At 62.1% G+C, this 57,671-nt stretch carries 50 protein-coding genes; 19 read left to right on the plus strand and 31 right to left on the minus strand.

Going from position 1 to position 57,671, the window contains the following annotated elements:
- Nucleotides 1–211 precede the first annotated feature (211 nt).
- From accC to aroQ, 4 genes are read right to left on the minus strand one after another with little or no spacing between them, the layout of a single operon-like run.
- Nucleotides 212–1,579 (minus strand): acetyl-CoA carboxylase biotin carboxylase subunit, encoded by a 1,368-nt coding sequence (gene accC, locus ABE493_RS10980; RefSeq protein ID WP_057627663.1) that lies wholly within the window; start codon nt 1,577–1,579, stop codon nt 212–214.
- Nucleotides 1,580–1,589: 10 nt separating this feature from the next.
- Nucleotides 1,590–2,063, minus strand: a complete 474-nt coding sequence (accB, locus tag ABE493_RS10985) for an acetyl-CoA carboxylase biotin carboxyl carrier protein (RefSeq protein ID WP_269792800.1) — start codon at nt 2,061–2,063, stop codon at nt 1,590–1,592.
- 55 nt (nt 2,064–2,118) lie between these two features.
- Nucleotides 2,119–2,547, minus strand: a complete 429-nt coding sequence (locus tag ABE493_RS10990; protein WP_430980762.1) for a lysozyme inhibitor LprI family protein — start codon at nt 2,545–2,547, stop codon at nt 2,119–2,121.
- Nucleotides 2,544–2,990 carry a type II 3-dehydroquinate dehydratase gene (gene aroQ, locus ABE493_RS10995; RefSeq protein WP_346498956.1) on the minus strand — a complete coding sequence of 149 codons (447 nt, stop codon included), beginning with the start codon at nt 2,988–2,990 and terminating at the stop codon, nt 2,544–2,546. The genes ABE493_RS10990 and aroQ overlap by 4 nt, the downstream gene beginning before the upstream one ends.
- A gap of 506 nt (nt 2,991–3,496) precedes the next feature.
- On the opposite strand from aroQ, the gene ABE493_RS11000 reads away from it, so the two are divergent.
- The 4 genes from ABE493_RS11000 (at nt 3,497) to ABE493_RS11015 (ending at nt 6,522) form a co-directional block, all read left to right on the plus strand.
- The gene (locus ABE493_RS11000; RefSeq protein WP_346498957.1) at nt 3,497–4,126 is read left to right on the plus strand and encodes a TetR/AcrR family transcriptional regulator; all 630 of its coding nucleotides are present in this window, start codon (nt 3,497–3,499) and stop codon (nt 4,124–4,126) included.
- Nucleotides 4,127–4,136: 10 nt separating this feature from the next.
- Complete coding sequence (locus tag ABE493_RS11005; protein WP_346498958.1) at nt 4,137–4,814, plus strand: type 1 glutamine amidotransferase domain-containing protein; 678 nt, start codon at nt 4,137–4,139, stop codon at nt 4,812–4,814.
- A gap of 120 nt (nt 4,815–4,934) precedes the next feature.
- Nucleotides 4,935–5,345, plus strand: a complete 411-nt coding sequence (locus ABE493_RS11010) for an organic hydroperoxide resistance protein (protein ID WP_346498959.1) — start codon at nt 4,935–4,937, stop codon at nt 5,343–5,345.
- Between the two features lie 199 nt (nt 5,346–5,544).
- Nucleotides 5,545–6,522, plus strand: a complete 978-nt coding sequence (locus tag ABE493_RS11015) for a zinc-binding dehydrogenase (RefSeq protein WP_346498960.1) — start codon at nt 5,545–5,547, stop codon at nt 6,520–6,522.
- A 316-nt stretch (nt 6,523–6,838) separates the two neighbouring features.
- Here ABE493_RS11015 and ABE493_RS11020 read toward each other — a convergent pair whose 3' ends face one another.
- From ABE493_RS11020 to ABE493_RS11070, 12 genes are all read right to left on the minus strand, one after another.
- Nucleotides 6,839–7,684, minus strand: a complete 846-nt coding sequence (locus tag ABE493_RS11020; protein WP_346498961.1) for an STM4011 family radical SAM protein — start codon at nt 7,682–7,684, stop codon at nt 6,839–6,841.
- A gap of 7 nt (nt 7,685–7,691) precedes the next feature.
- On the minus strand, nt 7,692–9,053 hold the full coding sequence (locus ABE493_RS11025; RefSeq protein WP_346498962.1) for an STM4012 family radical SAM protein: 1,362 nt from the start codon (nt 9,051–9,053) through the stop codon (nt 7,692–7,694).
- Nucleotides 9,050–9,865, minus strand: a complete 816-nt coding sequence (locus tag ABE493_RS11030; protein WP_346498963.1) for an STM4013/SEN3800 family hydrolase — start codon at nt 9,863–9,865, stop codon at nt 9,050–9,052. Before ABE493_RS11030 ends, ABE493_RS11025 begins: the two co-directional genes overlap by 4 nt.
- Nucleotides 9,858–10,967, minus strand: a complete 1,110-nt coding sequence (locus ABE493_RS11035; RefSeq protein WP_346499009.1) for an STM4014 family protein — start codon at nt 10,965–10,967, stop codon at nt 9,858–9,860. Before ABE493_RS11035 ends, ABE493_RS11030 begins: the two co-directional genes overlap by 8 nt.
- 22 nt (nt 10,968–10,989) lie before the next feature.
- Complete coding sequence (locus ABE493_RS11040) at nt 10,990–11,901, minus strand: STM4015 family protein (protein WP_346498964.1); 912 nt, start codon at nt 11,899–11,901, stop codon at nt 10,990–10,992.
- 598 nt (nt 11,902–12,499) lie between these two features.
- Nucleotides 12,500–12,892, minus strand: a complete 393-nt coding sequence (locus tag ABE493_RS11045; protein ID WP_346498965.1) for a hypothetical protein — start codon at nt 12,890–12,892, stop codon at nt 12,500–12,502.
- Between the two features lie 248 nt (nt 12,893–13,140).
- The gene (locus tag ABE493_RS19445; RefSeq protein WP_430980763.1) at nt 13,141–13,410 is read right to left on the minus strand and encodes a PAAR domain-containing protein; all 270 of its coding nucleotides are present in this window, start codon (nt 13,408–13,410) and stop codon (nt 13,141–13,143) included.
- Nucleotides 13,407–15,092: a type VI lipase adapter Tla3 domain-containing protein gene (locus ABE493_RS11050; RefSeq protein ID WP_346498966.1), complete on the minus strand. Its 1,686-nt coding sequence runs from the start codon at nt 15,090–15,092 to the stop codon at nt 13,407–13,409. The genes ABE493_RS19445 and ABE493_RS11050 overlap by 4 nt, the downstream gene beginning before the upstream one ends.
- Before the next feature lie 6 nt (nt 15,093–15,098).
- On the minus strand, nt 15,099–17,105 hold the full coding sequence (locus ABE493_RS11055; RefSeq protein ID WP_346498967.1) for a T6SS effector phospholipase Tle3 domain-containing protein: 2,007 nt from the start codon (nt 17,103–17,105) through the stop codon (nt 15,099–15,101).
- A gap of 334 nt (nt 17,106–17,439) precedes the next feature.
- On the minus strand, nt 17,440–17,907 hold the full coding sequence (locus ABE493_RS11060) for a hypothetical protein (protein ID WP_346498968.1): 468 nt from the start codon (nt 17,905–17,907) through the stop codon (nt 17,440–17,442).
- Entirely contained in the window at nt 17,907–21,230 is a 3,324-nt protein-coding gene (locus ABE493_RS11065) for a type VI secretion system Vgr family protein (RefSeq protein WP_346498969.1), read from the minus strand. The genes ABE493_RS11060 and ABE493_RS11065 overlap by 1 nt, the downstream gene beginning before the upstream one ends.
- Before the next feature lie 288 nt (nt 21,231–21,518).
- A complete protein-coding gene (locus tag ABE493_RS11070) occupies nt 21,519–22,067 on the minus strand; it encodes a cysteine hydrolase family protein (RefSeq protein WP_346498970.1) in 549 nt (182 codons plus the stop codon).
- A 104-nt stretch (nt 22,068–22,171) separates the two neighbouring features.
- Between ABE493_RS11070 and ABE493_RS11075 the strand changes: the two genes are divergently transcribed.
- Entirely contained in the window at nt 22,172–23,146 is a 975-nt protein-coding gene (locus ABE493_RS11075; protein ID WP_346498971.1) for a GlxA family transcriptional regulator, read from the plus strand.
- Nucleotides 23,147–23,883: 737 nt separating this feature from the next.
- On the opposite strand, the gene ABE493_RS11080 is transcribed toward ABE493_RS11075, so the two are convergent.
- Together ABE493_RS11080 and ABE493_RS11085 are read right to left on the minus strand one after the other, a co-directional pair.
- On the minus strand, nt 23,884–24,633 hold the full coding sequence (locus ABE493_RS11080) for a hypothetical protein (RefSeq protein ID WP_346498972.1): 750 nt from the start codon (nt 24,631–24,633) through the stop codon (nt 23,884–23,886).
- A 403-nt stretch (nt 24,634–25,036) separates the two neighbouring features.
- Nucleotides 25,037–25,387, minus strand: coding sequence for a hypothetical protein (locus ABE493_RS11085; RefSeq protein ID WP_346498973.1), 351 nt, complete (start codon nt 25,385–25,387; stop codon nt 25,037–25,039).
- Between the two features lie 536 nt (nt 25,388–25,923).
- Here ABE493_RS11085 and ABE493_RS11090 point away from each other — a divergent pair.
- Entirely contained in the window at nt 25,924–27,132 is a 1,209-nt protein-coding gene (locus tag ABE493_RS11090; protein WP_346498974.1) for an RES family NAD+ phosphorylase, read from the plus strand.
- Between the two features lie 127 nt (nt 27,133–27,259).
- Here the strand turns inward: ABE493_RS11090 and ABE493_RS11095 are convergent, their stop codons facing one another.
- From ABE493_RS11095 to ABE493_RS11105, 3 genes are all read right to left on the minus strand, one after another.
- Nucleotides 27,260–27,643 carry a hypothetical protein gene (locus ABE493_RS11095; RefSeq protein WP_346498975.1) on the minus strand — a complete coding sequence of 128 codons (384 nt, stop codon included), beginning with the start codon at nt 27,641–27,643 and terminating at the stop codon, nt 27,260–27,262.
- Between the two features lie 1,264 nt (nt 27,644–28,907).
- The gene (locus tag ABE493_RS11100) at nt 28,908–29,726 is read right to left on the minus strand and encodes a CYTH domain-containing protein (RefSeq protein ID WP_346498976.1); all 819 of its coding nucleotides are present in this window, start codon (nt 29,724–29,726) and stop codon (nt 28,908–28,910) included.
- 375 nt (nt 29,727–30,101) lie between these two features.
- Complete coding sequence (locus ABE493_RS11105; protein ID WP_346498977.1) at nt 30,102–30,635, minus strand: DUF2834 domain-containing protein; 534 nt, start codon at nt 30,633–30,635, stop codon at nt 30,102–30,104.
- 57 nt (nt 30,636–30,692) lie between these two features.
- Between ABE493_RS11105 and ABE493_RS11110 the strand changes: the two genes are divergently transcribed.
- Nucleotides 30,693–32,060, plus strand: coding sequence for an alpha/beta hydrolase (locus ABE493_RS11110; RefSeq protein ID WP_346498978.1), 1,368 nt, complete (start codon nt 30,693–30,695; stop codon nt 32,058–32,060).
- Nucleotides 32,061–32,186: 126 nt separating this feature from the next.
- Here ABE493_RS11110 and ABE493_RS11115 read toward each other — a convergent pair whose 3' ends face one another.
- The 5 genes from ABE493_RS11115 to cyoA form a co-directional block, all read right to left on the minus strand.
- Nucleotides 32,187–32,861 carry an SCO family protein gene (locus tag ABE493_RS11115; protein WP_346498979.1) on the minus strand — a complete coding sequence of 225 codons (675 nt, stop codon included), beginning with the start codon at nt 32,859–32,861 and terminating at the stop codon, nt 32,187–32,189.
- 75 nt (nt 32,862–32,936) lie between these two features.
- Nucleotides 32,937–33,269 (minus strand): cytochrome o ubiquinol oxidase subunit IV, encoded by a 333-nt coding sequence (gene cyoD / locus ABE493_RS11120; RefSeq protein ID WP_057627619.1) that lies wholly within the window; start codon nt 33,267–33,269, stop codon nt 32,937–32,939.
- Nucleotides 33,270–33,271: 2 nt separating this feature from the next.
- A complete protein-coding gene (gene cyoC / locus ABE493_RS11125) occupies nt 33,272–33,901 on the minus strand; it encodes a cytochrome o ubiquinol oxidase subunit III (protein ID WP_346498980.1) in 630 nt (209 codons plus the stop codon).
- Nucleotides 33,898–35,880: a cytochrome o ubiquinol oxidase subunit I gene (cyoB, locus tag ABE493_RS11130; protein ID WP_346498981.1), complete on the minus strand. Its 1,983-nt coding sequence runs from the start codon at nt 35,878–35,880 to the stop codon at nt 33,898–33,900. The genes cyoC and cyoB overlap by 4 nt, the downstream gene beginning before the upstream one ends.
- A gap of 5 nt (nt 35,881–35,885) precedes the next feature.
- Entirely contained in the window at nt 35,886–36,785 is a 900-nt protein-coding gene (gene cyoA, locus ABE493_RS11135; RefSeq protein WP_346498982.1) for a ubiquinol oxidase subunit II, read from the minus strand.
- Between the two features lie 182 nt (nt 36,786–36,967).
- Here cyoA and ABE493_RS11140 point away from each other — a divergent pair, with 182 nt between their 5' ends.
- The 4 genes from ABE493_RS11140 (at nt 36,968) to ABE493_RS11155 (ending at nt 40,887) form a co-directional block, all read left to right on the plus strand.
- The gene (locus tag ABE493_RS11140; protein ID WP_346498983.1) at nt 36,968–38,380 is read left to right on the plus strand and encodes a PLP-dependent aminotransferase family protein; all 1,413 of its coding nucleotides are present in this window, start codon (nt 36,968–36,970) and stop codon (nt 38,378–38,380) included.
- Nucleotides 38,381–38,428: 48 nt separating this feature from the next.
- Nucleotides 38,429–38,713 (plus strand): hypothetical protein, encoded by a 285-nt coding sequence (locus ABE493_RS11145; RefSeq protein WP_346498984.1) that lies wholly within the window; start codon nt 38,429–38,431, stop codon nt 38,711–38,713.
- 68 nt (nt 38,714–38,781) lie between these two features.
- On the plus strand, nt 38,782–39,315 hold the full coding sequence (locus ABE493_RS11150) for a DUF6436 domain-containing protein (protein ID WP_346498985.1): 534 nt from the start codon (nt 38,782–38,784) through the stop codon (nt 39,313–39,315).
- Nucleotides 39,316–39,513: 198 nt separating this feature from the next.
- On the plus strand, nt 39,514–40,887 hold the full coding sequence (locus ABE493_RS11155) for a PLP-dependent aminotransferase family protein (RefSeq protein ID WP_430980764.1): 1,374 nt from the start codon (nt 39,514–39,516) through the stop codon (nt 40,885–40,887).
- 325 nt (nt 40,888–41,212) lie between these two features.
- On the opposite strand, the gene ABE493_RS11160 is transcribed toward ABE493_RS11155, so the two are convergent.
- From ABE493_RS11160 to ABE493_RS11170, 3 genes are read right to left on the minus strand one after another with little or no spacing between them, the layout of a single operon-like run.
- On the minus strand, nt 41,213–42,010 hold the full coding sequence (locus ABE493_RS11160) for an H-NS histone family protein (protein ID WP_346498986.1): 798 nt from the start codon (nt 42,008–42,010) through the stop codon (nt 41,213–41,215).
- A gap of 18 nt (nt 42,011–42,028) precedes the next feature.
- Nucleotides 42,029–42,769 (minus strand): GntR family transcriptional regulator, encoded by a 741-nt coding sequence (locus ABE493_RS11165; protein WP_346498987.1) that lies wholly within the window; start codon nt 42,767–42,769, stop codon nt 42,029–42,031.
- 16 nt (nt 42,770–42,785) lie between these two features.
- Nucleotides 42,786–44,030 (minus strand): acetyl-CoA hydrolase/transferase family protein, encoded by a 1,245-nt coding sequence (locus ABE493_RS11170; RefSeq protein ID WP_346498988.1) that lies wholly within the window; start codon nt 44,028–44,030, stop codon nt 42,786–42,788.
- A gap of 135 nt (nt 44,031–44,165) precedes the next feature.
- Between ABE493_RS11170 and ABE493_RS11175 the strand changes: the two genes are divergently transcribed.
- Genes ABE493_RS11175 through ABE493_RS11195 form a run of 5 tightly spaced genes read left to right on the plus strand, consistent with a single transcriptional unit; the run spans nt 44,166 to nt 50,958 of the window.
- Complete coding sequence (locus tag ABE493_RS11175; protein ID WP_346498989.1) at nt 44,166–45,524, plus strand: MmgE/PrpD family protein; 1,359 nt, start codon at nt 44,166–44,168, stop codon at nt 45,522–45,524.
- On the plus strand, nt 45,524–46,915 hold the full coding sequence (locus tag ABE493_RS11180) for an MmgE/PrpD family protein (protein WP_346498990.1): 1,392 nt from the start codon (nt 45,524–45,526) through the stop codon (nt 46,913–46,915). Before ABE493_RS11175 ends, ABE493_RS11180 begins: the two co-directional genes overlap by 1 nt.
- Nucleotides 46,912–48,309, plus strand: a complete 1,398-nt coding sequence (locus tag ABE493_RS11185) for a phenylacetate--CoA ligase family protein (protein WP_346498991.1) — start codon at nt 46,912–46,914, stop codon at nt 48,307–48,309. The genes ABE493_RS11180 and ABE493_RS11185 overlap by 4 nt, the downstream gene beginning before the upstream one ends.
- A gap of 10 nt (nt 48,310–48,319) precedes the next feature.
- Nucleotides 48,320–49,717: an amidase gene (locus ABE493_RS11190; RefSeq protein ID WP_346498992.1), complete on the plus strand. Its 1,398-nt coding sequence runs from the start codon at nt 48,320–48,322 to the stop codon at nt 49,715–49,717.
- The gene (locus ABE493_RS11195; protein ID WP_346498993.1) at nt 49,714–50,958 is read left to right on the plus strand and encodes a CaiB/BaiF CoA transferase family protein; all 1,245 of its coding nucleotides are present in this window, start codon (nt 49,714–49,716) and stop codon (nt 50,956–50,958) included. The genes ABE493_RS11190 and ABE493_RS11195 overlap by 4 nt, the downstream gene beginning before the upstream one ends.
- 343 nt (nt 50,959–51,301) lie before the next feature.
- Here ABE493_RS11195 and trmL read toward each other — a convergent pair whose 3' ends face one another.
- On the minus strand, nt 51,302–51,781 hold the full coding sequence (gene trmL, locus ABE493_RS11200) for a tRNA (uridine(34)/cytosine(34)/5-carboxymethylaminomethyluridine(34)-2'-O)-methyltransferase TrmL (protein WP_057627589.1): 480 nt from the start codon (nt 51,779–51,781) through the stop codon (nt 51,302–51,304).
- Nucleotides 51,782–51,818: 37 nt separating this feature from the next.
- The gene (locus tag ABE493_RS11205) at nt 51,819–52,223 is read right to left on the minus strand and encodes a hypothetical protein (protein ID WP_346498994.1); all 405 of its coding nucleotides are present in this window, start codon (nt 52,221–52,223) and stop codon (nt 51,819–51,821) included.
- Between the two features lie 352 nt (nt 52,224–52,575).
- Between ABE493_RS11205 and ABE493_RS11210 the strand changes: the two genes are divergently transcribed.
- The 3 genes from ABE493_RS11210 (at nt 52,576) to ABE493_RS11220 (ending at nt 57,489) form a co-directional block, all read left to right on the plus strand.
- Complete coding sequence (locus ABE493_RS11210) at nt 52,576–55,431, plus strand: M16 family metallopeptidase (RefSeq protein WP_346498995.1); 2,856 nt, start codon at nt 52,576–52,578, stop codon at nt 55,429–55,431.
- A 601-nt stretch (nt 55,432–56,032) separates the two neighbouring features.
- Complete coding sequence (locus ABE493_RS11215; RefSeq protein ID WP_346498996.1) at nt 56,033–56,350, plus strand: DUF4156 domain-containing protein; 318 nt, start codon at nt 56,033–56,035, stop codon at nt 56,348–56,350.
- 122 nt (nt 56,351–56,472) lie between these two features.
- The gene (locus ABE493_RS11220; RefSeq protein WP_346498997.1) at nt 56,473–57,489 is read left to right on the plus strand and encodes a 3-oxoacyl-ACP synthase III; all 1,017 of its coding nucleotides are present in this window, start codon (nt 56,473–56,475) and stop codon (nt 57,487–57,489) included.
- Nucleotides 57,490–57,671: the final 182 nt, after the last annotated feature.

Consider the following 57,671-nt stretch of genomic DNA (forward strand, 5'->3'; position numbering starts at 1 on the left):
GTCCCGGTTTGCCCCTCGCCCAAGCCGGGCTCGCCACTACATTTCTGCTCACTCCCTTTGGCGTAGCCAAGGGGAGGGTTGGGGAGGGGTAAAGCCTTTCGCTGGCTTTGCCGCTCTTGTTGGATCGCTTGGAAAGCTTCTGCCGAGCATGGCTCGGCACTACAGAGAGACAGAAAGCAGGTGCCGGGCATTGCCCGGCAACTGCCTTCAATCAGGTCAGCGCGATCGAGCGGGTCTTGCGCTCGGCCAGGCGCTTTTCCAGGTAGTGGATGTTCTGTCCACCGGCCTGGAAACCCTGGTCGCGCATGATGCGCTGCTGCAACGCGACGTTGGTCTTGATGCCGTCCACCACCATCTCGCTCAGCGCCACCCGCATGCGGGCAATGGCGGTTTCGCGGTCCGGGCCGTGCACGATCAGCTTGCCGATCATCGAGTCGTAGTTCGGCGGCACCTTGTAGCCGGCATAGATGTGCGTATCAACGCGCACACCCGGGCCACCCGGCGGATAGAAGCCGGTGATCAGGCCGGGGCTGGGAATGAAGGTTTCCGCGTCCTCGGCGTTGATGCGGCACTCGATGGCGTGGCCATGCAGCACCACGTCGCTCTGCTTGATGGTCAGCTTCTGGCCGGAGGCGATGCGCAGCTGTTCGGCGACCAGATCGATACCGGTCACCATCTCGGTTACCGGATGCTCCACCTGCACGCGGGTGTTCATTTCGATGAAGTAGAACTTGCCGTCTTCGAACAGGAACTCGAAGGTGCCGGCGCCGCGGTAACCGATGCGCACGCAGGCTTCCACGCAGACCTTGCCGATCTGCTCACGCAGTTCAGCGGTGATGCCCGGTGCCGGTGCTTCTTCCACCACCTTCTGGTGGCGGCGCTGCATCGAGCAGTCGCGTTCACCCAGGTGGATGGCATTGCCCTGGCCGTCGGCCAGCACCTGGATTTCCACGTGACGCGGATTTTCCAGGTACTTCTCCATGTAGACCTCACCATTGCCGAATGCCGCCTTGGCTTCGGATTTGGTGGTCTCGATGGAGGCCTTCAGCGCACCTTCGGCATGCACCACGCGCATGCCGCGGCCGCCGCCGCCGCCCGATGCCTTGATGATGACCGGGTAGCCGATCTCACGGGCAATCTTGGTGTTGGCGACGATGTCTTCGCCCAGCGGGCCGCCCGAACCGGGCACGCACGGCACGCCGGCGGCCTTCATCGCGCGGATGGCTTCCACCTTGTCACCCATCAGGCGGATGGTTTCCGCACGCGGGCCGATGAAGATGAAACCGGACTGCTCAACGCGCTCGGCGAAGTCGGCGTTCTCGGACAGGAAGCCGTAGCCCGGGTGGATGGCCTGGGCGTCGGTGACCTCGGCCGCAGCGATCAGCGCCGGGATGTTGAGGTAGCTTTCCGACGACGGCGCCGGGCCGATGCAGACCGACTCGTCTGCCATGGCCACGTGCTTGAGATTGCGGTCAACGGTGGAATGCACCGCAACCGTACGGATGCCCAGGGTGTGGCACGCGCGCAGGATGCGCAGCGCGATTTCACCCCGGTTGGCGATGACGACTTTATCCAGCATGGCCGGCGCCTCAGGCAATCACGAACAGCGGCTGGTCGAACTCAACCGGGCTGCCGTTCTCGCCGAGGATGGCCACCACGGTGCCGGATACTTCGGCCTCGATCGGGTTGAACATCTTCATCGCCTCGATGATGGCCAGGGTTTCACCAGCCTTGATGGTCTGGCCGACGGTCACGAAGGCCGGCTTGTCCGGCGAGGACGAGGAGTAGAAGGTGCCGACCATCGGCGCGCGCTGCACGTGGCCTTCCGGCAGGGCATTGCCCGGCTTGGCGGTGCCGCCGGTGGAGGCTTCGGTCGGGCCGCTCATCGGCATTGCCGGTGCGGCAGCAGCCGGCGCAGCGTAGACCGGTGCCGGCGCCGGGACATAGGTGCCTACCGGGTTGCGCGACAGGCGTACGGATTCTTCGCCTTCCTTGATCTCGATTTCGGCCAGGTTCGACTCTTCCAGCAGGTCGATGAGCTTCTTGATTTTGCGCAGATCCATGAGGGCCTCTTTGGGTTGCAGTAAGTCGGTAAGGAAAAGGCGCGGGGCGCCCGGGTCAAAGTTCGTAGAAATCGCGCAGCTGCCGCGTACGGTCCTGCGCGTGGGTGGTAAGACAGCGCATCTGCGCACCGTTGCGCGATGTGCCGTCGGCATTGAAGGCGTAGACCGCGTCGCAGTCCTTGTCGCGCAGCTGGATCCAGGCGCGTTGGGCGAGGATCAGCTGCTGTTCGGCCTCGGCGCAATGCGTGCAGCTGCCGTCGGCGGTCTGCTGCTGCAGCTGGCGGCGGGCCTGCTTGTAAGTGGTGTTCAAAACCGTATCGGCGTCAGTGGCACGATCAGACGCGCACAGGTCGCTTTCCATCGTGCTGGTCACATTCGCGCAGTCGATGCCTTCGGCGGCGCGATCCAGGTTCTGCGCATGCGCAGCGGCCAGCGGCAGACACACCACAGCCATTCCCGCCAGCAACCGCGGCAGCGCTTTCACGCGCTTACCCCAACGCGAGCCAGCGCCGCATCCATCGCATAGCGGTAGCTGTCGGCGCCAAAGCCGCAGATCACGCCGACGGCCTTGTCGCTCAGGTAGCTGTGCTGGCGGAACGGCTCACGCGCATGCGGGTTGGACAGGTGGATCTCGATGAACGGAATCGCCACCCCGGCCAGCGCATCGCGCAGGGCCACCGAGGTATGGGTGAAGGCGGCGGGGTTGATCAGGATGAAAGCGGTTCCATCGGCGCGCGCGGCCTGCACCCGGTCCACCAGCACGTGTTCGGCGTTGGACTGCAGGTGTTCGCTCTGGTGCCCCTGTGCCTGTGCCTGTGCAGCGAGCGCAGCGTCGATCTGGGCCAACGTGGTGTGGCCATAGACGTCGGGCTCGCGGGTGCCCAGCAGGTTGAGGTTGGGGCCGTGAAGGACCAGCAGTTTTGCCATGTGCCAAGGGTCGGCGGGGAAGGGCGGCAGTGTGAGGGAAGCTGGGAATACTGTCCAGTTCGACGAAATTAGCCGTGTTTTAATCGATTGTTTGAATTTTGGGGCTTTGCTGGGGCAGCTTGTAGGGCAGTGCCTTTGAGCTGCAGCGGATAACGGCAGGGGGCCCGCTGGGTACCCGGACCCCAAGCTGCGCATCTGCGTGATGCGCGGGACTTGCGAGAAAATGAGCGAAGTTGGGCTTTCCCCGAGACCCGCAACGACGAGAGCCCCTCTCCCGTTCACGGGAGAGGGGTTGGGGTGAGGGCAGAGCGAAGCAGTAATCGTTGATTTGCTGGCAACCATCCGCGCTTGGCTTAGAGCTATCAACTCAAAGCCCAAGCCCCCCTCATCCGCCCCTTTGGGGCACCTTCTCCCGTCAACGGGAGAAGGGACAGCTGGTGTCCACTCTTACTCCCGGTAATCACCCATTAATAGACGACCGGTCTATTTGGCGTAAGCTCCACCCCATGAACCTCTCCCCCAAAGCGCAGGCCACCCGCCAGCACATCCTGGACACCGGCTACCGGCTGGTCCTGCAGAAGGGCTTCGCCGCGCTCGGCCTGCAGGAAATCCTCAAGGCCTGCGCCGTCCCCAAGGGCTCCTTCTATCACTACTTCGCGTCCAAGGAAGTCTTCGGCTGCGAGCTGCTGCAACAGTACGTAGACGACTACGGGCGCAAGCTGGAGCAGCTGCTGGCCGAACCGGGCAACGGTCGGCAGCGGCTGATGCGTTACTGGAATGCCTGGGCGCAAGACCCGGCCGACCCGGCGCAGGGCTGGGCCGAGGAATGCCTGGTGGTGAAGCTGGCCGCCGAGGTGTCCGACCTTTCCGAAGACATGCGTCAGGTACTCGACCAAGGCGTACAGCGCCTGCTGCAACGCATTGCAGCCCTGGTCGAAGAAGGCCGCGCCGACGGCTCACTGCCCAAGGGCAAGCCCGCCTTGCAGGTCGCCCGCGTGCTGTACCAGATGTGGCTGGGCGCGGCGCTGCTGTCCAAGCTCAGCCAGGACCGGCTGCCACTGCAACAGGCCCACGAGGCCACCGAACACCTGCTGACCTGCGACAACGTCGTCGCCGCATCCTCCCCTACTTACTGAAGGCACTGCCATGAATGTTCTGTTCGTACTGACCTCGCACGACCAGCTAGGCGACACCGGCCACAAGACCGGCTTCTGGCTGGAGGAATTCGCCGCACCTTATTACGTGTTCAAGGACGCCGGCGCCAACATCGCCCTGGCGTCGCCGGCCGGCGGCCAACCGCCGCTGGACCCGCGCAGCGATGAGCCCGATGCACAGACCCCGGCCACCGACCGCTTCCGCAGCGACCGCGACGCTCAGCAGCAACTGGCCACCACGCTCCCGCTGAAACAGATCGACGCCAGCAAGTTCGACGCGGTGTTCTACCCCGGCGGCCATGGCCCGCTCTGGGATCTTGCCCGCGATGCCGACTCCATCGCTCTGATCGAAACCTTCGACCGCGCCAACAAGCCGCTGGGCCTGGTCTGCCACGCGCCCGGTGCATTGATCGCCGCACGCACTGCCGACGGCAAACCGCTGGTTGCCGGCCGCAAGGTCACCGGCTTTTCCAATAGCGAAGAAGAGGCTGTTGGCCTGACCGCCGTGGTGCCGTTCCTGATCGAAGACGAGTTCGCACGTCTCGGCGGCAACTACAGCAAGGGCCTCGACTGGCAGCCCTACGTGCTCAGCGACGGGCACCTGGTCACCGGCCAGAACCCGGCCAGCTCCGAAGCCGTAGCAAAAGCACTGCTCGCGCAGCTGGCCTGATCCGTAGCTCGGTAGCCCGGGTAAGCGAAGCGCACCCGGGAAACAAGCAGCCAACAAACTTTGCAAAACCCGCATCGCACCCAAGCCCTTAAAAAAAAGCAGCCTCACAAGGAATCGGCAATGAAGATCTTCTACAAAACCCGCGCCACCGCCACCGGTGGCCGCGCTGGCCGCACTGCACTGGACGACGGCAGCCTTGGCTTCGACCTGGCACTGCCCGGTTCCAACAAGGCCGGCACCAATCCCGAGCAGCTGTTTGCGCTCGGCTATGCCGCCTGCTTCGACAACGCCTTGCCGGTGGCCGCCAAGCAGCTGCAGTTGCAGCCGGCCGGCACCGCCACCTCGGTGGAAGTGGGCATCGGCCAGACGGCTGAAGGTGGCTACGCACTGGACATCGACCTGCACGTTGAAGTGAAGGGTCTGCCGCAGGCCGACGCCCAGCATCTGGTCGAAGCCGCACACAAGATCTGCCCGTACTCCAACGCCACCCGCGGTAATGTCGATGTGCGCCTGCACGTAACTGCAGTCTGATTCACGCATCAATGCCGAGTCAGTGCATGGCGCTGACGAATACTTGTAGGAGCGGCGTGAGCCGCGAAGCTGGCGCTGCTTACGCGAATGGCATCTGTGTCATCTGATGATGTGCTTGCTTCGCGGCTTACGCCGCTCCTACAAAAGATCTATGCCGGAGCTATGACTACGGCTATTCCTCCCGTAACAGGAGAAACACATGCGCAGCGCCATCCACACAACGTTTGGTGAGCCGGCCGAAGTACTGGCACTCGGCGACAGCCCCATCCCGCAGCCCGGCGCGGGCGAAGTCCGGATCAAGACCCTGCTCGCGCCCATCCACAACCACGACCTGTGGACCGTGCGCGGCAAGTACGGCTACAAACCCACGCTGCCGGCAATCGGCGGCAGCGAAGCGGTAGGTATCGTCGAAGCGCTCGGCGAAGGCGTGCAGGGCGTCACCATCGGCCAGCGCGTCATGGCCGCCTCGGTACACGGCACCTGGGCCGAATACTTCATCGCCCCTGCACGCATGGTTATCCCGGTGCCGGATGGCATCGCCGACGAAGCCGCCGCGCAGCTGATCGCCATGCCATTGAGCGCGCTGATGCTGCTGGAATTCCTGCAGGCCGAGCCCGGTCAATGGATCGTGCAGAACACCGCCAACGGTGCGGTCGGCAAGACCCTGGCCATGCTCGCTGCCGCGCGCGGTGTGCACGTGCTTGGACTGGTGCGCCGCGATGCAGGTGTTGATGAACTCAAGGCACTCGGAATCAACAATGTACTGTCGACGACACAGCCGGATTGGAAGTCGCGCGCGCAGGCCTTGCTCGGCGACACACTCGCACACGCAGCAGTCGATTCCATCGGCGGCCAGGCGAGTGCGGATCTGGTGTCACTGCTAGGCGACAACGGCACGCTGGTCTCGTTCGGCACAATGGCCGGCGAAGCCATGCAGATTCCTTCCGGCGATCTGATCTTCAAGCAGGCCACGGTGAAGGGCTTCTGGGGCAGCAAGGTCAGCCAGCAGATGTCGGTGGAAAACAAGCGCCGCCTGGTCGGCGAGCTGCTGCAGCGCGTGCTGAGTGGCGAGCTGGAACTGCCGGTGCAGGCGGTCTACGAGCTTGGCGACGTTGCCGAAGCAGTGGCGGCAAGCTTGTTGCCGGGGCGCAAGGGCAAGGTACTGCTGAAGCCCTGATGGTGGTAAGCAGGAGGGCTGGTTCCCATCAGCCTGAAGCGAAGTAAGCCTCAGCCCCCTCCCTTGCGCAAAGCGCAGGGGAGGGTTGGGGAGGGGTGCTCTTGGCAATAAACCATCAGCTCAGGCCCCGCCAGCTTCGCGGCTGACGCCGCTCCTACAAAAGTGCATTCCCAGTAAACAAGCAACGCAGCCCGGGTAAGCGCAGCGCAACTGGGGGAAGTGATCTGGTGATGTCTAAAACCATCTGCCAACAGCGTTGCGTGCGCTGTGCTTATCCCAGCGATGGTGATGGAGCGGCCGGCGGAAAGCCGGGGCCCTATCCCCGAAACCGCTCCAGCACACCGGCCGGATAATCCCGCTGGAACGGCAGATCCTTGCGGTGCGCATAGCCGATATAGCAGTCGCATCGCTGGTTCGGGCAGGCCCTTGCGCGCAGCTGGCCTGCGAAGCTGCCGTCATACAGATTGCCCAACGGTGTGGCGACGAAGTGGCAGCGTTTGACGTTGCCATCACCGTCCACCGATATCACGTTCTCGCCGGTGAAGCAGGGCTCGCCCAGGCTGGCCGAAGGTTCGAGGTTGAACAGGAAATGCGGGTCCACGCGCTGCAGTTGCTGGATTTCCGCCTCGCTGTAGTAGCCGGCAGGGCGTTCGTCGTAGGCGTTGATCCACAACGGCACACTGTCGGCCAGTTCCGCACGCAGCAGTTGGATCTCCTCCAGATGCTCGCGCATCGCCACCATGCCAACCGTGTAGCGCACGCCGCGCCGGTCCAGTTCGCGGCAGCGGGCCAGGAAGGCGACGCGGGTCACCTGCCCCGGGTGGTAGGTGCACCACAGCGCGAAGCTGTCGAGATTGACCTCATCCAGCCAGCGCGTGCCGATGCATAGGTTGGTCTGGATCACCACGCGGCGGATGTGCGGCATATGGCTCAGCTGCACCATCGCATCGCGGTAGTGGCGGCGCACCAGGCCCTCGCCCCACGGCGTGAACAGTACCGACAGTTCCATCGTCTGCTGCCCCGCCCAATCGACGAAGCGCGCCAGGTCCTCGGCATCGCGTCGCAGGGCGGCGCGGGTGTCGTAGGTCTTGGCGAAGGGGCAGTACGGGCAGTCGTAGTTGCAACTGCTCAGCCGGCCGCGATAGAGGATGGAAAGATGCATGCGCGGCTCAATCCAGTTGATAGTCGCGCATGCGCTCGGCCACGCCGGCGGAGATCAGCCACGGACCGATGGTGTCGGCGCGGGCAAGGCCGGTGTCATTCAACGAAATCAGTGCGTCCTCGCGCGTCGCCAGGCCCTGCTCGAACAACTCGCCCAGCTGCGGCAGGTCGTCGAAGCACTCCGTGCCGAAGCGCTCGCGGTACTGCGCCAGATCCAGGCCCGGCTGCGCCAGCAGCGATTGGATCACATAGCGACGACGTCGCTCGTCCTCATTCAAACGCACGCCGTAATCGATGTGAGCGAAGGAGGCCTCATCGCGTTCCAGGTAGTGCGCAAGAATATCCGCCACCGAGCGCCGGCTGACGCCGTACTCGCTGGAGTAATGCAGGCCACTGGTATACGAGCGGGCGCCGCAGCCGATACCGACCATTCCGTCACTCTGGCAGCAATAGGCAGGACCACCGGAGTCCGGTGCGTTCGCCGCACGGAACATGCGCATTGATACCTGCTCATAGCCCGCCGCAAGCAGCCGTTCGCGGCCGGCCTCATACAGGGCCAGCCGGTTGTCCACCGACGCGGGATGAATCACGAAGGAGCGCTTGCCGCCTTCCTTCGCGCCGATGCGGTCCAACCCGGTATGCGGGCGCACGTACAGCGGGTAGAGGTAGAGCTCTTCCGGCTGGAAAGCGAGGGCGCTGTCGATCGAGGTAAGGAAGCTGGCCATGGTCTGGCCGGCAATACCGTAGATCAGGTCCAGGTTGAGTGTTGGAATGCCCGCCGCACGTATCTGTGCAATCGCCTCCTCGACCACGGCGCGCTGCTGCGGCCGCACGAGTGAGCGCACTTCGGCATCGCTGAAGCTCTGGATGCCCATGCTGACGCGGTCGATGCCCGCGTCGCGGCAGATTTTCATCTTGGCCGCATCCACGGTTTCTGGCGATACCTCGATGCCTGCAGGAATCGAATGCAGGTCGATGTTGGCGTGGCGTTGAACGAAATCGAATAGCCGCTGCAGCTGCGGCGCATCCAGATAGGTGGGCGTGCCGCCGCCAAGCGCGAAGCGCACGAAGCGGTGTTCGCCCAAGGCATCGGCGGTCACCCGCAACTGCTTCTCCATCTGCGCCAGATAGGCTTCCACCTGTGCCGGCGCGGGGCGCGCCATCGCGAACAGATTGCAGAAGCCGCAACGGTAGCTGCAGAACGGCACATGCAGGTACAGGAACAGTGCATCACGCGGCTCGCTCGCCCATGCCTCGGCAAGCGGTGGCGGTTGCGTGATCGGCCGGTAGGCGGACTTGTGGGGGTACGAGTACGAATAGGCCTGGTAAGGCTCGAGCTGCAACAGCTCGGACAATCGATGGGCGGTCATGGGCTCAACACAAAATGCGCATAGGGAACGTTCATCACCGTCTCGTGGGCGAGGCGATGGCCGTGGAAGCCATCCTCGCCGTAAGCGGTGCCATGGTCGGAGCAGATGATCACGAAAGCCGGGCCACGCGCGCGCAGTGCGGCAAACAAGGCGGCCAGCTCGCCATCAACATAGCGCAGCGCGGCGCAGTGGCTGTCCAGGCCATCGGCGTCGCAACCCGGGAGGTAATGCCGGTTGGGCTGGTGGATGGCCGAGACATTGATGAAGAGGAAGGAGCGCTGATTGCCCGCCGCCTGCAGACGCTCGCAGGCCAGTGCCACCTGTTGCTCGGTGGAATCGAGCGCGGTCACGCCGAACTCCGGCTGCCAATGGCTTTCCTCGAACAGCCCTGGCAGTTGCGAGCCCAGGGCATTGCGGCGGTTGAAGAAGCCAACGCCGCCAATGCAGACGGTGCGGTAGCCCTGGTCACGGAAGCCACCGACGATATCGGCACGGCCGGAGAACACGAAGGTCTGCGGCACGATGGTTTCGCTGCCTTCAAACTCCAGCGCGAACAGGCGCGGATGCGGGCCCGGCCGCGCAGGTGTGGGCAGGAAGCCGGCAAAGAATGCCGAGTGCGCCGCATAGGTGAAGCTTCCGGGCGTGTGCCGCAGCTCCCAGCCATCGGCAGGCAGGTGCGGCGCAAGCACCGGCAGCTCGCCGCGTTCGAAGCAGCGCTGGGCGGCGTCGAAGCGCAGGGCGTCCAAGGTGATCATCACCACGTCGTGGCTGCCGACAATGCTGTGCATGTCTGGCAAGGGGTTCTCAAGCATGGGCGTACTCGTTGATTGCGGGCCGTGCGGGCGTCAGCAAGGCCTGGTCTTCATAGGTGGTGCGGCCGGCGTGGCGCAGATCCAGCAATAGATCGCCGAAGCCATTGGCTTCCAGTACCCAGCTGCGCATGCCGCGCACGATCAGATCGAAGCCGATCATGCGGCTGTTCGGGAATGCCGCAGCTGCTGTTGCCGTGGTGGTTTCCAGATGCTCGATGGCCTCTGCGTCCAGCAGAAAATCCAATCCGGTGCGTGCATTGCCCAGGTGCAGGTTGGTCAGCGCGCCTGCGCTCATTCGTGCCACCCGCTGCCGTGGCTGGCCATCCAGTGCGATCACGCGCACGTCATAGCGGCGGCCATCGCTGCCCGGCACCGTCGGTTTGGGAATCCAGCGTTCGATGTAAGCGCCCTGCACGGCAAGCAGGTCCACCAGCCGTGCGATGTCGTCATGCCGGTCGTAACGGCGCTGCCGCAGCGAGTTGAACACCCGCCAGCGGCCATCCTGCTCAACCAGCTCCGCAGAGCCATAGGCAACTTCGCGTCCATCGCGGTTGCGCGCGTAGGCCAACACACCGGCACCAGACGAGCCGTAGCGGGCCTTGACGAAAACGCGCTCGCAGCCGGCATCACGCAGGCGTTCACGCAGGTCTTCATAGCTGCTGATCAAGCCGAATAGCGGCGGCACCGCAACGCCCGCTGCCGCAAGGTGCTGCTGGCAGTGGAGCTTGTCCGACATGCAGGCCAGATCGGCGGGCGCATTGAGGTAGTGCGGGCCAGACGGAAGCGCGGCCAGCACATCGGCAAAGCCGGCATACCAGAATTGTTGGTGGACCAGCTCACCATGCGCGGCCGCCTGTGGGGCATCGCCGGCAGCGCCCGACAACTCCCAGCCGCGCCGCACCAATGCCTGGTGCAGCTCGGGCGCTTCCCCCGGCGATTCCAGCTTGACGATGGCGCCGGGCAGCTGCGCGAGTGCCTCAAGCAGCCGCGCAGGTTCGGCAAGCAGGGTTTCGTAATCGAACACATGTGCGGCAGGCGCGCCCTGATCGTGCAAGGCGCGCTGCAGCCACGCGATACGGCGGCTGCCGCGCGGGCCGATCAACAGCCAATCCGCCATCTTCGGCTTACTCGGACACCGCCACGTAGCGGTCACCGTCATCTTCTTCTTCCGGGTCGTCCAGCACCACTGTGCACGGCAGCGCCTGCAGCTTCTGCTGCCATTCTTCTGAAATGAAGTGGTGGCTCAGGTCGATGCGCTGCAGGCCGCCGAGGTTCGGGCTCTCGCACAGCGCCTGCGCACCGATGTCGCCAATAGTGCCCAGCGACAGATCCAGCGTCTGCAGCGAGCCCAGCCAGGGCTCGCCGGCCAGCCACACCGCCAGCTCGTCGCTGATCATGGCGTTGCGCAGACCAAGGTACTGCAGGCGCTCCGGCCCGATCGCCAACAACAGGCGCTGGTAGACCGCCACATCGCCATCGAAGCCATAGCCATCATCGCCAAGCCACAGCTCGAGATGGCGCAGTGCCGGCAGCGTGGAGTTGGCGATGGCAATGACGATCTCGTTCGGCAGGCCACCGCTCTCGATCGCCAGTTCCTGTAGCGCCGCATGCGTGAAGGGCTGCAGTTCCAGTTCGGAGGTGCCGCGGATACGCAGCGATTCCAGGCCTGGGAAGGCCTCCAGCAGCGGGTTGTAGGAGATCTGGTTGATCCAGGACATCTCGCAGTCTTCGTAGGTCATATCGCCCACGAACAGCGCCTTCAGGTTGCCCAGCTCGGTACGGCGCGCAATCAACCCATCGATCAAGCCCTGCGGGCCATCGCTGGACGCCTCATCCCAGGCACCGATGATCAACACTTCAATCGACTTCGGATCAACCCGCTCGAAGAAATCGGCCAGCAGTTCTTCCTGGCTCTCGTCGCTGTCGTATTCCTGCATCAAGCGGTAAGCGACATCGCCGGCTACAGCGGAGCCCCCCATCTTGAAATCAACGACTTTCTTGCCACGATAAACCTGCGTGTATTCGCCAATGGTCACGGTACGTCCTTGCCGGAATGGTGCCGTAGCATAACCGAGAGATTGGTGATGCTGGCAGCCATGTATCACGTTGAGCGGAAGGCACGCAGCCTTCGCCATTCCGTAATCATCCTGTGGTAGCGCAGTGATCAAGCGCAAACAACCAAACAAACAAGCAAAGCCAGCTTAGCCCCCTCCCTTGCGCGCAGCGCAGGGGAGGGCTGGGGGAGGGGTGCACTTCGCAACGAACCAACACCCCAAGCACCGCCAGCTTCGCAGCTAACGCAGCTCCTACAAAAAGGGTCACCAGCAAAGCAGCAGCTAAAAGCGCAGCCAGCTGTAACCCTCTCCCTTGCGCAACGCGCAGGGGAGGGCTGGGGAGGGGCGCATTTCGCAACGAACCAACACCCCAAGCACCACGAGCTTCGCAGCTAACGCAGCTCCCACAAAAGAAAGAGCCCACCAGCAAAGCATCAGCTAAAAGCGAAGCCAGCTTAACCCCCTCCCTTGCGCAAAGCGCAGGGGAGGGTTGGGGAGGGGTGCACTTCGCAACGAACCAACACCCCAAGCACCGCCAGCTTCGCAGCTAACGCAGCGGGCACGCTATGAGCCACCAGAACTACATCGAACTACAAACAGCCACATAGTTCCCCTGGCTGATGTCCAGATACTTAACCCCGTTGTAGTACTTGTACCCAACCCCCATAACCCGATACCCGCTCTCCGTCGGGAACACCACAAACTCATATTCATCCCCAAACAGCGGATCAGCAGGCGTAAAGCTCAGATTGACCTTGTCACCAAGATCATCGTGCTTCCGCTTCCAGGTCATCTTCCCCTGCAAGTCCTCGCCCAGCAGCTTCACTTGCGCCCGCTGCGTCTTGGTGTCCCAGGAGATCAGTTCCGGGCCGGTCGAGTCACCCTCGACCTTGCAGATGGTTGTCTGGGAAAAAGCAGGCGCAGCAACGCCGAGCAGAAGAAGGGGGGCCAGGCGAGATGGTTTGAATCGCATTGAGTAAGTCCAGTAGTTCGGGCCAGAGTTGCTCCGCAACTCCGTGCCGCGTTGTACCAGACGAAGGTGCCTGAACGCCATTGTCAGAACTGTTCTGCGTGCCCGATCGATTAGACCGAAACCGCCCAGTGCATTGCCAAGCTTCTACATATGTCCACAAGCTGGAGTAGTCCATCGCCGTAGCCAGACCTTCCTTATCACGGCAGTGTCACAGGGAAAAATCGCCCGGCCTGCATTCATTAGAAACGCTAGCCCACGGCCACATGTGTAGCCGCGCCTGCTATTGCATGACAACCGCAGGCCAGTCGATGGCCTTCCAATACAACAGGCATGCTTTGCAATCTGCGCTGGGTGTCGCCTTCAACGAAAGCGTACTGGCCCCGGTGCATCAGGCATGTGGCAATGTCGCCCACTACCGCTACTGGCCGGCCCGCAATGCGGTGCGTTCCAGCCATCTGGCAACGGATCACGGTGCCACCACCGCTCGTGATGTCACCCAGGCAGATTGGCTTGGTCATCGAGCGCGCGCTCGGTACATGAAGGGGTCTGCCTCGCTATACGGCCGGTTGTGTAGTTTCTCCTCTGCACTCGGTGGGCGCACCATCTGCAGGCTGATGCTGCCATTGTCGCCGGCATACATCACCGCGCTTGCACCACCGTCCTTATAGCTAGCGATGGCCCCCAGTCCGATCTGTACAAGGGCACTGCCAAGACCCGTATCGCCCAGACGACGGCCGATGTCGTAGCCTTCGTCCACGTTGCCCAACTCAAGCCCGTGGCCGTCGATGTTCAGCTCGTGCAAGGCATTGGTCAGGGCGATCGCGCTGTCCATGTTGCCCGTGCTGTCATAGAACACGCGCATCGGCTTTTCGCCTTCGGGTAGCGTCGCCAGCGCCTGTTCCCAGCCAGCCTTCATTGCTATTACCTGCAAGGCCGGTTTAAGTAGCTGGCCTTGCTCGTCGCGCAGCGTCACCTTAACCGGGCGGTGCAGATGACCGAGGATCGGCGCACGGTCGAACTCATCAACCTGGTGCAGCGCCCAGCGCACCGGTAACCAAGGTGTCGGCTTGAAATCGCCAGGACCGCGGTTGTCGATGTTCTTCCACAGCTCCGGCAAGGTCGACTGCCAGTAGGCAGATGTCATCGTGCCGGGAGACAACGGGTCCTGGATGCCCCTGAGGCGCTCTGCTTCCTCATAGACCTTGGCCGCGTTTCTGTCTTCTGCGTGATAGAACGCCCACAACTTGCCAAGATCGGTGCGCTGGTTTTGGTTGTCTTCCCTGTAATCCGGGGCATAGGGGCGCAGGTATCGGTCAACGCGGTCGCTGCGTGACACCAGCAGGACGGCGGTGTTGTCCAATACCTTGGGCAGGTAGCGACCGCTTGGCAGTGCTGGAGTGCTGCGTTCGCGATATCGATTTCGGATCTGGTCACCATCCCGGGTGGCGATCATCGCCTCGGGAACTTCGGGATGTGTATCGAAGAACTGGAACAACCGTTCGACCATGTCCTGCGCGTGGGTGGTATTGGCATCCTCCTGCCACAGGAATAGCGTGACGCCAAGTGATCCACTGTTCGCCCCTTCCGAGGTGAGGCCGGCCGCGCGGCTGTCATCACTCTTGTTCAGATTTGGCGGCTCGACCGTAAACGTCGGAATAGGCCAATAGGCTACCGAGTCGGTGGCGGCAAGCCGGAAGGCTATGCCCGTTCCTCGATCAGCCGCATCCTCGCGCTCCTGCACGGATTCAATGTAGTCTTCCGGGTTCTGCGAGTAGATGGACGCGAAGTTGTCCCGCTTGCGCTGGATTGCGTCCCACAGCTCAACCTGATGCACTCTATTGGCGCCCGCGCCTACGCCCCGCAGCTCCAGCGACCACACCCGTAGCCCCGGCTCGTCCAGCGATTCGTGAACCGAGCCGCAGGTCACCGGCGCGGGTATTTCCGTGTTCGTGGTTGGCCGATCGGTCCATGCGGCCTTGACACCCCAATGCCCCGCATACACCAAGCCAGTCAATGCAACTACTGCACCAATTCCCCAGCGGATTGCACTGCTCATATAGCCAATTTCCTCATCCGTCGCTGGGGCTCCCTGCATCGTAGTCATGCCCACCACCATCACCATCCATAGTCCACTCAATCCAATCAGCGACCATCCATAGGGTTTGAGCCGTGGGCGCTTTGCCATCGCTTTCATCATCATGGTTCTCTAGCTGGGAATATTGCCCTTGACAAGCGAAGGCATGCGATCCAATTGCACCAAGTCATTGCCTGGGAATAGACCCTTTCTGTAGTAGTCGTGGCAGGCAGCGGCCAGCTGCCGGGTTCGCTCTTCCAGTGACGACCAGAGTGGATTCTTCTTCATCTTTCCAAAGGCGGCTGGCGTCATCCGCCAATCGGCCATCAACATCAGCAGCTCCCGCCACTGCGGGTCGTCAAGGGTATGTGCTTGTCCAATGGCTACGTCCATCGCCGTTACCCAGCGGTGGTTCTCAGGATGGCGCAGCACCCCAGAGTGATAGCTATTGGGTTCCAATGCGGAGACGTCAGTTGCCATACGCGCGCGGATCTCGTTGGCTGTTTCCTCGCGCATGACTCGAAAGCCCTGCATGTGCAGGGATTCAGATTCGCCGACAATCGGTTCCAGCTTGACCGTCTGGGTCTGATCGTCCGGCGCCTTGCCCTCATTGAATTGAGCGCGTATTTCCTGCACGTTGGGCATTCTGGAACTGGTTTCCAGTTCGATCCATTTGAACGAAGCCTTGGGGTTGCCCATTGCTATGGCCTTGCTCACATCATCCGGGCGATCTTTACCTACGGTGGTCGGGGTTCCTTTCACCTCTTCGCCGCCGAACAGCTGTGGTGCATGTTGCGGAGTCAAGGCTTCGCCATTGATTAAGCGCATCGTGCCTTCAATCACAGGCTCCAATGCCGCCGCTCCTATCACCCAGCTATCGCCTGGATAGCGAGGCTCATCCACTGCGCGCAGAAACTGGTTACGGGGAGGTTCCCCGACCACTACCGGCTTGGCGTTCCGATAGCGCTTGGTCCACATCCGCTGATAGAAACGCTTCTCGCGCAAGGTATCCATCGCTGGAAGCTGGCCGATGCTATCCGGCACGCCATAGGTACCTATCCCCGCTACCCTGTCCAGGGCCACGGTGGTGTCGTCGGGGCAGAAGTACAAAAACACCTTGCCGCGGTTGTCGCGCTCGGGAAACACCAGCATCTGGCCGTCTTTGCCGATCCGCTGGCCCTGCTCGGCCGTCCAGGCATTACCGGCCCGGCCATAGGATTCCTTCTGGCCCATTTGCATGTCTTTGAGCGACGGCGGGCCATAAGGTGCGCCGGTGACCTGATCGACAATGTCGATCAAGGTGCCGAGGGTGTCCGATCCTGCAGGAGTCGTCTTTGCCAAGAGCGAATAAGGTGTGTCGACCATGATGACGCAATCGGCACAGCGGTGGTTGCGCTCCACCAGCATTGCTTGCGCCAGAAGCGTGATCAGCGTGCCCTGGCTGTGGCCCATCACGGTGATGGTTTCGGATGGAAACTGACTCCGGATGGTCGCGATCAATGTCGCCAGCCGTTCTGCGGCAAGCACGTAATAGCGGCGATGTGGCCCCTTGCCAAAATATTGGGTGTTGGACGCCGCGAACTGGGCTATGTGGCGCATGCCATCGTCGAACCCCTTGCCATACATTTCCGGCAGGTTGTTGGTGGCATTGGCAAAGAAACCTCCGGCCTTGCCGAAGTTGCGGTCCAGGCGATTGCCGAAGCTATCTTGGTACTGGGTGCGTAGCTTGGTCGCACCGCCAGTTGCGTCGCGCTTGATATCTTCCTTGGCTGCCCGATAGCCCCAATAGAACGGGATCAGGACACTATTGGCACCCTCGTCCTTGCGCCGGTATAGATGGGTATCGGGATCATCAAGCGTGTCATTCTCATCCATCCCCCGGGTGCCTTCGGGCTTCTTCTTCGCAGCGGCATACGCAGCGCCATACACCCCAGGGTGCAGGTCGTCTCTATCCAGCCTTTCGTTCAAGCCTTGGCACAACCCGGTTTCCACGGATTGATAGCTAGCTCCCGGATCATTGACGCCATGTAGAAAGATCACGATGCCGGGGAGCTTGCGCGGCACTGCAACGTTCCTTGGCGTTTCGCTGTTTGGTGTCAGGCGGGTGTTGTCCAGTACTTTCTTGTTACGGTTGCTCATCGTCGCTGCTTCGGTTGAGGGGCGTGCCGAGGATTCGGTGGTTTGCTGTCTTCATGACATGACAGGATCGCGATCGCATCCGCATTGCAGATATGACGGGCTTTCAGTTGACGCAGCGCCGAGCTCTTGTTCCGAAATATCGTTTGGTCGCCCGCAGGACATAAGCAAGGCCTTATGGGCTGGGTACTGGCCCGCAGGCCAGCGCATAGGGTGTGCTACTTGGCGAGCAGACCCGCAAGGTTGATCGCACGGTGGTACGAATGATCGTGATCGCTTACCGCATGGGGATGAACTCGGAGATCGGTGGGCGTTGAGCCGCTGCACCGCGTCCATTTCAACGCCCACGCAGCTTTTCCAATGCCAACGATTGCACAATCCAGCGGCCGTCCTTCTCCGTCAGATGTGCGATATGCGACAACATGACGGCTGCGCGTGGCAGCTGTTGTCGCACCAGGACCGGTCGTCCGGCGCGCACCTGCAGTGTCCACAGCCCGATGCGGGCGACATGATCCGGTCCAATGAAACGTGTTGCCTGCCGGGCCTCTTCTGCCAAGATGGCGTAGTCCGCTTGCGGCAGCTGGCGTTGCAGCGCGGCTACCAATTCATGCTGGATGGCTTCAAGCTCGCCTTGATCTATACGGCGTTCTCCCGAAGCGAGTTTCAGAACAACATACGCAGGAAGACTGGGAGCGGTCACGGGCTGATCTCTCTGATTGATTTGTACACATCCGCCTGCCATCAAAAGCAGGCCTACAAGTACTGACGACATGATGTGTCTGGTGTGGAACAGTTGCGCTTTCATCATTGCAGGCCAGGGCATTTCCATACGGATTTCGGAATCGTCCGCTGTCCTTCAGTAACCATTTCCCCCGGATAGGTATCACCGAGAATAGGATCGCGCTGACTGCCATCACTCAGGATTGTCTGGCCGCTTTCCTTGTCGTGCCCGACAGGAATGGGACCATTCGCCGATGTCGGTATTGGATAGTGGTCGTTGACAAGGTCGCGGACTGCCTGACGATCGGGCACCACGCTTCCATCGGCGTTAGTCGTGCGGAGTACGTCGCCGCCCTGGCCTGGCAGGCCCTTCGCAATTGTCCAGGCTTCGGTGGCGTAGTAAGCGTCCTCTTCCTTCTCGCGCCAAGGCATGTCTTCTGGCTGATTCTGATGTCGGATTTCGTGATAGACCGTGTTCACTGCATCCTCCGGAGATGTGCCGCTCAGTAGCCCGATGACTTTGTCATCCGTGCTGGATGTGCCGCCTGCTTCGAAACGTTTGGTACCCCACTCGGTGCCATCGTAATAGACATCATCGAAGTAGATTCTATCCGCCACCTGCACATCGGTCTGCGCCAGCTGATCCACAACGGCCTTGTCGTCAGGACATAGAAGTTTGAGCAGGTCAGCGACCTTCCAGCTTGGCGGTATTGTCGCCGCATCCTTTGCCTCCTGCCTGGCGACAAGGCTGACCCGCGACATCTCGTCGCGCTCAACGCGCTCACTGTGTCCACTAGCGCTTACCTGCCCTTGCACCTTGCTGCCGTCGTCCAGCATCAGCTGGTAGGCAAGGCCAGTAGCCACGGCTGCGATATCGCCTTGATAGTGCAGGCGGTACTGCCGCGCAGCCGGGTCGCGCCCGAAGGAGGGGAGGGGCGAGTTGTCGGTCTTGGGGCCTTGCCAATCATGGCTGGCGGCATGCACCACCGCTTTGCCTTGCGTACCGATCTCCACGCCGTTGCCGATGCGGATATAGCTGCCATCATCAGCCACCAAACGGATGGTGGGCGCCGTAACCACCACCTCGCCTTCACTGGCCGACAGATGCAGGTTCTTCTGCGCGTTGATCGCGACGTCATCTTCCTGCGCCTGTATCAGCACCTTGCCGCTGTTGGCGATAGTGCGGATGCCTTCTTCCTGCGCATACAGCGACACGCCTTTGCCCGCATGCAGCCGGGTAGCGCCGCCGCTGACGGACTGCACGTTATCGGTGGCAGCTACGTCATGATTTTCGCCGGCATAATGCAGTTGTGATCGCGGGGTGCCGGTGACGATGCCTGCCGCACCGGCGATGGCGGCCACGGGCTCACCGCCCTCGCTGCCGGGTTCGGGCCAAGCCGCCAGAGCATCACGCAACTGCACCAAGCCGCCATCATCAGCGCCTTGTGCGCCGCGGGCCGCCGCGGTCTGGCCGAGGCCACGGAAAAGGCCAACGCATTCGTCCAGTAAAGTGGTCAACTCCTGGCGGTCGAGCTGCGTGCCCTGCGCCATGTGACGGGCATAGGTCGTCAGCAGCAGCCCTTGCGCCGCGCGCACCGCGATGGCGGCGTCGCTGCGCAGTTCCGCGCCATCGCCTCGCGGCTGCGACTCTCCGTCCTGACGCGGGGTGGTCAACTTGCCAAGATTCAACTCTGTGGCATGCGGTGTAGCCGCCAAGCGGGCGCGAACCTGTCCTGGCGTGTCGTCCATGAGCAGCTCGCTGTAGCCACTACCGTGGTGCTCGCGGGTGCGGATGCCGGACAGGGCGCGGTTGCCTGGCAAGCCGCGCATACCGCTGAATTCCGGTGGCGGATGTCGGCCGTTGTGGATGGTTCCGACAATGATGGGCCTGTCGATATCTCCGGCAATGAAATCAATCAGTACTTCGTGCCCAACTCTGGGCAAAAATTGATGGCCGAATCCTTCACCAGCGCTGGGCATGGCCACGCGTATCCAGGTTGACGAACGCTCATCGTGGTTGGCGGTGCCATTGGTATGCTCGTCCGGACGCTGTGCGTGTAATTGGACACGGATGCGGCCCAATTCGTCCGTGTACACCTCTTCGGCAGGCGGTCCCACTACGATTGCGGTTTGCGGGCCCGGGGCGGTTGGACGCGCCAGCCGGTCAGCATAGGCCGGCACCAACGGGACATCACGGCGCACTGCGCTGAAACGGCAGTAAACACTGTCTGTAGAATCAGGGTCATGCAGGTCATCGCTGCACTGGTCGATTTCTCTGTGCGCCTGCGCTCGCAAAGCTTCGGGCAGGGTCCAGGAGTCGGGAAGATTGTTGCGGGCCTTCAGGGTGATGCCAGTGACCACGAAGCTACGTTGCTCCGAGGTGTCATCGGCATGCGCAGGGTGGTCCTCCAGCAGAAAGCCTTGACCGGTCGCCAGCGTGCGTAGCCTTCCCTCGCCGTGAAATGTCTTGGCCTGTAGTTCCTGCGCCTGCATCCGCAACCGCGCATAGCGGTCCATGTCGGTGTTGTTGTCGGCGTAGTACTGGGTAAGGGCGCGGTACTCACTCAATGTAGAGGCAGCTTGCTCGCCGGCTTCACCTTGCCGCTCGATGCTGCGGTCCTTTCCCTGCAGGGCTTGAGCAGGCTTGTAGTCGTAGCTGGACATTTCTACCGACGAACCGATCAACTGTCGGTGCGCTCGCCAGTCGATAAGGATGTGTTCTTCCGGGCCGACCGTCTCTGCTTGAGCGCGGTATCGCAAGTGGTGGGTGATCTCACCTTCAGGAAGAAGGTCATCACTGAGTATCAGCTGATGTTGGGGCGCATCGGATTCAAAAGAGAACCGGTAGGTGATGCCTTCCTCGGCGAGCAGGCGTTCAATGAAGTCCTGGTCGCTTTCGTTGTACTGCACGCAGTATGAGCGCGGCTTGTACTCGCGCTGTAGCGTAGAGCTATGGGAGAACGCTGCGGCAATTTGTGAGTTTTTATACCGGTGCTCGTCCAGAATTGTCGCAACGATCTGCGGCACACTCTGGTCCTGGAATATCCGGCATGTAAGTCGGCGGCCAAGCAGCGACAGTGCAGATTCAACTCGCAGCCCGATCAGCGTGAAGCCGCTCGCGTCCCCCAGCGACTTCACCCCAGTCACGATGCCTGACAGCCAGCGACGTGCTCCCGGCGCGGTTGCCAGACCAAAGCCAACGGGCTGTCCAAGGAAGGTCTTGAGTTCAAGCGTATTGGATTGACGCAAACACAGGGCATTCAACTGGAAGGCGCTGTTGAGTACATCGCTATAGCTGATCGTGTAAGGCCATAAGCCCTCTGGTGGATCGGTACGTGTCCAGCGGATGTCGATCAGACGATGGTGCGACGAAATCGCATCGCTTCTGGTCTGTGCTTGCCAATCCATGCGTCCTTGCTCCATTCGCTGGGCGAACTGCAACTAATAGCAAGCCCCTGCAAGACATCACAATGAGACTGATCCCGAACTCCTGGACGGTTGGTGGCGCCAGAGGGAACATCCGTGGTCGGTCTGGTGCGTGTGATATGCGTGGATGGAGCGATATAGCTTGGCATGCTGAAAAACAACGTGCCTGGGAAGGTGCGGCGAAGGTGGTCAGATTCCTACCAGAGGAGCGGGCAGGCCAGTGCTTGATAACGATGCTCTACCCGTTTATCCGTCTGGTTACGTCGACCATCACCCCAGCAAATGCTCATCCGTAGCAACAACCCGCCCATACCCGAACTCAAACGACGCCATCATTGCCGCATGCACCTGCGCAGCGGGCGCCACAACGCCATTGAACTCCAGATCACGCGTAGCGCAGGCGTCGTGCAGCACGGTGACCGCATAGCCCATGTCGGCCGACGCGCGCACCACCGCATCCACGCACATATGGCTCATCGCGCCAACCACCACCACATCCTCGATCCCGCGCGCTTCAAGCTGCTGCTTCAGATCGGTATCGCGGAACGAATTGACGTGGTTCTTGACGATTACCGGCTCATCGCTGATGGGTGCGACAGCGCCCATGATCCGCACCCCGTCCGAGCCCGGCACGAAGATGGGCGCATCGCTGCTGGCGGATTCATGGCGGACATGCAGCACCGGCACGCCCTTGGCCCGCGCATCGGCAATCACGCGCACCGCATTGGCGGTGGCGGCATCAATGCCCACCAGCGGCAGCTTGCCGGTGGCAAGGTATTCATTCTGAAGATCGACGACGATAATGGCGCGCTTGCTCATGTACGGCTCCCTGATGGGTGGTTGAATGGTGTGGGAGAAGTCTCCGCGACCGGCCTGCCACCACGAAGAGGCGCTACCGACATTCTTGAGGGCTGTACCGACAGATGCGCACCGACGGTCACATCCAAGTGGGAATCCTGCTGTATCCCGGCGCCCAGCTGGCGGCGGTGCTCGGCCTGACCGACCTGTTCGCCCTGGCCGACAGGCTCTCCAGTGAACGCGCAACGCCCGCCGCCCCCGAACTGCAGGTCACGCACTGGCGCATCGAAGCGCCCGGCCAAGCGCCGCAAGCCGTCTACAGCTCAAGCCAGCCGCCAACCGGTACACCGCAGGTGATGATCCTGCCGCCCAGCATGCAGCCTCCGATTTCCACCGAAGCCGCCGCGCCCTACCTGGGCTGGCTGCGCGCATTGCACGACGACGGCACCACGCTCGCATCGGTTTGCGCCGGCGCATTCTTGCTGGCCGAAACAGGGCGCCTGGCCGGCCGCACCATCACCACCAACTGGCAATACGCCGAACTGCTGGCCGCGCGCTTTCCGGACGTGACGCTGGACGTGGACCAGATGCTCATCGACGGCGGCGACATCTTCAGCGCAGGCGGCGCCATGGCCTGGACCGACCTCGGCCTGCGGCTGGTAGACCGCTACCTCGGCGCCGTAGTAATGCTAGATGTCGCACGCACGCTATTGATCGATCCACCCGGCCGCCAACAGCGCTACTACAGCAGTTTTTCGCCACGCATGACGCACGGCGACGCCGCCGTGCTGGCCGTGCAGCAATGGCTGCACGACACCCACGCCAAACAGGTCGCGTCCGCCGAACTCGCACAACGCGCAGGGCTTGAAGAGCGCACCTTCCTGCGCCGCTTTCAGAAAGCCACCGGCATGACCGCCACCGAATACTGCCAACGCGTACGCGTAGCCCGCGCACGGGAGATGCTGCAGACCAGTAACGTGCCGCTGGAGCGGATTGCCTGGGACGTGGGTTACAGCGACCCGGGTTCGTTTCGGAAGGTGTTTAGTCGGATTGTGGGGTTGTCGCCGGGGGAGTATCGGCGGCGGTTTGGTGGGCGGTGATTGAGTAGTAATGAGCAGAGCGGAAAGTCCGCTCTGTTCTTGATGCTCTTGGTGGGAGCTTCCTTGTGCACTTTCGGCTGCTTTCGGCCAGAAGCGAACAGTTACAAACGCCTGAACTAAGCCGGGCCGAGAAGCAGCATCGGCTTGAATGAATTATTGGACCGCTGACCCGCATCCATGTGGTTCCAGTAGTCTGAACAACCGATCCATCTGGCGGTTCAAAAGCCAAACGCCATGATCGAAATTATTCTGGTTCCCGGCAAGCACTCTCTGGATTTCTATTACCTGTAAGTCCCAGTCCCAATCGACGCCAGATGCGCTGCGAACGACCAACGCTGTACGCGCTCCATAATTTTTCTAAAGTTTCTCATGTACTCGCTGAAGCAAGGACTCCGTGACATTACCTTGGAGATTGCTCGCTGGCCGACTCGGATGGAAGTTTGCCATGTTGAGATGATCAGACCGGCCGAGTGCCGCTTGAATGTCTCGGGGGCAATCCTCCGCGAGAGTGATCTCAAGCCCGAGCCGCTTGCCGTCAGCGTCAAAGCATACTACATCAGGGCTGTCCGAAAGCTCTCCGAATTTGTAGGAAGTTCCTTGCTCCGCGTTGTATAGAGCGAGAAATCCGATTGCGGTCGCCACCTCGATCTTCTGCTTCTCGTTCACGGATTCCCCCCCCGAGCGGTCTAACACCTGAGTTAAGTCTCGCCACAAAGCGCGACGGATCGAATGAATGGCTAGGTTGCGCGCGCGCCCGCCAACCCGCGCAACCTACTCTCCAGAAGATCTTTGAGTTCCTTCATGCTCCTAAAAAATATGACCGGATAGTCCTTAAGATCGAACTCCAAACGTGTGCCTTCCCGCGCTATGTAGATAGGTGTTTTGCGTAGTCCCTGGGCATAGCCAGCTTCATAAAAGACGTTGGGACGGGATCCTGTAAGGTCAACGATGACGTACTCAGCCTTACGAATCGATTCCAGGATTCTGTCGGTGATGCGTTCGTTTGAATGTGGTTCGTCGACGCGCTCTGCTTGAACGCCACAACGTTTTGCTGCCTCTTTGATCGCATCAAGCACATCCTCAAGCTGTGCATCGGCCGGATCTATTGGCATTGCGATGAAAGCGTAGCCCTTCTGAACTGGATCGGGCGCCGCAATTGCCTTGGGCAACTTTGGCTCACGCGGCGGCTCCTTTAATACACCGATCGTCTTGTCAATCATATCGACCACGTGCCCCATAAGATTCATGAGGTATGGAGGACTAAACATCATTGCGAACGGATCAACGTTCTGCATGACCAAGCCACCCACAGCTGGTGGCGGTGAAATGGTCATAGTGAAAAAGCACCCGGCTTCAATCGTCTCGCGGCGCACCCAGAGAGTGTTCTCACTGATCCATGAGCGAGTCTCTACGTCATGACTTTTCTGCCATTGGAACAACTTGGCTTTGTACTCTCGGAGCTTCTGAATTTTCTCGGTGGCCTCCACGATCCCTCCTTGCAAGCTAGCGTCTGTACCAAACAGCCCCGCGGAGCGGGTTCGGCTCGAATGAATTGCTAGGCCGCGACATCGACATGCTCTTCGGCCAGATTGTCTGCCTGTTGCCGAGTATCGGTTAGGGAGATGGGCTGTTGCTCGTGCCACCACTTTCCTTGCCACTGCGGCGCACCGTTGCCCCGGATGAACAGTCGGATTCGAAAGCCGCCAGGAACAAGATGTACGCAAGCAAGCTTTGAGCCGTCTCGTGAAACGATGGAGGAAAGCAGATCCCGCGACTCAGGCTCCACTACGTGGAAGTTTGCCCCAGCAATCTCGATAACGTGCATAGCAGTCTAACGCTTGAGTTAAGCCGCGCTACGAAGCGACGTCGGCTTGAATGAATTGTTAGGCATCACGGCTTTACCCAATACTGATGCTGCATAGCCTCCAGAACAAAGGCAAGAAGCAAGTGCAACCCCGATTTCTCTATGCCAAGTTTCCGGCGTTCGCGCCCTTGCAGCCCACCGGCTACTAAATTGAGCACCTCATGGAGAGCAATTGATTGTTCACTGCCAGCTGGGTACAAGCTGAAGTCACAGACTCCTGGCAGCTTCTTGTTGATGTCTTCGAGCAGAGTCCCTCTCTCAATACCTCTATAGATCTCATCGAACGAGAGAGAATTCCCATGACCCGCTTCAATGGCCGCGTTTGCTTCAAACCCGACTAGAGCAAGTGTACTTAGCCACGGCTTTTTTTCAGTCACTACATACTCCTTGTGTGATACCTAACTACCTAGTAGACGGACCCGTCAGTCTGGCCATATGACTTATCCACAGCACACCATATAGCGGGCTATCCCCTGATTAAGCTCGATCTTAGGGCCACTGGGTCCAGCGAACAACCCAGCGTACAATCGGATCCAGAGGAGGACTCAGTGACCACCGCAAGCTCGCTTCGGTAGAAGTGCAGATGTCCGTTCGGGGTCGCATGATGCCGAGCGGCCAATTGCGGACACTCAAAATTCGAACACAGATCGCCACGTGGCTGACGCACCACTAGCGCTCGCGCATTGTTAGCGATGCAACATAACTATCGGTGACCGGCAGCTCATGTGGATTGGCTTTCAGCACAGACATCCCCGCCTGCCGAACGGGCTCACCTTGGAGCAACCCAGCGATCCGCCAACCGCATGGCTGAGTTGTCTTGCTTGGCAAATAATGTGTTTTTTTACTTCGGATGCTACCCGACACCATGGATCTAGGAATCTGCAAAACTTGCATCGTAGACGACTTCCTGAGAGTGGAGATCGAATCCAACTCGGCAATGGTTGACTGCACTGAATGCAGCAAGAAGCGCAAAGGCATCTCTATCAATGATCTTGGCCGAAGACTCGAAGGCATACTTCGGCGATATTACGTTGTGGGCGAAGAAACTAAACACTTTGCAGGCGTCGATGACGACAGGGGCTCCTGGCAGCAACTAGGAGATGATCTCTCGGATATCGTTCAAGATGTACTTGGCGAGTGTTACAACTGCCACTCATCCATTGTTGAGGCGGTCAAAGAAGCTGAGGACTGCGATCCGCAGTCTGGCGACTACGGGTACTGGTGCGATGGAACCAACTACCAGTTTAGGTTTATCCAATACGAACCCAGCGCCTTCCCCGGCTGGCATGAGACGAAAGCAGAGCTTAAGCACGGTCGAAGATTCTTTAGTCCGGTAGCGGCGTCGATGTTCGCGGCACTCTTCGAAGGCATTGATGACATCACAGCACGTGTGGACGGAAATCAGGGACCTGTGTGCTATAGCCTCCCCTTGGATGCACAACTGTTTCGCTCTCGGGTCGTAGACTCTGAATCAATGCAGCTGGCGGTAACTGCAGCACCTGCGCGTCAAGTGGGACCGCCTCCGCCCGAACTGGCGAGAAGCGGCCGTATGAACGCTGAAGGCGTATCGGTGCTTTATGCATCAAATGAGGCTAAAACCTGCGTGTCAGAGATGCGCCCGGCGATCGGGAGTACTTTGGCTGTAGTCGAGCTGAGAACCACGCGCAAACTTCGTGTGCTGGATCTCCGTAGACTCGAGAAGGCTTGGGCCAAGCACAGCCTGTTTGATCCAAAATACTCAGAGAAACGCATCCGTTTCGCGGCGCTTCGTCAGTTGCATGAGCAAGTATCCCAACCAATTTTACCTGGGAGAGAGTCCGACTACATCGTGACCCAGACGATGGCGGAGTATCTGGCCCACGTATGCGACAAACCATTTGACGGGATAGTATTCCGTTCGGCACAAGACGCCCAAGGGACCAACATCGTGCTCTTCGCACGTGGAAAGCCTTTTGACGGCAAGCTATCCTCAAAATTCGGCGTAAAATACAAAAAAGATAGCCTTAGCTTTGTTCGCATTAGATCTGTCAAAATCGAGTCCGAGAGTCTATCCATCGTCAAACTTCAGGGTCATTCATATTTGCTCGATGCCAAGGGACGCGCCGAATTCAACGAGCTATAGAGCAGCTTTTGCAAGCAAGCCTGTGTTGGGCTCGGCCAATGTCCGCTGCCGGCCAGTAGGGGGCGTTCAACGGCTGAATTAAGCCGCGCCGTGAAACGGCGTCGGCTTGAATGAATTGTTAGGCGCGCTACTTGAGTAGCTTGTCAACTTCATGATCGATGCTGGCGATGTGCTTGTTGGCGGCTACAGTCATTTCAAGAAGCAGGTGTTTCATTTTTGTGTGGTCTCGTTCTTTACTATCCAAGTGGTCATAGTACAGCTTGCGAACTTCTCGTGAAGCATGAACGCTGATAGCGCCCATCATGCTAATTGGATAATTGCGTTCCTGTAGTGCGGCCGGCAGCTTTTGGAAGATATCTGCGTAGATCCGCTCAAGGCCTTCCTTCCTGCGGCGAAGGATTTCGATGCGTTTCTCAAGCCGCCATTGTGTATGAGTTGTACGTAGAGTGATGAGGGGAACGATGCTTGCAACGGCAGCACCGATCAAAACTCCCCATAGTTGGCTATCCATACACTCTCCATAGGCACTTAACGCCTGGATTAAGCCGAGCCGCGAAGCGGCTTCGGCTTGAATGAATTGTTAAGCCCCGGCTGCGCGCCTAGTGAGCCAGCCCGAGAATGCATTGAGGCGAGCCAAGAGCCCCGCCGTGCTTTCACAAGAGCCTGGCTCGGAGAATACAAGCTCATTGGACGGTTGCTCCGTGACCAGTATGTCTAGGCAAAGCGCATGATCCCAGGCAGTAATGTCAACCAGGAGATCCTCTGACTGGTACCAAGTCGATAGGATCTCGGCGGGAAGCTCAAGCCGTTCAAACTTGAGCTGCCTAAGACCGAGCTGTTCGTGATTTGCAAGGAGCCACGCTGAAACAAAGGCTCTCGCGGTCTCTAAATTGGAAGTCTCGGTCATGCTCAATCCGGGGCCTAACGCCTGAACTAAGCCGACCCGCGAAGCGGGTTCGGCTTGAATGAACGGTTAGGCCGCATGGTAGTAGGCCGCCCAGACCCGTGAGCTCATCAAGATAAGAAAGCCGAGAACAACTAGGCGGTTACGCCAAGCATAAGTGGTCTCTGCCCGGCGACCTGCGGACTCCATTTGCTTGTTGATGCTTGGCAAAGCGTGATCAATTGCCGCGATCTCCGCTTGGGCGTGCTGCAATGAATAGACTTGCCCTGTCGCTGAGTTCAAGAACGGAGCCCCGCTTGCGAGCTGTTAAGTGAGTAGCCCTCGCTGCTCGTTGGCTCTCAGGTACTTGTGATTGAGGCTTGTGAGAAAGATGGTCGACTCGACGCGAAAGAAGCCGCAGAGCGCTGAGCCGAACAAAGCGGCTAGTGCCAGAAGTTCCAAGGTTTTGGGATTTGACCCAACTACTTCCGCCTGAAATCCATTGGCGATGTAGGCACAGAGGGCGCCAAGAATCCCAAGAACGAAGTAGTCGAACTTCTCTGCGGAAGTTCGCCAGGTGTCATATAGACGGTCGCTACGCTCTATGGTCATACGGTCTAACTACCTAATGGACGGACCCGTGGGTCCGGTTATACGACTTACCCACAAAGCACCGTATGGGGGACTTCTCCCTTGATACGGCTCGCTCTTAGGGCGCCTGAGTCCAGCTAACAAGCCAACGTACAACCGGACCCAGCGGTAGGCTCGGCGACCTCGGCAAGCTGAGGGTGCAAATGGCCGCATTGGGTCGCATGACGCCCTGCGGCCAGTAACGGACATTCGACTCCGGAATTAAGCTGACCCGCGCAGCGGGTTCGGCTTGAATGAATTGTTAGGGTTTTGCCTGAATTGTCATATAAAGGCCAAATATAGTAAGCGCAATACCGGTAAGGTTAAGAATCATGCCAAGCCAATTCAAGCCAGGCCCTGTGCTCCAAGCAGATAGTGCTTGCTTCCAGTATGCTTGATCGAGGTGGAAATGTCGGACGCCCCTTTCGTACTTTGAGCTATTAGAGAAGCGCGAATTCTTAACCAGCTTGAGTAGGTTCGGCTTGATCAAAGGCAACTGCACTGATGCATCAGCGTTGAGTGCCTCCAACTCAATTTCGTAGAGCTGGTTACTTGCTTTTCCATTTGCTGAATTTACAAGCACAAATTGATCCAGAGACAATCTAAAACTCTCGGTTGCTCTGACAAGCAGATAGTTCAAACGGTCGTTGCGAACGCTGATGAGCTTAGAAAATGATCGCCCTGAAAGCTCTGGAAAGTGCACATCCACGTACTGCTTAAAGTTTGTGCTCTCTAGATCCTTAAGTTCCTGTGCGCTAATGTTGAACTCATGCTCGGCCCGTTTCAGCTCGCCAGCGCTTTGGCTCGTTAATGTCTTGATGATGAGTTTTGTGGCGTCCCCGACATGGCGTACGCGGAGTAACGAATGAATCTCAAATAGCTGAAGATCCTCGGTATCGTAGTAGACATCATTGATCGTCTTTGTTCCTTCCAGCGAGATGCTGAACTGACCTGTGCCGATAAATCCTTGAAGTGTATCTTCGAGTTCGTCGGTGCTTTTGCTCCGGAGGGAGGTGAGCAGCTTTATCTGCTGGCCAGGCGCAGGTACTACCTTGATCTCATGCTCTTCCGTGGGTTTCACTGCAATCTCCGTTAAAGCCCAACTACCTAATAGACGGACCCGCGGGTCCGGTTATACGACTTATCCACAAAGCGCGGTATGGTGGGCTTTGCCCTTGATGCAGCTCGATCTTAGGACGGCTGGGTCAGGCTAACAAGCCGACGTATAACCGGGCCCACCGGAGGGCTCGGCGGCCGCGCCAATGGCCGCTATGGGACGGAAGCAAACGTTGGTCTAAGTGCATTGCTACAGGCGTTCTTACGTTCCTGCATGTTTCCTGCCTTGCTTCGGAACTCGACGCCTGCCGCGTGCTTTCGAAATTCCATGCAGTCTCGCCGAGCAGTTAGATGGGCTGAGTTGGCATGGGCAGCCCTGATCTTCGGCTATCGCGGATTATCAGGCTTCTTTCGGCGTTGCTGCGAGATGCCGCTCCCTGATGTAAAGAAAAAGAGGTAGCGCTAAGGACGGACCAATCACGATGCTGGACAGCGGCATCCACAGACGACGCATTCCAAGTCTGTGTCCCTCAGCACAAATGAGTGCGATGGTCGCAAGGCCCGAAATGAGGACATCCGCCCAAGCGAACGCTGCGATATTGCTGGACGTCGCCTGCTGCAGTAGGAGCGGCACATTGAGGCCGTTGGCGTATAGCCATGGCACAAACTGGGCTAGGGGCAGGGCGGTGCCCGCGATGCAGAGAAGTAGGTAAACAAACCGCATGTTGCTCTCCGGCTGAGTCGATTGGTTGTCTCTGGTGTGGATTATCGCTTGGACCAAGGAATCCTGGGCCTTGGTGAGCGCTGAGCTCGGGAGTTTCAGCGCGATCCAGGAAGGCCAGTCCGCCATTGTTTCCGACGCCCGTAAGAGCTCGGCGGTACTAAGCAGCACATAGGCGCGCTCAGCCCCCAACCACCCATTACCGATAGACATTCCCGCAGCCCCTGCACACTGGCATGCTGTCGCCTGCTCATCAGGGGATGAAAGTCGATGTTTCGATCTGTTGTTCTTGCGGCTGCACTATTTGCAGCACTTCCCGCGCGCGCGGAGCTGGCTTTCGAGGCGCCGGTGGCCTGCGCCGATGCGGATTCGTCTCCTGCGCTGGAAGGCAGCCTTTGTGTCAGCACCCATGTTCCGCTGCGGCATGAATCGCCGGCCGATGGTTCGCTGAAGCTGTTCGTGCGGTGGTTTCCCGCTGAGGCTGCAGAGCGGCGCGGGGAGGTTTGGCTGTTGGCCGGTGGGCCTGGTGAGTCCGGGGCGTCCTTGTATCCGGTGGTTGCCACCTTCCGGCGTGCGTTTCCCGGTTATGACCTGGTGATTCCGGACCATCGTGGCGTGGGCCGGTCGGAGCGCATCTGTCCGGTGCAGGAGGCTGCGGACAGCGCGGATGGTGTTGGGCTGGCCGGGGACGAGTGGGGTGGCTGCATTGGTGCGATGTATGCGGATGCGGCGCGTACGCAGGCGTTCTCGGTGACCGAGGCGGCGCAGGATCTTGCGCTGCTGATGTCGCGCTATCGGGGCAGTGGGCCGACCTATCTGTACGGGGTGTCGTACGGCACGCAGCTGGCCTTGCGTACGCTGCAGGTAGCGCCGATGCCGCTGGATGGTTTGATCCTGGATGGGCTGGTGCCGCTGGAGACCACCGAGCAGTGGGATCTGAGCCGGCGCACGGCGCTGGTGGATGCGGTGGGGCGTGCGGTGCTGGGCGAGCAGAAGGTGGCGGTCTATCAGCGTGTGCTGGCCGCTGCGCCGACGGCGTCGTGGAAGGGCGAGGTGCCGGGTGGTGATCTGCGCCGGTTGCTGGGCTCGCTGCTGAACTTCCCTGCGCTGCGTGCGCGTATTCCCGACATCGTTGATGGGCTGGCGGTGGACGATACGTCCGCGCTGCTGGCAACGGTGGCGGAGTTGAAGACGGCGATGGCGGGGATGGGGCAGGGTGGTAACAACCAGCCTTCGTTGCCGCTGGTGATGTTGATCTCGGCGTCGGAGAACAATGCGCGGCCGGGGCTTACGCGCGAGCTGGTGGAGCAGGAGGCGGCTGGGGCCTTGTTTGTCAGCGCAATTCCGGGGTTTCTGGTCGGGGCGCCTGTGCCTGCTTATGCCAAGGATGTTTGGTTTGGGAAGTCGCCTGGTGCGTTACCCAGGACTTTGGTTGTGCATGGGACCTTGGATCCGAATACGGCGTATGCGGGGGCGGTGGAGCATGCGGCGGTGCTGGGGAAGGCTGGGGAGGTGAGTTTCAGTACGGTGGAGGGTGGGGCGCATTTGCTGTCTTACTTTGCGCCTGGGTGTTTTGTTGAGGCGGTTGGGGCGTTTGTTGGGGGTGGGGAGGTTGGTGGTAGGTGTGTTGAGCGGTGAGGTTGATTTAGGTTTTACGGCTGAGTTTGGTTGGGGGGTTGGAGGTTTGGGGTTGGTGGTTTTGTTCTGCCCTCACCCCAACCCCTCTCCCGCAGGGAGAGGGGCTTTGGTCTTGCCGGTTCGGGGCTATCCGGTTGCGTCACAGATTGCTGGGTTTGGGCGCGTCGGCTCCAGCGTTAGTCGCTGCACATCTGAGAACAGCTGCTCCACCGGCATGCCGAACGGCGCGAACAAACGCAGCCGTCCTTCGCGGTCGAATACGTAGCCGCCTGCGGTGTGGCTCATCGAGTAGGCGCCGGGGTGCTTGCCTTCTTCGCGGTCGTAGAAGGCTTTGAAGGATGCTGCCATTGCGGCCAGTTGCGCATCGTCACCAACCAGCGCTGTCGCAGTCGGGTCAAACGCTTTTACATAAGTTTCGGCAACAGCTGGGGTGTCGCGGGCCGGGTCTACGGTGACGAAGATCACCTGCAGTTTGTCGGCGTCCGAGCCCATCAGGTGCTTTACGCGGTTCAACTCCACCATGGTGGTGGGGCAGACGTCCGGGCAGCTGGTGAAGCCGAAGAACAGGTAGGTCACTTTGCCGTTTAGGTCAGCCTGGCTGCGGGTTATGCCTGTGCTGTCCGGCATCGTCCATTGCTGGCCGAGTGCTTCGCAGGCGATGTCCTTGCCATAGAAATCTACTTTTGGTTTTGCGGCGCAGGCGATCAGCAGCAGGGTGGTGGCGCTTATCGCGATGGTGGACAGGTGCAGTTTGCGGGCCAGTGCGGCGAGGCCGCTGGCGGGGGTGTTGGTGCGGGACATGGCTATGGTCGATGAAGGACGGACAGCCGAACTGCATGCAACGGGCCGGCAGTGTGTGCCGGCCCGTTGCGTGCGTCAGTTGACCATCATGTGGAAGTGCATGCTCCAGATGATCCAGATGGAGAGTGCTACCACGATGAAAAGAATGACCAGCGTGAAAACAAAACTGGCCAGGTTCCAGCCGCCCTCCGAGGAGCGGTTCATGTGCAGGAAGTACACCAGCTGCACGATGATCTGCACGACGGCAAAGCCGACCAGCAGGGCCATCGTCAGTGGCCGCGACAGCGTCGGGTTCATCACCAGCATGAAGGGGATGACGGTGAGCACAGCGCAGATCACGAAACCGATCAGGTAGGACTTGGTGGAGCCATGTCCGCTGCCGGCGCGGGAGGTGTCGTTGTCGGACATGTTCAGAACACTCCAATCAGATAGACAAAGGTGAAGACGCAGATCCAGACCAGGTCCAGGAAGTGCCAGAACAGGCTCAGGCAGGAGATGCGGGTGACGTTGGTCGGGGTGAGCCCGCGACGCTTCACCTGGTGCATCACCACCGCCATCCAGATCAGGCCGCTGGCCACGTGCAGGCCGTGCGTGCCAACCAGCGCGAAGAACGCCGACAGGTAGGCGCTGGTGGTGGGGCCGGCGCCAATATGGATGAGGTGGTTGAACTCATACACTTCCATGCCGATGAAGCCGGCACCGAGTGCGAAGGTCACGCCCAGCCAGGTCAGCACGGCCTGCTTGTTCTGGCGGTGCATCGCGAGCACGGCCTGGCCGTAGGTGATGCTGGAGACCAGCAGCAGGAAAGTTTCCACCAGCACGAACGGCAGCGAGAACAGCTCGGCACCCGTCGGGCCGCCCGCATACGCGTTGCTGAGCACCGCGTAGGAGGCGAACAGCGAGCCGAACAGTACCAGGTCGGACATGAGGTAGACCCACATGCCGAAGACCTTCATGCCGCCCTGGTCGTGGCCATGGTCGTCATGGCTGTGCTCGGCCGCCTGCGCGTTGTCTACGGCGACGTTGGACATGATGTTCATGCAATCACCCTGTGCTGCTTGAGCTTGTTCTGGTGTTGGTTCTCGATGGCGGCCACTTCTTCGGCGCTGACGTAGTAATCCACGTCCTCGTCGTAGGAGCGCACTATCAAGGTGACTATCATCGCCACGAAGCTCGCACCGGCCAGCCACCAGATGTGCCAGATCAAAGCGAAGCACAGTGCCAGGATCCAGATGTTGAGGATCAGCGGCACACCGGTGTTACGCGGCATGTGGATGGGCGCGTACTGCTTGGGCGGCTTTGGCAGGCCTTCTTTCTTGGCTTCGTGGAAGGCGTCCAACGTGTCGGCCTTGGGCACCACGGCGAAGTTGTAGAACGGCGGCGGCGAGGGCGTCTGCCATTCCAGCGTGCGCGCATTCCACGGGTCGCCGGTGATGTCCTGGTTCTGCTTGCGGTCGCGGACGCTGACGTAGATCTGCACCAGCATCAGCACGATGCCTGCGAGCACGAACAGCGCGCCGACGAAGGCGGCAATCAGGTAGGGCGTCCACGCCGGGTTGTCGTACTGGTTCATGCGCCGGGTCATGCCCATGAAGCCAAGCATGTACAGCGGCATGAAGGCCAGGTAGAAACCGATGATCCAGCAGGCGAACGACCACTTGCCCAGGCGCTCGTTGAGGGTGAAGCCGAACACTTTCGGGAACCAGTAGACGAAGCCGGCCAGGTAGCCGAACAGCGCGCCACCGATGATGGTGTTGTGGAAGTGGGCCACCAGGAACAGGCTGTTGTGCAGCAGGAAGTCCGCGCCCGGGATGGCCAGCAGCACGCCGGTCATGCCGCCGATGGTGAAGGTGACCAGGAAGGCGATGGTCCACAGCATCGGCACGCTGAACTCGACGCGGCCGCCGTACATGGTGAACAACCAGGTGAAGATTTTCACGCCGGTCGGGATCGCGATGATCATCGTCATGATGCCGAAGAAGGCATTGACGCTGGCACCGGAGCCCATGGTGAAGAAGTGGTGCAGCCACACCACGAACGACAGGATGCCGATCGCCAGCGTTGCACCCACCATCGACTTGTAGCCGAACAGCTTCTTGCGCGAGAACGTGGCGGTGATCTCGGAGAAGATGCCGAACGCCGGCAATACCAGGATGTACACCTCCGGGTGGCCCCAGGCCCACACCAGGTTGACGTACATCATCGGGTTGCCACCCAGGTCATTGGTGTAGAAGTTGAAGTCCAGGTAGCGGTCCAGCGTGAGCGCGCCGAGGGCAACGGTCAGGATCGGGAACGCGGCAATGATGATGACGCTGGTGACCAGTACGGTCCAGGTGAACACCGGCATCTTCATCAAGGTCATGCCCGGCGCACGCATGCGCAGGATGGTGATGAACAGGTTGACGCCGGTCAGCAGTGTGCCGACACCGGAGGCCTGCAGCGCCCATATGTAGTAATCAACACCTACTCCTGGACTGAACTCGATGCCAGACAAAGGCGGGTACGCCACCCAGCCGGTCATCGCGAACTCACCAAGGCCCAGCGAGATCATCATCAGCGCAGCGCCGACCACGAAGATCCAGAAGCTGAAGGCGTTGAGGAAGGGGAAGGCCATGTCGCGCGCGCCGATCTGCAGCGGCACCACGATGTTCATCAGGCCCACCACGAACGGTGTGGCCACGAAGAAGATCATGATCACGCCATGCGCGGTGAAGATCTGGTCGTAATGCTCCGGTGGCAGGAAGCCATCGCTGCCGGGGCCGGCCGCAGCCAGCTGTGCGCGCATCATCAGTGCATCGGCAAAGCCGCGCACCAACATCACCAGCGCCACCACGATGTACATGATGCCGATCTTCTTGTGGTCAACCGTGGTGAACCAGTCGCGCCACAGCACGCCCCACAGCTTGAAATAGGTCACCGCGCCGAGCAGCGCAACGCCGCCCAGCACCATGCCCAACAATGTCACCACGACGATCGGGTCGTGCAACGGCACGGCGTCCCACGTCAACTTACCGAACATGCTCATTACTCCTGGGAGGCCTTGGGTTCTGCGTTGTGGCCCGACGTGGCCGCGGTGTTCTCACCCACGCCGATGAACTGGTCGATGACCTTCTTGAACAGCAACGGCTCGACGCTGGCGAAGTGCTGCACCGGTGCCTTGCGGCTGGGTTTGGCCAGACGCTTGAATTCGTCGAAGCTCAGCTGATCCGGCGATTGCCGCACCTGTGCAACCCAGTCCTCAAACTGCTGGTTGCTCATCGCGGTGGCGACAAACTTCATGTTGGAGAAACCGTGGCCGCTGTAATTGCCCGACATGCCGTCGAACTTGCCAGGCTCATTGGCCACCAGATGCAGCTGTGTGCGCATGCCGGCCATCGCATAGATCTGCCCGCCCAGCTGCGGGATGAAGAAGGTATTCATCGTCGAGTTGGAGGTGATGTCGAAGGCCAGCTGCTGCCCAGCCGGGAAGTTCAGCTCGTTGACCGTGGCGATGCCCAGGTCCGGGTAGACGAATACCCACTTCCAGTCGGTGGCGATCACTTCCACATGCAGCGGCTCGCCGGGGATATCCAGTGGCTTGTAAGGGTCAAGCTCGTGGGTGGATTTCCACACGATGACGGCAAGCACGGCGACGATGATCAGGGGCACGCCCCAGACCACGATTTCCACCTTGGTGGAGTGCGCCCAATCGGGCATGTACTTGGCCTTGGTATTGCCGGAGCGGTAGCGCCAGGCAAAGACGAAGGTCAGCACGATGGCCGGTATCACCACGATCAGCATCAAGGCGATGCAGATGATGATCAGGTCGCGTTGGGCAATGCCCACGTCGCCTTTGGAGTCCAGTAGTACCCAGTTGCAGCCAGACAGGCCCACGCATGCCAAAGCGGCCAGCGCTGGGCGGATGCGTTTCCAGCAGATATTCATTGAAGGTCGACCCTGTTGAAGGAGCTCTTGAGCGGGGACCGCCGGTGCCCGGCGCATGGGCCGGGAGCGGCTACACTGTCCGTACGGCGGTGCCTACAAAAGGATTGCCGATCCAGTCAAGTCCATACAAGATACAACATTGTATGGGTTGTTGCACGTACAACGCAGGGAAGGTTTATCCGATGCCGCAGCCAGCCGCAGGCCGACGCCTGAAAAAACCCAACCGGACCTGGGTCCGTCCCTTCGCCGAGGGCACCGGTCCGCTCTACCTGCAGATTGCCCAGCAGGTACGCGATGCCGTCGACGACGGCGTGCTGCAACCCGGCGACCGCCTGCCGCCGCAACGCGATCTGGCCCAGCTGATGGGCGTGGACCTGACCACGGTCACCCGTGCCTACGCCGAGCTGCGCCAGTCCGATCTGCTCGACGCGCAGGGCGCCGGCGGCACCTTCATCGCGATGTCGGCCGGCAACAGCGCCACCTCGGTGGACCTGAGCATGAACATCCCGCCGCTGCTGGGCAGCAGCCCGTTCGCGCAGGGCATGGAGCGCGGTTTCCAGCAGCTCAGCCAGCAGTTGGGGCAGGGCGAGTTGATGAGTTACCACGTCGGCGCAGGCTCCCGCGATGACCGCGCCGCTGCCGTGCAATGGCTGGCGCCCATCCTCGGCAGCGTCTCCGCCGAGCGGGTGGTGATCTGCCCCGGCGCGCAGGCCGCGCTGTGCGCCATCGTGCTGGCCAAGACCCAGGCCGGCGACCTGATTGCCGCCGAACAGCTCACCTATCCGGGCCTGCTGGCCGCCGCGCGCGTGCTGCAGCGGGGCATCGTCCCCATCGCCATGGACGCCGAGGGTATGCTGCCGGACGCGCTGGAAGCGGCCTGCCAGCAGCGCAAGCTCAGCCTGATCTACCTGATCCCGACCATCCAGAACCCGACCACCGCGACCATGTCGCAGGCCCGTCGCGCGGCCATCCTGGCCATTGCCCGCCGCCATGGCGTGGCGGTGGTCGAGGACGATCCGTACTGGCTGTTGGCCGCCGATGCGGCGCCGCCGCTGGCGGTGGATAGCCACCCCGACGCCCCGGTCTACTACGTTTCCACCCTGTCCAAGTGCCTGGCGCCGGGCCTGCGCACCGCCTATCTGGTGGTGCCGCCGGGCGAGCCGATGGAACCCTTGCTGGACGCCCTGCGCTCGATCGCGCTGATGCCCACCCAGTCAATGGTGGCGGTGGCTTCGCACTGGATCCGCAGCGGCCAGGCCGATGAGATGGTGCGCCGCTTCCAGCAGGAGCTGCGCCAGCGCCAGCAGATCGCCGCGCGCATCCTGCCGGCGCCGTATCAGGCGCACCCGTCCGGCCTGCATGTGTGGCTGCCGCTGCCCCCGAGGCTGGACCAGTACCGGTTGATCCAGGCCGCACAGGCGCAGGGCCTGGGCATCGCCAGCTCGGAGTCCTTCAGCATCGAGGAGCAGGCCGGCAATGCCATCCGCCTGTCCTTGGGCGGGGCGGTGGACCAGCACAGCCTGGCGACGGCCTTGACCAAGTTGACCGAGGTTATCTCGGCCGCGCCTGAGACGCGTACGCAGGCTATCGTCTAAACGCGACCCGGTCATATCCATACAAAAGTGATACATTGCGCATCTTGTATGGATATGCGGGTAGCGGCTGTGCGTCGGGACAAGCTGAAATTTCATCTGGTCATGCTGGGCTGCGCCGGCTTCGTGGTGCTGGCGCTGGCCTCGCTGGTCTATGTCTGCTCGCGGCCGCAGACCGCCGATGTGCAGGCCAGTGAACGTGCGGCCATCAACCAGTGCCTGCAGCGCAGCCGCGCGCCGGAGCGCACCGAGATCTACCGCCGCGCCCAGGCCGATTCCTGCGCCGAGATGCTTGAGCAGTACGAGCACAAGTTCGGCGCGGACGACGCCTCGTGAGCCCGCGTAGCGGTGCATCGCCGCGTCGGCGCGGCATGCGGCTTTGGATAGCGGCAGGCTGTGTGTTGATGGCCGGTATTGCGATAGCGCTGTGGCAATACTTCGGCCTCAGCGAGCAGGCCAGCTTCGCCGAACAGGCCATCGTCTTCGACGACACCCAGCTCAAGCTGCCACCGGAACTGGCCGGCGCCAACGGGCGCATCCGCGTCGTGCATTTCTGGGACCCGGCCTGCAAGGTCTGCAACCGCGAAACCGGCGCACACCTGAGTTATCTGGTCAGCATGTACCGCCGTGCCAACATCGATTTCTATGCGGTGCGCCGCCCGGGCACGACGGGTGAGCTGCCCGAGTATCTGCGTGGTCGTTTGAAGGAACTGCCGACGATTGAAGGTGCCGAACATATTCCGGCCAGCCCTGCGGTGGCCATCTGGGACCGGCAAGGGCATCTGGCCTACGCCGGGCCGTACAGCATCGGCATGGTCTGCAACTCGGCCAATAGTTTCGTCGAGCCCATCCTCGACAAACTTGTCGATGGTCAGACGGTACGGCCGCGCGGCCTGTTGGCGGTGGGCTGCTACTGCCCCTGGCAAAGCAAACCTTGATCTGCTGCTGATGAGCCTGCACGCACGCCAGCGTGCGCGGACGTTTTGTCCGCGCAAAAAAAACAGCGGGCACCCGCTCCAACCGACCGATGGTTGTGAGCAGGCACCCGCCGCTGATGTAAAAGATACGCGGCTACATCGTCCATACATGGTGCGACAGGATGTCGCAGTTTTTGCCGGTAAACAGGGGGTTTGGCGATGAGTTGGATGAACAGCGCGCTGCTCAGCAGCGGCCCGATCTACCTGCGCATCGTCGACAGCATCGAGCGCAGCGTGAATACCGGCGAGCTGGTGCCCGGCCATCGCCTGCCATCGCAACGCGCATTGGCCAAGCAGCTCAGCATCGACCTGACCACGGTGACGCGTGCGTTTGATGAAGCGCGCCGACGCGGCCTGATCGAAGCGCGTGGTCCACAAGGCAGTTTCATCGCACCGCCAAAAGCCGCCTTCGGCCAGCCGGTGGATCTGAGCATGAACGTGCCGCCGGTGCCGGATGCGACCGCCTTGAACGATGCTCTGCGTCGTGGCGCTGCAGCCGTGCTCGCGCGCAGCAATGCGCCCAATCTGATGACGTATCACCTTGCTGGCGGCAGCCCGACCGACAGGCACGCGGCGATCAGCTGGTTGCAGCCGATGCTGGGCGATGTTGCCGATGCGGGTTTGGTGGTTGCTGAAGGCGCGCAGTCGGCCTTGGCGTCGATCCTGATAAGCCAGACCCAGGAAGGCGAGGTGATTCTGTGCGATCACCTTGTCTATCCCGGCTTGCTGCAGGCCGCCAGATCATTGGGCCGACGTTTGCTGCCGGTTGCTGGCGATGCCGATGGAATGTGCCCGGATGCGCTTGAACGCGCTTCCCGGCAGAGCGGCGCACGCGTGGTCTACCTCAACCCCACCTGCAACAACCCGACCGGGTTGACGATTCCGCTGCAGCGTCGGGTTGAGTTGGCACGGGTGCTGCAGCGGTTGGATCTGCTCGCCATCGAAGACGATCCGTATTGGCATCACGATGTGCATGCGCCAACGCCGATCGCCGCGCTTGCACCGGCGCAGGTGTACTACGTATCAACTTTGTCCAAGGCGATCAGTCCCGGTTTGCGAACTGCCTTCGTGCGTTGTCCTTCCGTTCGCCATGCAGAAGGGCTTGCGACCGCCTTGCGTTCGATCTGTTTGATGGGCCATCCGCTGGTGATGGCGATGGTCAGCCAGTTGTTGCTGGATGGTTCGGCGACTGCCTTGCTGGGGCAGGTGCTGCAAGAAGCGCGCGAACGTAGCGCCTTGGCGGCGCATCTGCTGGTGCCTGCGCTGAAGGTGCAGGCCGCTGGCCTGCATGCCTGGTGCACCGTGCCCGAGCCATGGACCGACGCCGGCTTCGTGCGTGCGGCGCAACTGCAGGGCCTGGCGATATCGCCCTCGTCGTCGTTCCGGCCGGACGGCGCGCAGCGCAGCCGTGGCTTTCGACTATCGCTGGGGCAGGCCAGCAACCGGCGACAGCTGCACAGCGCCCTGCGTCGCATCAATCAACTGGTGGATGCACCAGATTCAACCGGTGCACTGGTTGTAGGAGCGGCGTAAGCCGCGAAGCTGGTCAACCAACAGCCGCCGCGCGCCATGTATCGCCACACTTAATTGCCGTCAGCTTCGCGGCTGAAGCCGCTCCTACAGAAGCCGGTCTGGATGGCTGTGGGAGCGGTGTAAACCGCGAAGCTGGTAGTGCATCAGCCGCAGGTCACCGCGAACGGCACCCCTCCCCAACCCGTCCGGCCCGAAGGCACAGCCTTCGGTCGTTCATCAGGCCGCGCGCCAGTGGCGCGCAAACTGGCCTTCTTCACCCCCTTGTCTGCGGCAAAGAGAGGGGGAAAAGCCGGTGGGACGAGGGTTGTCCTGCCCGCAGCTTTACTCAGCTCTGCTTGAACAGCTTGCGCTTGCCGGTCAATACCTTTTCCTTGGGCGTCAGTTTTGCCACGCCGGGGATCAGGAAGTCGGTCGGGGTCTGGCCGAAGCGGATCTTGGAGGCCAGCCAGAGCGGCATCTTGCCGCGGCCGGTCCAGGTGTTCCAGCGGTTCTCGGGGTCGCGGTACTTGGGCTTGACCTTGGGCCCCTTGCGGCGGCCGGGCTTGCCCTTGGGTACTGCGGCATCTGCGTCCGTGCCGAACAGCTCTTCGATCGTATAACCGGTCTGCTTGGCCAGCGCGGTCAGCTTGCGCCTGACTTTTTCCGCAGGTTGACGTTGGGTGAGCGCTTTATGCCTGTCCTGTGCGGCGCGGATGAGAGTGTTCAGCTCCCGGAGGTCAAGGGTGTTCAGATCGATACTCATGGCGTAAGCGTCAGTTCTTGGCGTGGGGGTGTCAAGCCATTGTTGGCAGCTTTTGACACCAGCACAGCTGCCTTTGGCGCTTTGCCCGGAAGTGTGTCTGGCCGTGGCCGGGCCGGGCGGCTGCCCGGCTGCCCGGCTGCCCGGCAGACAGGCAAGGGCAGGGCTGGCTTCTTCCGGGCCATCCTGTGTCGAGCGGCGCAGGGATGGCTTGGTGCCGAACCCCGGGTAAGCGCAGCGCACCCGGGGCAGTTCGCGGGTGAGCTGAAACTTCGGCAGATGCAGGCTTCCCGGGTGCGCTGCGCTTACCCGGGCTACCTCATTGCCGGCGAGATCACAAAAAACCCGATGGCCGAGGCCGGCATCGGGTTTGCGGTGCTTCAAGCGCGGGCTTGGCTTCGATCAGCGGTGGTTGCGCGAAAGCACCATCGAGTAGGCGAACCGGCCCGGCGGGTGCAGGCTGATCGCGATCAGCAGCAGGCGCGCGTTGGCATCGCGGTAACGGCGCTGCACGCGCATCGCCGGCTCGGTCTTCTTGATGTCGAGTAGTTTGGCGTCGGCGGCTTCGAAGGAGGCGGCATCGAATACCTGTTCCACCCGCGACAGCTTGGCCGGGTCAAGGAACTTGGCCAGGGCACGGGCGGCGCCGGCCACTTCCAGCAGCTTGTCGGTCGGCACGCCGCTGCGCACCGGGATCAGCATCTCGGTGACGGCGATGGGCTCGCGGGTCTGTTCTTCCAGGCGCAGGCAGTGCAGGCGCAGATATTCCTTGCCCTCATGGATGTCCAGGCGCTGCGCCATGGCCGCGTCGGCCAGCTTGCGCTCGGCTTCCAGCACCTTCAGGCGGGTGCTGTTGCCGTACTGCATCAGCAGGTCGACGGTGTCGATCTCGTGCTCGTAACGCATGGCCGCGCTCTGCGCGATCACCCGCGTGCCAGCGCCCGGCCGGCGCTGCACCAGGCCAGCACTGATCAGCTGCGCCAGCGCCGCGCGAGCAGTGTGGCGGCTGACGCTGAAGCGTTCGCACAGCTCCAGTTCGGTGGGTAGCAGGGTACCAACGGCGTAGTCGCCCTTTTCAATTGCCGCCTGCAGTAGATCGCCCAGTTCGGCATAGCGGGGCTTGCTGCGTCGCGTACCAGTCATATGTACAGATCCTTGTTCAAAGTCTGAGCGAGAGTTCCTGCCAGCTGCGCTGCAGGGTTTCACGGTGGTCGGGTGCGGCGATGGCAATCAGGGCCTGGGCCCTTGCATGGACATCGAGATGGCGTACATCAGCTACACCATATTCGCTGACGATACAGTCGGCATCTACGCGGGCAAGGCTTACGGGACCGGCGGGAAGCATCGGGACGATCCTGCTTTCGCCCTTGGGGGTACTGGCAGGGAGTGCAATGATGCCGCGCCCGGCGGTCGATTGGCGAGCGCCTTGCAGGAAATCGGGCAGCCCGCCGACGCCACTCAGTTGGCGTCCAGACAGGAACTCGCCGTTCACCTGACCCAGCAGATCCACCGATAGTGCGCTGTTGATGGCGGTCAGGCGCGGAATACCGCCCAGTACGTTGTGGTCGTGGGTATGCCCGACTTCGCGGAAGGTGATGCTGCGCGGAGCAATGTCGTACAGCGCCTGTGTACCCAGCGCGACGCCTGCCACCACGGCATCCGGTGCCGGTGACAGTGCGCCCGATTCCAGCAGCCCAAGCAGGCCGTCGGAGACCATGCCGCTGTGGATGCGCAGGTTGCGCCGCTCGCGCACCGCACGCAGCACCGCCGATTGCAGCCGGCCCAGGCCCAGCTGCAGGGTGGCGCCATCTTCCACCAGGGTGGCGACCTGCGCGGCGACAGCCTCCATCGCGGCATCGGCCGGCGGATCGGGGATGTCCAGCAGCGGCGCGTCCTGCTCGATGGCGGCGGTGATGCGCGAAAGCGGGATCGATGGGCCGCGCGTGCGCGGCATGCGCGGGTTGATATGGGCCAGGATGCGGGTGGCGCGCGGCCAGGCGGCCGGGGTGAAATCGCAGGCGATGCCCAGCGAGCAGTTGCCGTCTTCATCCGGCGGCGCCACCTGCACCAGCACGGTGTCGAAGGCCACGCTTTCACGCAACCAGCGCCAGGTGGCGGTATAGGTCATCGGCAGATAGTCGATGCGGCCATCCAGCCAGGAGCTGCGCAGCTCGCTGCTCAGGAAGATCGTGCGCTGGCGTGCCTGCGGGTGCAGCCCGGCAAAGTCGAAAGTATTGACCGTGGGAATATGCACGCCGGTGAAGCGCAGGCCGGCACAGCGCTCGGCACCTTTACGCAGCCAGTGTTCGAACAGCAGGGAATGGCCGGCGCAGCCGGGCGCGAAGATCTCCGGGCCTTGCGCGAGGTAGTCGAAAAAAGTGTCGGCATCCAGAATTCGGGGCATGGGGCTGATTGCGGCGGTGGGAGAGCGGATCATATGATATGTCCGGACAAAGTCGGTTATGCTCCTTTTACGCGGTCGCTGTTCCCACCACCCCGAACCCGCTGTTGCGGGCCTGCACCGAGACTTCATCGCGCGATGACCCTGCCTGCCGCCAGCCTTACCGAACAGCTTGCCCAGCGCCTGCAACGGCCGGTGGATGACGCCGCCCGGCGACGCGCGGCGCTGCTGCTGGTGGATTGGCTGGGCTGCGCCTTGGCTGCGCTGCGCTATCCCATCGCCAACCAGCTGCGCACGCTGGTGCAGGCGCAGGCCAGTGGCCCGGTTGTCGCCTTGGGCGCGGGCCGGCGCACCGCCGCCGACGCCCTGCTGCTCAATGCCGCGCTCGGCAACGTGCTGGAAATGGACGATGTGCACCGTGGCGCCATCCTGCATCCCGGCCCGGTGGTCATCCCGGTGGCGCTGGCGGCAGCGCAAGCCGAAGGCGCCGATGCAACCGAACTGCTGGACGCCATCGTGCGCGGCTATGAAGCCACCATCCGCGTGGGCCGCGCCCTGGGCAAGGCGCATTACCGCTATTGGCATCCCACCTCCACGGCTGGCGCGTTTGGCGCGGCCGCAGCGGCGGCATCGGTGCTGCGCCTGCCGGCCGAGTCGCTGGCCGATGCCTTGGGCAATGCCGGCAGCCGCACCGGTGGCCTGTGGCAGATGCGCCACGAGCCGGTGCCGACCAAATCGCTGCACAACGCCGAAGCCGCACGCAGTGGCTGGCTGGCGGCGCAACTGGCGCTGGCTGGCATGCGTGGGCCGCGCAGGATACTGGAAGGTGAGCAGGGCCTGTTTGCCGCCACCGCGCCGGATGCCGTGCCGGAACTGGTGATTGCCGAGGAAGCTGACTGGCTGATCCACAGCACCAGCCTCAAGCCGTGGCCGGCATGCCGGCATGCGCACCCGGCGATCGACGCGATGCTTGATGTTTTGGCGCAACTGGGTGCCGGCGAGCAGGCGCAGATACAACACATCGAAGTGCGCAGCTATGCCGAGGCGCTGCGCTTCTGCGACCGCGTGCAGCCGCAGACCGAGCTGGAAGCCAAATTCAGCCTGCAGCACGCTCTCGCTTCGATCCTGGTGCACGGCCGCCCACAGCTGGCCCATTACACAACCGAAGCCTGCAGCGATGCCGAACTGACGCCGTGGCGGCAGCGCATCCAGCTGATTGAGGATGCGGCCTGCAGCCAACGTTTTCCTGTGCATTACGGGGCCAGCGTGCGCCTGCTGCTGGCCGATGGCCGCAGTGTGCAGGCCGAGCGCATCGACGCCTGGGGCGACCCGGAATGCCCGATGTCGGCCGACGATGTGCTGGCCAAGGCAATGGCCCTTGCCCACTGGGGTGGCGTATCCGCCGGCCTGGCGCAACCCCTCTTTGGGCAGGTGCAGGCGCTGGCCGATGGCGGCAGTCTGGACGCCCTGAACTCGATGTTGGCGCGGGTGGCGTGATGCGATTTACCGAAGCCTTGTTGCAGCATGCAGGCACGCTGCGTTTTGAAGACCTGTCCGCCGAGGCCGTCGCCGCAACGCGCGTATTCGTGATGGATTCGGCCGCGGTAGGTATTTCCGGCTCCGGTCCGCAGGTGCCGCTGACCCAGGTAGTCCGTCGCAGCGCTGCCAGTTACGGCAGCGGCAATGCTGCGCGCGCCTGGGTGACCGGCGAAGCGCTGCCTGCCGCCAGCGCGGCCATGGTCAACGGCTATCAGATCCACAGCCAGGAATTTGATTGCGTACACATGCCGGCGGTGGTGCATCCGCTGGCGGTCATTCAATCGGCGGTGTTTGCCGCCGCCGAACAACGAGCCAACATTGACGGCCTGCCGGTCGATGGCAAGGCGCTGATCACCGCGCTCAACGTGGCGGTTGATGTGGCCACGCTGATTGGTATCAGTGGCCGCGCGCCGATGCATTTTTTCCGCCCTTCGATGTGCGGCGCGCTGGGTGCGGCGGCCGGTATCGCGCACCTACACGGTGCCGATGAAGAGCTGCTGCGCCGCGTGCTCGGCCTGACATACAGCCACCTGTCCGGCACCATGCAGGCGCATGTGGAAGGCTCGCCCACGTTGGCGCTGCAGGTTGCCTTGAACGCCCGCGCCGCAGTGAGCTGCTGGGAGCTGGCACGCAATGGTTTCCCGGCGCCGCGTGACATGCTGGAAGGCCCGTTCGGCTATCTGCCCTTGATCGAAGGCGCGTTCGATACCGGCCCATCGCTGCAGAAACTGGCCGCGCGTGAAGCGCAGATCCTCACAGTCAGCCACAAGGTATTCCCCACCGGCGGCGCCGCGCATGCCGCGCAGGACATGCTGATGGAGCTGCGTCAGCAGCACGGTTTGAACCTGGACAACGTCGCCAGCATCGAAGTGCAGGCGCCGCCGCTGGTGCGCCGCCTGGTTGGCCGCAGCTACCAGCCGGCGATGGAAACCAGCTATGCGCGGCTATGCCTGCCGTTCCTGCTCGGCACCGTGCTGCTGGATGGCAAGGTCGGGCTGTCAGCGTATGCACCGGAAAAACTTGCCGATGCGCGCCTGGCCGCATTTGCCACGCAGGTCAGCCTGGTGCCGAACGACTGCGAAGATCCCAATGCGCTGGTGCCGCAGTCGATGACGGTAACCCTGCGCGATGGCCGCGTGCTGCACAACCAGCGCGACGCTGCCATCGGTTCACCGCAACGGCCGCTGTCGCGTGCCCAGCAACTGGAAAAGTTCCACCACTGCCTTGATCACGCCGCGCGTCCGTTCGATGCCGGCCACCGTGATGCCCTGATCTCCCACTTCGACCAACTGCAGGACATCGACGATGTCAGGCAGCTGGTCGGCCTGCTGATTGTCGAGACCCCATGACCTACGCCACTTATTTCGAATCCTTCGATGTCAAGGAGCTGCTCAAGCAGTTCCCGCTGGACCAGGCCTTCACCGACAAGTTCAAGAACATCAGCCGCGAGGAACTGCGCGCCGAGCAGAACGCGATGTTCCTGCGCTGCGTGGCACGTGCGTGGCAGATACCGTTCTACCAGCGCCTGTGGGGCAATGCTGGCATCACGCCGGAAGATATCCAGAGCCTGGACGACATCACCAAGCTGCCGGTTTTCGGCAAGCACGAGATCATGGCCTCGGTGGAAGCCAATCCACCGCTGGGCGATTTCCACGGTTGGCAGGACGGCACCGAAGCCGGCAACAAGCCGCTGGTGTTCCACACCACCTCCGGCACCACCGGCCGCCCGCAGCCGCTGGTGTTCTCGCCGCATTCGCGCGAAGTGCAGAGCCTGCTGCTGGCGCGCCTGTACCGCTGGCAGGGCATGCAGCCCGGCGACGTGGTGCACTCGGTGTATGGGCACGGAATGATCAACGGCGGCCACTACGTGCGCGAGGCCATCACCCATTACACCCAGGCCCTGTTCTGCTCGGCCGGCACCGGCATCGAGATGCGCTCGGCGCAGCAGGTGCAGCTGATGAAGAGCATGGGCACCAATGTGATTGTGGGCTTCGCCGATTACATCAAGAAGCTGGCCGATGTGGCCCGTGAGAACGGGCTGGTGCCTGGCAAGGACATCCCGGTGCGGATGATCTGTGGCCACCTCGGCCGAGAATCGCGCGAGACCCTGTCCGCTGCCTGGGGCGGCGTCGAGCTGTACGACTGGTACGGCGTGGGCGATACCGGCGCGATTGCCGGCCAGGGCCCGGACCAGGACGGCCTGTACCTGATGGAAGACGCGCAGTACGTGGAAATCCTCGACGTCGACAGCGGCGAACTGGTGGCCGATGGCGGCACCGGCGACATGGTGGTCACCTGCCTGTACAAGGACGACATCTACCCGATCATCCGCTTCAACACCCACGACGTGACCCGCGTGCTGACCACGCCCTCGTCACTGGGCATGAACCTGCGCCGCATCGAGGGCTTCCTCGGCCGCAGCGACAACATGGTCAAGATCCGCGGCATCAACGTGTTTCCGCAGGCGATGGCACCGGTGCTGGAAGAGCACGCCTCGTTCGCCGGTGAGTTCATCTGCGTGGCCAGCCGTGATGAAGGCGGCCGCGATGATCTGGCCGTGCACGTCGAAACCCGTGGCGCGCTGGATGACGCACAGCTGGCGGCGGAGTTTGCCGCCTTGCTGCGCCAGCGTCTGGGTGTTGAGATGAGCATCGTGCTGGCCGCGCCGGGTGCGCTGGCTGCGCTGACCGGTATCGAGGTACGGCAGAAGCCGGTACGTCTGATCGACAAACGTTTCGCTTGAGGAAGACCGCGTGAGCAAGGCCGATGCGCAGTTGTTGAGCTTGGATCTGACGGCGCAGGCGGCCTTGTTGGCGGCCAATGAAGTCAGCTGTACGGAATTGATCGAGCAGCAGCTGGCGGCCATCGCCGCCAGCCAGGCGCAGATCAACAGCTACATCCACGTCGATGCGGAAGGGGCATTGGCGGCGGCCGCGCTGTCCGAGCAGCGCCGCCAGCGTGGCGTCGCACGCCCGCTGGAAGGCCTGCCGATCGCGGTCAAGGACAATATCGACGTGGCCGGCATGGTCACCACCGCCGGCATGGAAACCCGCCGTCACGATGCTCCGGCGGCCGCCGACAACCCGGCCGTGGCTGCCTTGCGTGCGGCCGGTGCGGTGATCGTCGGCAAGCTCAACATGCACGAAGCGGCGATGGGCGCGGACAACGACAATCCGTTCTACGGCGCCTGCCATAACCCGCACCGGCACGGTTACACGCCGGGCGGTTCCAGCGGCGGCAGCGGCGCGGCGGTGGCTGCCGGGCTGTGTTCGGCGGCGCTGGGCACCGACACCATGGGCTCGGTGCGTATTCCTGCAAGTTACTGCGGCGTGGTCGGGCTCAAGCCGAGCTGGGGCGCGATCAGCACGCGCGGCAGCGTCGCCCTGTGCCGGCGGCTGGATCACATCGGCCCGCTGACCCGTTCGGCGCGCGACTTGCGTCTGCTGCTGCAGCTGATGACCGGCTTCGATCCGGACTGTGCGCAATCGCGTGCCATCCACTACGCCGCACCCGATGCTGGCCACCTGCGTATTGGCGTGATTGATTTTGGTGATGCCGCCGACGTGGCTGCGGATGTGCAGGCCGCTTTCGAGGAAGGCCTGCGCGTATTGGCAAGCCTTGGCCATCGCCTGCAGCCCATGCCTGCGCCCGCATTTGCCTCGGCCCGCGCTCGACGCGCCGGCCTGTTGATGAGCGAGGCGGAGATGCTGATCGAACATGCCGACGCCTGGGCCGGCGACCGCAGCAAGTTCTCGCCGCTGCTGGTCAAGCTGATGTCCTGGGCCGAAGGCCGCAGCGCCGCCGAACTGGCTGCTGCCTCGCAATTGGCGGACCGTGGCCAGGTACAGCTGCAGCAGTGGCTGGCGCAGTGCGACGTGCTGGTGATGCCGACCGCACCGCAACGTGCGTTCGCCTTCGGCCAACCCGCACCGGCCAGCCAGGCCGACCTCACCGCCTACGCCAACCTGGCCGGCAACCCGGCCTTGTCGGTACCGCTGCCGGTGGCCGCCAACGAACTGCCCGCTGGCATGCAGCTGGTCGGCAAGATCGGCGATGAGCTGAGCCTGATCGCCTTGGCGGAAGCCTTCCAGCACGCCATCGCCTGGAAGCCTGCATTACCTGAAGCCTGCAACAGCTGGTGGCCGCGATGAAGCTGCTCGATGGGGTTCGTGTGCTGGACCTGTCACGCATCCTGGCCGGTCCCTGGGCCACCCAGGTGCTGGCCGATTTCGGCGCCGATGTGATCAAGGTCGAGCGCCCGGGCGTGGGCGATGACACCCGCAGCTGGGGGCCGCCGTATCTGAAGGATGCTGCCAGCAATGACAGCAGCGAGTCGGCGTATTACCTGTGCGCCAACCGCGGCAAACGCTCGGTGGCGATCGATTTCACCACGGGCGAAGGCCAGGCCTTGCTGCGCGAGCTGGTGATGCATTGCGATGTGCTGGTGGAGAACTACAAGGTTGGCGGCCTGAAGAAATACGGGCTGGATTTCGCCAGCCTGCAGGCGATCAATCCCAAGCTGGTGTATTGCTCGATCACCGGCTACGGCCAGGACGGGCCTTACGCGCAGCGCGCCGGCTACGACGCTGCCATCCAGGCCATCGGCGGTTTGATGAGCGTCACCGGCGAGCCCGATGGCGCGCCCGGTGCCGGCCCGCAGAAAGTGGGTGTGGCTGCGACCGATCTGATGACCGGCATGTATGCGGCCACCGCCATCCTGGCCGCGCTGCGCCATGCCGAACGAACCGGAGTGGGCCAGCAGATCGATCTGGCGCTGCTCGACACCCAGATTGCCTGGCTGGCCAATCAGGCCTCCAATTATCTGGTGGGCGGCGTGGTGCCGACCCGTCAGGGCACCGCGCACCCGAATATCGTGCCTTACCAGGTGATGCCGGCGGCGGATGGTTATTTCATGCTGGCCGTTGGCAATGACGGGCAGTTCGCGCGTTTGTGCGAGGTGATTGGCGAGCCAGAGCTGGCGCTCGATCCGCGTTATGTAACCAACAACGCACGGGTTGCGAACCGCGAGGTCTTGGTGCCGCACCTGCAACAGGTACTGGGCACGCGGCCGGCGGCTGAGTGGCTGGCGGCGCTGGAGCAGGCAGTGGTACCGGCCAATCCGGTCAATCGCATCGATCAGGTATTTGCCGACCCGCAGGTGCAGGCGCGTGGTCTGCGCATCGAGCTGCCGCATGCCGGCGGCGGAAACGTACCGATGGTGCGCAATCCGCTGAAGTTCTCGGCAACGCCGTTGCGCTATGAGCAGGCGGCGCCGGTGCTGGGGCAGCACACCGCTGAGGTGTTGGGAGAGGTGCTTGCCCTGGATGATGAGCGGCTGCGGGTGTTGCGGGAATTGGGTGTGGTTGGGTTTGCGGCAGAAGCTAAAAGCTAGAAGCTGAAAGCGTTACCCCTCCCCAACCCTCCCCTTGGCTGCGCCAAAGGGAGGGAGCGAAGCGGATCGCGATGATCTGACAGATTGCAGGCTCGCGCCCCTTCCCTTTGGCGCAGCCAAGGGGAGGGAGCAAAGCGGAAAGCAGTCACGCTCCGCGGCGTAGTTGGTAGTGCCGAGCCATGCTCGGCAGGGGCATTACAGTTGCACCATCAAACCTGTGGGAGCGGCGTGAGCCGCGAAGCTCGCAGCACCGAGATCACCAGCACACCAGCAACCGGACAGATCCATAGCTTCGCGGCTGACGCCGCTCCCACAAAACACACAAAAGCACACTCACCCGAATTCACGCACCGCCAGGAAAACCCTGCTGCCGCCACGCTTCATACACCACCACGGCGACCGAGTTGGACAGGTTCAAACTGCGGTTGTTGGGTTGCATCGGCAGGCGCAGGCGGTGGCCATCGGGCAGCGAGTCGAGCAGATCCTGCGGCAGGCCACGGGTTTCCGGGCCGAACAGGAAGGCGTCGCCATCGGCGAACTGCACGGTGTCATAGCGGACGCTGGAGCGGGTACTCAAGGCAAACAACCGCTTGGGTGCAATGCGCGCCAAGGCGGTCTCCAGGTCCGGATGGACCTGCATCTGTGCGTACTCGTGATAGTCCAGGCCGGCGCGCTTGAGCTGCTTGTCACTGAGGTCGAAACCTAGCGGTTCGATCAGGTGCAGTCGCGCGCCGGTGTTGGCGCAGAGCCGGATCACATTGCCGGTGTTCGGCGGGATCTCGGGCTGGTAAAGCACTACATCGAAAACAGGGGCAGAAGTCATCGGCGCAGTTTACGCCGGGTGTTGCGTCAAGGCTGGCTTAGTTCGAAACCAGCCCCTGCGCGACGACCTTGCCGATGGCTTCAGCAGCGGCTTCGGCAGCCATGGCCTGCACCTGCTCCACGTCCGGGCGAACGGTGATGGCCGGCAGCGAGACCATCCAGTGGCCGGCACGGGTGCCGATGGCGACCGGGGTGGCCGAGGCCAGCTGGCTGGCGGTCTGTTCGGCCATCAGCTCGACGATCTGGCCAACGGTCGGGCGGACCTGCACGACAGCCAGGGTCGGGATGTTGCTGTTGGCTTCGTGCTCGGCCTGCACCAGCTGATCAGCGGAAGGGCGAACCTGCACGGTTTCCAGGGTGACGATATCCGAGGCCTGGACCGAAGAAACAAAGCCGGCGCTGGCGACGAGGGCGAGGGCAATGGCGAGAGACTTGGCGTTCATGGCGGGACCTGTTTGGTGTGTGTGGTCAGTGGTGTGGTAGTAAGGTAGTACAGTGAATTTCGAAGTGCAAGAACTTTTTTGCTTTTTCTTTGTCTGTTCAGCATTCAGTCATTTATCGTCTGAGTGGATCTTGCTGCGAGTAATAGGCAGCAGGATGCGTGCCAATCGCATGTGGCTGATAAATATGGCTTTTCATTCTTTGCAATGTGTCCGCTGTCCGGACACCTGGCCTGCTGGCACTGACCGGACGGACACGGACGCTCTTGTATGCCTACCCATGACGCATGGCGTATGCCGTTGTGACGGCGCCCGGTTAGGATCAGCGTTCACCTTCATACCCAAGGGAAATGGAATGAACGCAGCTATGCCCCGTACCGCCTTGTTGACCCTGGCCTTGAGTGCCGCCCTCGGCGGATTCGTCGGCGTGCCGCTGGTTGCGGAGGCCAAGCCGGCCGCCGCCGCCGCGTCGGTGGACATCCCGTATGAAGAGTTCACTCTGCCCAACGGCCTGCGCGTGGTGGTGCACACCGACCGCAAGGCGCCGATCGTGGCGGTGAACATCTGGTATCACGTTGGTGCCAAGGACGAACCGGCCGGTCGCACCGGCTTCGCGCATCTGTTTGAACACCTGATGTTCCAGCGCAGCGAAAACCACAGCGGCGAATTCTTCGAACCCTTCAAGCAGGTCGGTGCCACCGACCAGAACGGCACCACCAATACCGACCGCACCAATTATTTCCAGAACGTGCCGACCACCGCGTTGGACATGGCGCTGTGGATGGAATCGGATCGCATGGGCCATCTGGTTGGCGCCATCGATCAGGCCGCCCTGGATGAGCAGCGCGGTGTGGTGCAGAACGAGAAGCGTCAGGGCGAGAACCAGCCCTACGGCCAGGTCTGGGACAAACTGACCCGCGCGATGTATCCGGCAGGTCACCCGTACCATCACGGTGTGATCGGCTCGATGAACGATCTCAACGCCGCCTCGCTGGACGACGTCAAGACCTGGTTCCAGACCTGGTACGGCCCGAACAATGCGGTGCTGGTGCTGGCCGGTGACATCGATGTGGCCACCGCCAAGGAAAAGGCCGCCAAGTACTTCGGTGATATTCCGGCTGGCCCGAGCATGGCGCAGCCGGCGGTGAACGTTGGCCAGCGTGCAGCCAGCACCCGCGAAGTAATGAGCGACAAGGTGCCGCAGGCGCGCATCTACCGCGCCTGGAACGTCGCCCAGGTGGGCACCACCGATATCGACCAGCTGGACCTGTTCTCCTATGTGCTGGGCGGTGCCAAGTCCTCGCGTCTGGACCAGCGCCTGCTTCACAACGACAAGCTGGTGGACAACATCAGCGCGATGACCGATGCCTCGCAGCTGGGTTCCAACTTCCTGATCATCGCCACGGTCAAGCAGGGCGTGGATCCGGCCAGGGTGGAAAAGGCCATCGACGAGGAACTGAAGCGACTGATCGCCGAAGGCCCGACTGCCGATGAACTCGAACGCGCCAAGGTGCAGTCGCGTGCCGGTTTCGTGCGCGGCATCGAGCGCATCGGCGGCTTCGGTGGCAAGGCCGACGCGCTGGCCCAGTGCGCCGTCTACGAAGGCAACCCGGGTTGCTTCCGCACCTCGCTGGCCAATGTGGATGCCGCCACCGCCGCGGACGTAAAGGCCGCCGGTGCCAAATGGCTGGGCGTGGGCGACCACACCATCGTGGTGGAGCCGGGCGAGCGCGTCGCGCTGGCCGAGCTGCCCTCGGTCAAGCCGGCGCCGTTCAACGTGCCGGCCGTGGACCCCAAGTTCACCACGCTGCCAAGCCAGGTGGACCGCAGTGCCGGTGTGCCCAAGACCACCAGCTTCCCCGAACTGAAGTTCCCGCAGCTGCAGCGCGCCACGCTGAAGAACGGCACCAAGGTAGTGCTGGCCGAGCGCCACGACATTCCGGTGGTGCAGTTCAGCTATGAGTTCCCGGGTGGCTTCACCGCCGACCAGGGCCGCAAGTCCGGTACCGCCAACTTCACCATGGGCATGCTGGACGAAGGCGCAGGCCAGCTCGGCTCGCTGGCGTTTGCCGATGCGGTTGAACGCCTGGGCGCCAGCGTCAATGCCGGCGCGTCGCTGGATGGTTCCAGCGTGTACCTGTCGGCACTGAAGGAAAACCTCGCACCGTCGCTGGCGCTGTATGCCGACGTGGTGCGTGCCCCGCGCTTCGACCAGAACGAGATCGACCGCATCAAGGCCACCTGGATCGCCGGCATCCAGCAGGAGAAGGCACAGCCCAACGCAGTGGCGATGCGCGTGCTGCCGCCGCTGCTGTACGGCGCCGGTCACCCGTATGCGATTCCGTTCACCGGCAGCGGCAACGAAGCGGCGATCCAGTCGCTGACCCGCGAAGACCTGACCTCTTTCCACAAGCAGTGGGTACGTCCGGAAGGTGCCACCCTGATCGTGGTGGGCGACACCACCTTGAAGGACATCGTGCCGCTGCTGGAACGCAGCTTCGGTGACTGGAAGGGCGAGGGCGCCGCACCCAAGGTGCAGGCCCCGAACACTGTCGACCGTCCGCAGACGGCACGTGTGTTCCTGATCGACCAGCCGGGCGCGGTGCAGGCCAACCTGTTTGCCGGTGAGGTAGCGCCGTCGACGATGGACCCGGGCACCACCCGTTTCGACATCGCCAATGGCGTGCTGGGTGGCGACTTCACCTCGCGTCTGAACATGAACCTGCGTGAGGACAAGCATTGGTCCTACGGCGCGCGTTCGTCGGCCTCCAATGCCCTGGGCCAGCGCCCGTGGATGGCGGTAGCACCGGTGCAGATCGACAAGACCGGTGAGGCGATGAAGGAAATGAACGCCGAGATCAGCCAGTTCGCCAGCGGCCAGCGTCCGCCCACCGACGCCGAAGTCAGCCGCATCCGCAACATCCAGACGCTGAGCCTGCCCGGTGCCTACGAAACCGCATCGGCGGTGATGAGCACCATCGGCGGCATCGTGCGTTATGGCCGCCCGGACGACTACGTGTTCAAGCGCAAGGCCGAGATCGAAGCGATGACCCCGGCGCAGGTTGCCGAAGCGGCCAAGACCCTGGATCCGTCCAAGCTGACCTGGGTAGTGGTAGGCGACCTGAAGCAGACCGAAGCCCCGGTGCGCGCGCTGAAGCTGGGCGAAGTGACCGTGATCGACGCCGACGGCAAGCCGGTGGAGAAGAAGTAAGCGGTAGGGCGCAGCCCACCGCTTCCGCTTAAGCCCCTCTCCCGCATGCGGGGTAAGAGGGGCAGCTTGCGAACCATCGGTTCGCTGCCCATCGAACGCCCTGGCGCCAGCGCAAGGGCCGGGGCGCGGAGCGGGGGTTGGGGTGAGGGCAGTTTTTCGCTGGTAAAGCCTCTGCCGAGCATGGCTCGGCACTACGCCTTTGCCCCCTCCCTTTCGCGCAGCGAAGGGGAGGGCTGGGGAGGGGTAGTTTTGTCTTTAGCCCCTCTCCCGTTTACGGGGTAAGAGGGGCAGCTCGCGAACCATCGGTTCGCTGCCCATCGAACGCCCTTGCGCCAGCGCAAGGGCAGGGGCGCGGAGCGGGGGTTGGGGTGAGGGCAGTTTTTCGCTGGTAAAGCCCTTGCCGAGCATGGCTCGGCACTACGTTTTCGCCCCCTCCCTTTCGCGTAGCGAAGGGGAGGGTTGGGGAGGGGTGGTTTTTGCTGCCAAATCCCCCGCCAAACATGGCCCACCACCACCATTTGTGCCCATCCCAAACCTTGGGATCACCACCTGTTCATCCTTTCCCGGCACAATCCGTGCTGATCTTCACAAGGAATAGTCCATGCGCGTTCTGCTTCTGTCCGCCCTGATCGCCAGCACCGCCGCCTGCACCTGGGTGCCGATTGAATCCGGCGGCAAGGCCGTACGTGTACTGCCCGCCGGTCCGGTAGCCCCGGGCTGCGTGACCAAGGGCGAGATCGTGGTGTCGGTGAAGAACAAGGTCGGCTTCTACAACCGCAACCCGCTGCGCGTGCAGGAAGAACTGGAAACCCTGGCCCGCAACGAGGCCCCCAGTGCCGGGGCCAATGCCGTGCAGGCCAGCGGCCTGCCGGCCGACGGCAGCCAACGCTTTGCCGCCTTCCAGTGCCCGCCACGCTGAGGTTTCAGCCTGTCTTACGGTCCCGGCGGCTCCATACGCCGGGCCGCCGATTTGTAAAGATGCGGTAAAAAGGCGCAGGGGCTAGAATAGCGACCCCTTCGCCTGAGTCTTGGCGCTTTCTGATGCCTTTTAAAAACGTCTCGATCGCGGGACTGGCGCATATTGATGCGCCGCATACGCTGACCTCAAAGGAAATCAACGAGCGGCTCCAGCCCACGCTGGAACGCCTGGGCATTCGTGCCGACGTGCTTGGCGATATCGCCGGCATCCATGCGCGCCGCCTTTGGGACCAGGGTACTCAGGCCTCGGACGTCGCCACGCTGGCAGGCCGCAAGGCGCTGGAAGATGCCGGCATCACCGCCGATATGGTTGGCCTGTTGATCAACACCTCCGTCAGCCGTGATTACCTGGAGCCGTCCACCGCTTCGATCGTGTCCGGCAACCTGGGCATCGGCGAAGAGTGCGTCACCTTCGACATCGCCAACGCCTGCCTTGCCTTCATCAATGGCATGGACATGGCGGCGTTGATGTTGGAGCGCGGCGACATCGACTATGCCTTGATCGTCGACGGCGAAACCTCCAACCTGGTCTATGAAAAGACCCTGGAGCGCATGATGTCCCCGGACATCACCGCCCAGCAGATGCGTGACGAAGTCGCCGCGCTGACCACCGGTTCCGGTGCGGCAGCAATGGTGATGGCACGCTCGGAACTGGTGCCGGACGCGCCGCGTTACCGTGGCGGCGTGACCCGTGCAGCCAACCAGTGGAACAAGCTGTGCGTGGGCAACCTGGACCGCATGGTCACCGACACCCGCATGCTGCTGATCGAAGGCATCAAGCTGGCCACCAAGACCTTTGAAGCCACGCGCGTCGCGCTGGGCTGGGCGGTGGATGAGATCGACCAGTTCGTGATCCACCAGGTCAGCCAGCCGCATACCAATGCCTTCATCAAGGCCTTCGGCATCGACCCGAAGAAGGTGATGACCATCTTTGGTGAGCACGGCAACATCGGCCCGGCTTCGGTCCCGATCGTGCTGAGCAAGCTGCGTCAGCTGGGCAAGCTCAAGAAGGGCGACCGTGTCGCGCTGATGGGCATTGGTTCTGGCCTGAACTGCACGATGGCCGAGGTGGTCTGGTAAGTTCCGGCCTGGCCGCGAACTTTCAGATTGCATGCTTTTCCTTCTCCCGTTGCGGGAGAAGGTGCCCAAAAGGCGGAAGAGGGACGCGTGCGCAACACGCATGCGCCTGGGGTTGGAGCGCTTGTTCAAGCTCCTCCACTCCGGCCAACCCTCTCCCCAACCCCTCTCCCGACGGGCGAGGG

This window comes from Stenotrophomonas terrae (genome assembly GCF_039674165.1).
GTDB classification, from domain to species: domain Bacteria; phylum Pseudomonadota; class Gammaproteobacteria; order Xanthomonadales; family Xanthomonadaceae; genus Stenotrophomonas; species Stenotrophomonas terrae_A.

Excerpts from the sequence above, each read along its gene's own strand:
- accC (WP_057627663.1), bottom strand. The coding sequence starts at position 1,579 with ATGCTGGATAAAGTCGTCATCGCCAACCGGGGTGAAATCGCGCTGCGC.
- accB (WP_269792800.1), bottom strand. The coding sequence starts at position 2,063 with ATGGATCTGCGCAAAATCAAGAAGCTCATCGACCTGCTGGAAGAGTCG.
- aroQ (WP_346498956.1), bottom strand. The coding sequence starts at position 2,990 with ATGGCAAAACTGCTGGTCCTTCACGGCCCCAACCTCAACCTGCTGGGC.
- ABE493_RS11000 (WP_346498957.1), top strand. The coding sequence starts at position 3,497 with ATGAACCTCTCCCCCAAAGCGCAGGCCACCCGCCAGCACATCCTGGAC.
- ABE493_RS11005 (WP_346498958.1), top strand. The coding sequence starts at position 4,137 with ATGAATGTTCTGTTCGTACTGACCTCGCACGACCAGCTAGGCGACACC.
- ABE493_RS11010 (WP_346498959.1), top strand. The coding sequence starts at position 4,935 with ATGAAGATCTTCTACAAAACCCGCGCCACCGCCACCGGTGGCCGCGCT.
- ABE493_RS11015 (WP_346498960.1), top strand. The coding sequence starts at position 5,545 with ATGCGCAGCGCCATCCACACAACGTTTGGTGAGCCGGCCGAAGTACTG.
- ABE493_RS11020 (WP_346498961.1), bottom strand. The coding sequence starts at position 7,684 with ATGCATCTTTCCATCCTCTATCGCGGCCGGCTGAGCAGTTGCAACTAC.
- ABE493_RS11025 (WP_346498962.1), bottom strand. The coding sequence starts at position 9,053 with ATGACCGCCCATCGATTGTCCGAGCTGTTGCAGCTCGAGCCTTACCAG.
- ABE493_RS11030 (WP_346498963.1), bottom strand. The coding sequence starts at position 9,865 with ATGCTTGAGAACCCCTTGCCAGACATGCACAGCATTGTCGGCAGCCAC.
- ABE493_RS11045 (WP_346498965.1), bottom strand. The coding sequence starts at position 12,892 with ATGCGATTCAAACCATCTCGCCTGGCCCCCCTTCTTCTGCTCGGCGTT.
- ABE493_RS19445 (WP_430980763.1), bottom strand. The coding sequence starts at position 13,410 with ATGACCAAGCCAATCTGCCTGGGTGACATCACGAGCGGTGGTGGCACC.
- ABE493_RS11050 (WP_346498966.1), bottom strand. The coding sequence starts at position 15,092 with ATGATGATGAAAGCGATGGCAAAGCGCCCACGGCTCAAACCCTATGGA.
- ABE493_RS11055 (WP_346498967.1), bottom strand. The coding sequence starts at position 17,105 with ATGAGCAACCGTAACAAGAAAGTACTGGACAACACCCGCCTGACACCA.
- ABE493_RS11060 (WP_346498968.1), bottom strand. The coding sequence starts at position 17,907 with ATGAAAGCGCAACTGTTCCACACCAGACACATCATGTCGTCAGTACTT.
- ABE493_RS11065 (WP_346498969.1), bottom strand. The coding sequence starts at position 21,230 with ATGGATTGGCAAGCACAGACCAGAAGCGATGCGATTTCGTCGCACCAT.
- ABE493_RS11070 (WP_346498970.1), bottom strand. The coding sequence starts at position 22,067 with ATGAGCAAGCGCGCCATTATCGTCGTCGATCTTCAGAATGAATACCTT.
- ABE493_RS11075 (WP_346498971.1), top strand. The coding sequence starts at position 22,172 with ATGCGCACCGACGGTCACATCCAAGTGGGAATCCTGCTGTATCCCGGC.
- ABE493_RS11095 (WP_346498975.1), bottom strand. The coding sequence starts at position 27,643 with ATGGATAGCCAACTATGGGGAGTTTTGATCGGTGCTGCCGTTGCAAGC.
- ABE493_RS11105 (WP_346498977.1), bottom strand. The coding sequence starts at position 30,635 with ATGTCTATCGGTAATGGGTGGTTGGGGGCTGAGCGCGCCTATGTGCTG.
- ABE493_RS11110 (WP_346498978.1), top strand. The coding sequence starts at position 30,693 with ATGTTTCGATCTGTTGTTCTTGCGGCTGCACTATTTGCAGCACTTCCC.
- ABE493_RS11115 (WP_346498979.1), bottom strand. The coding sequence starts at position 32,861 with ATGTCCCGCACCAACACCCCCGCCAGCGGCCTCGCCGCACTGGCCCGC.
- cyoD (WP_057627619.1), bottom strand. The coding sequence starts at position 33,269 with ATGTCCGACAACGACACCTCCCGCGCCGGCAGCGGACATGGCTCCACC.
- cyoC (WP_346498980.1), bottom strand. The coding sequence starts at position 33,901 with ATGAACATCATGTCCAACGTCGCCGTAGACAACGCGCAGGCGGCCGAG.
- cyoB (WP_346498981.1), bottom strand. The coding sequence starts at position 35,880 with ATGTTCGGTAAGTTGACGTGGGACGCCGTGCCGTTGCACGACCCGATC.
- cyoA (WP_346498982.1), bottom strand. The coding sequence starts at position 36,785 with ATGAATATCTGCTGGAAACGCATCCGCCCAGCGCTGGCCGCTTTGGCA.
- ABE493_RS11140 (WP_346498983.1), top strand. The coding sequence starts at position 36,968 with ATGCCGCAGCCAGCCGCAGGCCGACGCCTGAAAAAACCCAACCGGACC.
- ABE493_RS11145 (WP_346498984.1), top strand. The coding sequence starts at position 38,429 with ATGGATATGCGGGTAGCGGCTGTGCGTCGGGACAAGCTGAAATTTCAT.
- ABE493_RS11150 (WP_346498985.1), top strand. The coding sequence starts at position 38,782 with ATGGCCGGTATTGCGATAGCGCTGTGGCAATACTTCGGCCTCAGCGAG.
- ABE493_RS11155 (WP_430980764.1), top strand. The coding sequence starts at position 39,514 with ATGAGTTGGATGAACAGCGCGCTGCTCAGCAGCGGCCCGATCTACCTG.
- ABE493_RS11165 (WP_346498987.1), bottom strand. The coding sequence starts at position 42,769 with ATGACTGGTACGCGACGCAGCAAGCCCCGCTATGCCGAACTGGGCGAT.
- ABE493_RS11170 (WP_346498988.1), bottom strand. The coding sequence starts at position 44,030 with ATGCCCCGAATTCTGGATGCCGACACTTTTTTCGACTACCTCGCGCAA.
- ABE493_RS11175 (WP_346498989.1), top strand. The coding sequence starts at position 44,166 with ATGACCCTGCCTGCCGCCAGCCTTACCGAACAGCTTGCCCAGCGCCTG.
- ABE493_RS11180 (WP_346498990.1), top strand. The coding sequence starts at position 45,524 with ATGCGATTTACCGAAGCCTTGTTGCAGCATGCAGGCACGCTGCGTTTT.
- ABE493_RS11185 (WP_346498991.1), top strand. The coding sequence starts at position 46,912 with ATGACCTACGCCACTTATTTCGAATCCTTCGATGTCAAGGAGCTGCTC.
- ABE493_RS11195 (WP_346498993.1), top strand. The coding sequence starts at position 49,714 with ATGAAGCTGCTCGATGGGGTTCGTGTGCTGGACCTGTCACGCATCCTG.
- trmL (WP_057627589.1), bottom strand. The coding sequence starts at position 51,781 with ATGACTTCTGCCCCTGTTTTCGATGTAGTGCTTTACCAGCCCGAGATC.
- ABE493_RS11205 (WP_346498994.1), bottom strand. The coding sequence starts at position 52,223 with ATGAACGCCAAGTCTCTCGCCATTGCCCTCGCCCTCGTCGCCAGCGCC.
- ABE493_RS11210 (WP_346498995.1), top strand. The coding sequence starts at position 52,576 with ATGAACGCAGCTATGCCCCGTACCGCCTTGTTGACCCTGGCCTTGAGT.
- ABE493_RS11215 (WP_346498996.1), top strand. The coding sequence starts at position 56,033 with ATGCGCGTTCTGCTTCTGTCCGCCCTGATCGCCAGCACCGCCGCCTGC.
- ABE493_RS11220 (WP_346498997.1), top strand. The coding sequence starts at position 56,473 with ATGCCTTTTAAAAACGTCTCGATCGCGGGACTGGCGCATATTGATGCG.